The organism is Cupriavidus phytohabitans, from assembly GCF_000426345.1.
Lineage (GTDB): Bacteria > Pseudomonadota > Gammaproteobacteria > Burkholderiales > Burkholderiaceae > Cupriavidus.
Map to the genome: position 1 here is coordinate 55,981 of NZ_AUFE01000014.1, position 55,859 is coordinate 111,839.

The window sequence follows — 55,859 nt, forward strand, 5'->3', positions numbered from 1 at the left end:
CATCCGCCTGATCAACAGCGAGAACCTGCACGAAGCCCGCCACCTGAAGAAATCCGCGCAGCTGCAGCAACTGATCAACCCGGTTGTGGACGTGCTGGCCGATGTGATCCACAGGGGGCAGCAGCAGGGCGTGTTCCGCGACAACATCGACGTGCCGCAGTTCTACCTGACGATCTCGGCGCTGGGTTACTACGTGCTGTCCAACCGCTACACCATCAGCGCCGTGACCGGCCGCGATGTGGCTTCGCAGCACGAGCATGAGCGCTTTGCCGAGCTGCATACCGAGATGCTGCTCTGCTACCTGAAGCGCTCCTGCTGTCCCGAGAGCGCGCCATAAACAGAAACGCCCGCGATTGCGGGCGTTGTCCTGTCTGCGGCAGCGTTATTTCGCCGCGGGCTGGTGGTACTTGCGGATGAAATCGCGCAGGTCCGGATAGATGTCCTCGCGCCAGCGCCGGCCCGAGAAAATCCCGTAGTGGCCGCAATGCGGCGCGGTTACATGCTGCTTGCGGTTTTCCGGGATGCCGCTGCACAGGTCGTGGGCGGCGGCGGTCTGGCCCGCGCCCGAGATATCGTCCAGTTCACCCTCCACCGTCATCAGCGCGGTGTCCTTGATATCCTGCGGCCGCACCGGCTTGCCATCGATGGCCCACGTGCCGTTGGCCAGGCGGAATTCCTGGAACACTTCGCGGATGGTGTCGAGGTAATACTCGGCGGCCATGTCCAGCACCGCGTTGTATTCGTCGTAGAAGCGCACATGCGCCTCGGCGTCGTCGGCGTCGCCCTCGATCAGGCTCAGGTAATAGTCATAGTGCGAGGACAGGTGCCGGTCCGGGTTCATCGCCACGAAGCCGGCATGCTGCAGGAAGCCCGGATACACACGGCGGCCGTGGCCGGGGTAGTTGGCTGGCACAGTGTAGATGACGTTGTTCTCGAACCACTCGAACGACTTGTTGATGGCCAGCGAGTTGACCGCGGTCGGGCTCTTGCGGGCATCGATCGGGCCACCCATCATCGTCATGGTGCGCGGCGTCGTCTCGCCGGCGGAAGCCATCAGCGAGATCGCGGCCAGCACCGGCACGGTCGGCTGGCACACGGAAATCACGTGCAGGTTCTCGGCGCCGATATGGCGGATGAAATCCTGGATGTAGTAGATGTAGTCCGACAGGTGGAAGGCGCCGTCTTCAGCCGGCACCATGCGCGCGTCGATCCAGTCGGTCACGTAGACCTTGTGGTCCTGCAGCAGCGTGCGCACGGTGTCCCGCAGCAGCGTGGCATGGTGGCCCGACAGGGGCGCGCACACCAGCACCACCGGCTCGTCCTTCAGCAGCTTGATGGTCTCCGGGTCGTCGGCATAGCGCTTGAAGCGCAGCAGCTTGCAGAACGGCTTTTCCAGCACGGACTGCTCGACGATGGGGATGTCGCGCCCGTTGGAGCGGACCGACTTGATGTCGAACGCGGGCTTTTCGTATTCCTTGCCGAGCCGGTACAGCAACTCGTAGCCCGCCGCAAGTCGGGGGGCTCCGGGCACCAGCGACATCGGGCTGAGGGGATTGGTGAAAGTCTTGGCGGTCGCCTGGGCCCACGCGGTCAGCGGGTGGAGGATCGAGCGCTGGAACTCATGCAGTTGGTAGAGCATGCCGTTTCTGCCTGGTCTTACTTTGGGTCACGTACCACCAAGTACTAATGTACTGACAATACACGTGGGGATCGTCGCGGATTATGCCCGTTCTCGAACGACCGTGCTAACGATCTTGCTTTGCAGCATATACCTTAAGGTACTTCCCCATCTGCGGAACACAATAAGGCATTCGCCTGATTTTTGGATGACACTGTCCTACAAGACTGAAAACAAATGCAAAAAGCGGCCGAGGCCGCTTTTTTTGGGACGCCATGTGATCCTGACGCCAGTCATGGTGCGTTGCCCTGCAGCAACGCCGGCAGCGTTACATCACCGCTGCGATCGCATCGACAACCGCATCGATATTGCGGCTGTTCAGCGCCGCCACGCAGATGCGGCCGGTGCCGACGGCGTAGATGCCGTGTTCGTTGCGCAGCCGGTCCACCTGGGCCGAGGTCAGGCCCGAGTACGAGAACATGCCGCGCTGGGCCTTGACGAAGGAGAAGTCGCCCGGTACGCCCTTGGCGGCCAGCTTGTCCACCAGCGCATGGCGCATCAGCTTGATGCGGTCGCGCATCTCGGCCAGCTCCTCTTCCCACATGGCGCGCAGTTCCGGGCTGTTCAGCACGGTGGCGACCACAGTGCCGCCGTGCGTCGGCGGGTTGGAGTAGTTGGTGCGGATCACGCGCTTGACCTGCGACATCACGCGCTGGGCTTCTTCCTTGCCAGTGGTGACGATCGACAGCGCGCCCACGCGCTCGCCGTACAGCGAGAAGCTCTTCGAGAACGAGCTCGACACGAAGAAGGGCAGGCCGGAGTCGGCGAACAGGCGCACGGCGGCGCCGTCGGCGTCGATGCCGTCGGCGAAGCCCTGGTAGGCCATGTCCAGGAACGGGATCAGGTTGCGTTCCTTGACCAGTTCCACCACTTGCTTCCACTGCTCGGGCGACAGGTCGACACCGGTCGGGTTATGGCAGCAGGCGTGCAGCACGACGATGGTGTTGGCCGGGTACGATTTCAGCGATTCCACCATGCCGGCAAAGTTCAGGCCGTGGCTGGCAGCGTCGTAGTAGGCGTAGTTGACGACCGGGAAGCCGGCGGCCTCGAACAGGGCGCGGTGGTTTTCCCAGCTCGGGTCGCTGATGGCGACCTTGGCGTCCGGGTACAGGCGCTTCAGGAAGTCGGCGCCGATCTTCAGCGCGCCGGTGCCGCCCAGTGCCTGGGCCGTCACCACGCGGCCTTCGGTGATCAGCGGCGATTCCTTGCCGAACAGCAGCGTCTGCACGGCCTGGTCATAGGCGGCGATGCCTTCGATCGGCAGGTAGCCACGCGGGGTGGCGGTGGTCAGACGGGCTTTTTCTGCCTCCTGGACGGCGCGCAGCAGGGGGATTTTCCCTTCGTCGGTGAAGTACACGCCAACGCCCAGGTTGACCTTGGTGGCGCGGGTGTCGGCATTGAAGGCTTCGTTGAGGCCCAGGATCGGGTCACGCGGGGCCATCTCGACGGCAGAAAACAAACTCATTTGGAATCTCGTGGTCGGCAATGAAAGAAAACGGGAAGGCGTAGAATGCTCCGGACTGCGCTGGCGGCTGGCAGGCCCCCATTCCGTTCTGGGCGGAATCGGCCCCACGCCGTTGGGAACGGCTTGAGGCGGCTTGAACCGGGGGCTGTCAACCCCAAGATTCTAGCGTATCCGCCCGTTTTCCTGAGGTTTTTCCCTAATCTCGCCATCACTTCTTTCGTTACTTCTTTATTACCTCTTCCCGCTATCCCGCCCCCTATGTCGAACCTTGCAGAAGCCGCGCCGGCCCTGGACGAAAGCAAATTCGTCACATTTCCCGGCTCCCCGTTCCAGCTGTACCAGCCGTTCCCGCCCGCCGGGGACCAGCCGGAGGCGATCCGCCAGCTGGTGGAGGGGGTGGAGGACGGCCTGTCTTACCAGACATTGCTGGGCGTGACCGGGTCGGGCAAGACCTTCACCATGGCCAACACGATCGCCCGCCTGGGGCGGCCGGCGATCGTGTTCGCGCCCAACAAGACGCTGGCGGCCCAGCTGTATGCCGAGTTCCGCGAGTTCTTTCCGCGCAACGCGGTCGAGTACTTCGTCAGCTACTACGACTACTACCAGCCTGAGGCCTACGTCCCGCAACGCGACCTGTTCATCGAGAAGGACTCGTCGATCAACGAGCATATCGAGCAGATGCGGCTGTCGGCGACCAAAAGCCTGCTGGAGCGCCGCGACACGGTGATCGTGGCGACGGTCTCGGCGATCTATGGTATCGGCAACCCGAACGAATACCACCAGATGATTCTCACTTTGCGGGCCGGCGACAAGATCAGCCAGCGCGACGTGATCGCGCGCCTGATTGCGATGCAGTACACCCGCAACGAGACCGATTTCCAGCGCGGCACGTTCCGCGTGCGCGGCGACACCATCGACATCTTCCCGGCGGAGCATGCCGAGATGGCGGTGCGGCTGGAGATGTTCGACGACGAAGTGGAATCCCTGCAATTCTTCGATCCGCTGACCGGCCGCGTGAAACAGAAGATCCCGCGCTTTACGGTCTATCCGTCGAGCCACTATGTGACGCCGCGCGAGACCGTGCTGCGCGCGATCGAGGCGATCAAGGACGAGCTGCGCGACCGGCTGGAGTTCTTCCACAAGGAAAACCGGCTGGTCGAAGCGCAGCGGCTGGAGCAGCGTACCCGCTTCGATCTCGAAATGCTTTCGGAGCTGGGCTTCTGCAAGGGCATCGAGAACTATTCGCGCCATCTGTCCGGCGCGCGCCCCGGCGAGCCGCCGCCGACGCTGGTCGACTACCTGCCGTCCGATGCGCTGATGTTCCTGGACGAGTCGCACGTGCTGATCGGCCAGCTCAACGGCATGTACAACGGCGACCGCGCGCGCAAGACTACGCTGGTCGAGTACGGTTTCCGGCTGCCGTCGGCACTGGACAACCGGCCGCTCAAGTTCGACGAGTTCGAGCGCAAGATGCGGCAGGTGATGTTCGTCAGCGCGACGCCCGCGCAGTTCGAGCAGGAGCATGCGGGGCAGGTGGTGGAGCAGGTGGTGCGCCCGACCGGGCTGGTCGACCCGACTATCATCGTGCGTCCGGCGACCACGCAGGTGGATGACCTGCTATCGGAAATCCACGCGCGCGTGGAGGTCAACGAGCGCGTGCTGGTGACCACGCTGACCAAGCGCATGGCCGAGCAGCTGACCGAGTTCCTGTCCGAGAACGGCGTCAAGGTGCGCTACCTGCACTCGGACATCGACACCGTGGAGCGCGTCGAGATCATCCGCGACCTGCGCCTGGGCACCTTCGACGTGCTGGTCGGCATCAACCTGCTGCGCGAGGGCCTGGATATCCCCGAGGTCTCGCTGGTGGCGATCCTGGATGCCGACAAGGAAGGCTTCCTGCGCGCTGAGCGCTCGCTGATCCAGACCATCGGCCGCGCCGCGCGCAACGTCAATGGCACCGCCATCCTGTATGGCGACCGCATGACCGACTCGATGCAGAAGGCCATCAGCGAGACCGAGCGACGCCGCGCCAAGCAGATGGCCTTCAACGAGGCCAACGGCATCATTCCGCGCGGCGTGGTCAAGCGCATCAAGGACATCATCGACGGCGTGTACAACGCCAGCGATGCCAAGGCCGAGCTGCAGGCCGCGCAGGAGCAGGCGCGCTACGAAGACATGAGCGAGAAGCAGGTGTCGAAGGAAATCAAGCGGCTGGAAAAGCTCATGCTCGACCATGCCCGCAACCTGGAATTCGAGCAGGCGGCACAGGTGCGCGACCAGCTGGCCAAGCTCAAGGCGCAGGTGTTCGGCGCCAGCGGCGAGGGCGCGCTGCCGCCTGCCTGAACCTGCGCCGCGGGGCGGGTGTGCGCCGTGGCTGGCCTATAGTGAAATGCGTCAGAATCGATCCGGGGGCGCATCATGGTAAAGCTTGGCCTGTGGGTCCCGCTGGAGGCGCGGCCCGGCAAGGAGCAGGAAGTCGAGCAGTTCCTGCGCGACGGTCTGGCGCTGGTGCAGCAGGAGACCGGCACCACGGCCTGGTTCGCGCTGCGCGTGGGGCCGTCGATGTTCGGCATCTTCGATGCCTTTGCCGATGAATCCGCGCGTGAGGCGCACCTGGCCGGCAAGGTTGCCGCCGCGCTGATGGCCAAGGCGCCGGAGTTGTTCATGGCTACGCCGCCGATCCAGAAGCTGGAGGTGCTGGCGGCCAAGCTGCCGGCGTGAACCGGGCGTAAGGAGCTGCCATGGAACGCCAATTCGAGTACGGGGGCTATCTGGTCGTGGCCAGCGCGGTGCCCAATGCCGCAGGCGGCTTCGCCGGGCAGATGCGCATTGCCGACGCCTTTGGCGAGCCGGCTGGCCCGACCTACGAGGCCATCGCCGGCGATGCGCCGACGCAGGAAGCGGCCGTAGCGCTGGCCGAGGCTGCGGCGATGCGGGCCATCGATGCCGGCGAGGTCAACTAGCCGCCCACCCTGTCCCATTTCCCGAGGAGAACACACAATGACCGAAATCGGCGACTGGAAGAAAAAGGTCTATGAAACCCACGAAGTGCAGGTCCAGGTCAAGCAACGCTCGCAAAGCGAATGGTCGTACACCGTGCGCGTCTGCCGCCCGGGGACCAATATCCGCGCCGCCGGCACGCTGACCGAGACCTCGCGCATCACCGACCATTTCAAGTCCGCCGAAGCCGCTACAGTGGCCGGTTTTGCACACGGAGAGCGCCTGGCCAAACAGCTCGCGTAGCCTGGCGTCCCGGGGCGGGCCGACCACGCTTGGCGGCCGTTCCGCACGGGCGGCTAGAATTTGCCCCTCTCCAGACGCGGGGCACGTTGGCAGGAAGCCTTGGGCGCCCCGCCTCGGCCGCGCTTGCGCCTTGATCGACCGATGAAGAAATACGCCATCCTGATGTGTTGCATGGGCAACATCTGCCGCTCGCCGACGGCGGAAGGCGTGCTGCGCGCCAAATTGGCGGCCGCCGGACTGGAACTGCTGGTCGAGCTGGATTCGGCCGGCACCCACGAATACCATCTGGGCCGGGCGCCCGACCCGCGTACGCAGCGCGCAGCGCTGCGGCGTGGCTACGATCTGTCCGCGCTGCGCGCCCGCAAGGTTGGCCTGCCCGATTTCGACCGCTTCGATCTGATCCTGGCGATGGACCGCGACAATCTCGACGGCCTGGCGCGCCTGCATCCCGATGCCGGCGACAAGGTGCGCCTGCTGATGAGCTTCGCTACCCGCCACGACGCCGACGAAGTGCCGGATCCGTACTACGGCGAGGGCGACGGCTTCGAGCGCGTGCTGGACTACGTCGAGGACGCTTGCGACGGCCTGGTCGCGATGCTGCGGCAGCGGCTGCAGCATCCCGCAGACTGATCCGCGGTGCGGCGCCGCATCCTGAAATTGCGTTGGCGCTGGCCTTGCCGTGCGGGGCGGCAAGCCCGGCGAGGGCTGCCGGGGAGCGCGGCGCTTGATGCGCTGCGGTAGGGGTAGTTGACTGAATTAGTCGGGTACCTTTATACTTGACGAAAACGATCAAGTATTCGCTTTACCCCCAGAGCCCTGCACCATGAGACTGACCACCAAAGGCCGCTTCGCGGTCACTGCGATGATCGACCTGGCGATGCGCCAGGACCAGGGACCGGTGACGCTCGCCGGCATCAGCCAGCGCCAGAAGATCTCGCTGTCCTACCTGGAACAGCTGTTCGGCAAGCTACGCCGGCATGAGATCGTCGAAAGCGTGCGCGGTCCGGGCGGTGGCTACAGCCTGGCGCGCAAGGCCGAAGACGTCACGGTGGCGGACATCATCATCGCCGTCGACGAGCCGCTTGACGCCACCCAGTGCGGTGGAAAAGGCAATTGTAACGGAGATGACGGCTCCGGGCGTTGCATGACCCACGAACTGTGGGCAACGCTGAACCAGAAGATGGTCGAGTACCTCGACTCCGTCTCCCTCAAGAACCTGGTGGACCAGCAGCGCGAACGCCAGCCGGCGGTGCTGCACGACATGCGCGAGGAAGCCGCGCAGCCGGCCCCTGCCGCAGGGCGCGGCAAGGCCGACAAGCAGGAAAAGCCGGTCCGGGCGAGGGTGGTGAATTCAGTATTCAGCCTGGCGCAATCCTGAGCGTCTACCAAGGCACGCGGCAGGCAACGACAGTAATCAGCGATACAGCGGTCCCTAAAAGGCAGTCATAACGATGAGCACCCCACATTTCCCCATCTACATGGATTACTCGGCCACCACGCCGGTGGACCCGCGCGTGGCGGACAAGATGATTCCGTACCTGCGCGAGCAGTTCGGCAACCCCGCCTCGCGCAGCCATGCGTACGGCTGGGACGCGGAGCGCGCGGTGGAAGAAGCGCGTGAGCAGGTCGCCGCACTGGTCGGCGCCGACCCGCGCGAGATCGTGTGGACGTCGGGTGCGACCGAATCGGACAACCTGGCCATCAAGGGTGCCGCGAACTTCTATTCGGGCAAGGGCAAGCACATCATCACCGTGAAGACCGAGCACAAGGCCGTGCTCGACACCACGCGCGAACTGGAGCGCCAGGGCTTCGAGGTGACCTACCTGGACGTGAAGGAAAACGGCCTGCTCGACATGGATGTGTTCAAGCAGGCGCTGCGCCCGGACACGATCCTGGTGTCGGTGATGCTGGTCAACAACGAGATCGGCGTGATCCAGGACGTCGAGCAGATCGGCGAGATTTGCCGCGAAAAGGGCATTATCTTCCACTGCGACGCCGCTCAGGCGACCGGCAAGGTGGCGATCGACCTGGGCAAGCTGAAGTGCGACCTGATGTCGTTCTCGGCCCACAAGACCTATGGCCCGAAGGGCATCGGCGCGCTGTATGTGCGCCGCAAGCCGCGCGTGCGCATCGAGGCGCAGATGCACGGCGGCGGCCATGAGCGCGGCATGCGCTCGGGCACGCTGGCCACGCACCAGATCGTCGGCATGGGCGAAGCCTTCCGCATCGCCCGCGAAGAGATGGCCACCGAAAACGAACGCATCCGCATGCTGCGCGACCGCCTGTGGAACGGCCTGTCGGACATGGAAGAGGTCTACCTGAACGGTGACCTGGAGCACCGCGTACCGCACAACCTGAACGTCAGCTTCAACTTCGTCGAAGGCGAGTCGCTGATCATGGCGATCAAGGACGTGGCGGTGTCGTCCGGTTCGGCCTGCACCTCGGCTTCGCTGGAGCCGTCGTACGTGCTGCGCGCGCTGGGCCGCAACGATGAACTGGCGCACAGCTCGATCCGCTTCACGGTGGGCCGCTTCACCACCGAGCAGGAGATCGACTTCACCGTCCAGCTGCTCAAGTCCAAGATCGGCAAGCTGCGCGACCTGTCGCCGCTGTGGGAAATGTTCAAGGACGGCGTCGATCTGAATTCGATCCAGTGGGCCGCGCACTAAGCGCCTTGGGTACCTGCAGGATCCAGCAAAGATAACAGCAATACCCCCGCAAAAGATACGCAAGAGGTAAGCAAAATGTCATACAGCACGAAGGTTCTCGACCACTATGAAAACCCCCGCAACGTCGGTTCGTTCGACAAGAATGACGATGCGGTCGGCACCGGCATGGTCGGCGCCCCGGCTTGCGGCGACGTGATGAAGCTGCAGATCAAGGTCAACGAGGCTGGCGTGATCGAAGACGCCAAGTTCAAGACCTATGGCTGCGGCTCGGCCATCGCCTCGTCGTCGCTGGTGACCGAGTGGGTCAAGGGCAAGACCGTTGACCAGGCGCTGGAGATCAAGAACACCCAGATCGCCGAGGAACTGGCTCTGCCGCCGGTGAAGATCCACTGCTCGATCCTGGCTGAAGACGCGATCAAGGCTGCTGTCGAAGACTACAAGAAGAAGCACGGCGCGGAGCAGAAGGCCGCCTGATCCTGTCGATCGACAAGCGAAGCACGAAGGAAGACGCAACGATGATCACGATGACCGAGAAGGCGGCCAAGCACGTCGCCCGTTACCTGGAGCGCCGCGGCAAGGGCGTGGGCCTGCGCCTGGGCGTGAAGACCACCGGCTGCTCGGGCCTGGCCTACAAGCTGGAATACGTGGACGAGCTGCTGCCGGAAGACGCGGTGTTCGAGTCGCACGGCATCAAGGTCATCGTTGACGCCAAGAGCCTGCCGTACATCGATGGCACCGAACTTGACTATGCGCGCGAAGGGTTGAACGAAGGGTTCCGCTTCAACAACCCCAACGTCAAGGACGAGTGCGGCTGCGGCGAGTCGTTCACGGTCTGAGCAGCATTGCGGTAGCGTCGGTGGAGCGCAGCATCACCGAGTTCCACCGGGACGAGGAAGGCCATTGGGTGGCCGAACTCGATTGCGGCCATGGCCAGCACGTCCGGCACGATCCGCCGTGGCAGTTGCGGCCGTGGACGCAGAGCGAGCAGGGCCGCGCCGGCATGATCGGCACGCGGGTGAACTGCCTGAAGTGCGACCGCAACGAACCGCCGGCGGAGTGGGCCCTGGCGCGGGCCAGCCAGCCTGCCGGCCGCTAACGGCCGCTAATGGCGGCAAATGGACGAAGGGGCGGCGCGGCCGCTCTTTTTTCTTGGGGAAGCAGTTGAAAGACGATTTTTTTGCGCTGTTCGGCCTGCCGGCGCAGTTCGGCGTCGACGAGGCCGCGCTGGATGCGGCCTATCGCACCGTGCAGTCGCAGGCGCATCCGGACCGCTTCGCCAACGCCGGCGATGCCGAGCGCCGCGTGGCCATGCAGTGGGCCGCGCATGCCAATGAAGCCTATCGCACGCTGCGCCAGCCGCTGCGGCGCGCGACCTACCTGCTGAAGCTGCGCGGTGTGGATGTGCAGGCGGAGAACAACACCGCCATGTCGCCCGCCTTCCTGATGCAGCAGATGGAGTGGCGCGAAGCGCTGCAGGAAGCGGTGGAAGCACGCGACGTGGATCGCCTCGATGCACTGCTGCGCGAGCTGCGCCAGGAAAAGCGCGAGGCCCACGCCGCATTGGGCGCGCTGCTTGACGGCGGCGACAACGAAGCAGCCGGCGGCGCGGTGCGCCAACTGATGTTTATCGAGAAGATCGAGCACGATACCAGCGAGGCCATCGACCGGCTGGAAGACTGACCGGCACGATTGCCGGGGCCGTGACACAATGGCGCCCGGCTTGAAAACCGCCCGCATGGCGGTTTCCCCTGCCGTACAAGACAGCGAAGAATTACCATGGCACTGCTCCAGATTTCCGAACCCGGCATGTCGCCGGCGCCCCACCAACGCCGCCTGGCCGTCGGCATCGACCTCGGCACCACCAACTCTCTGGTGGCCGCGGTGCGCAGCAGCATCCCCGAGGTGCTGGGCGACGAGCGCGGCCGTGCGCTGCTGCCGTCGGTCGTGCGCTACCTGCCGGACCGTACCGCGCATATCGGCTATCGGGCCCAGGACGAAGCGGTGCGCGATCCCAAGAACACCATCGTCTCGGTCAAGCGCTTCATGGGCCGCGGCCTGCGCGACGTGGCCAATATCGAGCACAGCCCGTACGACTTCGTCGATGCGCCCGGCATGGTGCAGATCAAGACCGCCGCCGGCGTGAAGAGCCCGGTGGAAATCTCGGCAGAAATCCTGGCCACGCTGCGCCAGCGCGCCGAAGACACGCTGGGCGACGACCTTGTCGGCGCGGTCATCACCGTGCCGGCATATTTCGATGAGGCGCAGCGCCAGGCGACCAAGGACGCCGCGCGCCTGGCCGGCCTGGAAGTGCTGCGCCTGCTCAACGAGCCGACCGCCGCGGCCATTGCCTATGGCCTCGACAACGCGGCCGAAGGCGTCTACGCGGTCTATGACCTGGGCGGCGGCACCTTCGATATCTCGGTGCTAAAGCTCACACGCGGCGTGTTCGAGGTGATGGCTACCGGTGGCGATTCCGCGCTGGGCGGCGATGACTTTGACCAGCGCCTGCTGTGCTGGATCGTCGAGCAGGCCAATCTGCAGCCGCTGTCGGCGCAGGACATGCGCCTGCTGATGGTGCGCGCGCGCGCCGCCAAGGAAGCCCTGTCGGAAGCGGACAGCACCGTGATCGACGCAGTGCTTGACTCCGGCGAGATCGTCCACCTGACGCTGACTGACGAGACTTTCGAGAAGATCACCGCGCATCTGGTGCAGAAGACCCTGGCGCCTGTGCGCAAGGCGCTGCGCGACGCCGGCGTGACGCCCGACGACGTCAAGGGTGTGGTGCTGGTCGGCGGCGCCACGCGCATGCCGTCGATCCGCAAGGCGGTGGGCGATTACTTTGGCCAGACTCCGCTGACCAACCTCGACCCCGACCGCGTGGTGGCGCTGGGCGCCGCGATGCAGGCCAACCTGCTGGCCGGCAACCATGCGCCGGGCGAAGACTGGCTGCTGCTCGACGTGATCCCGCTGTCGCTGGGCGTCGAGACCATGGGCGGCCTGGTCGAGAAGATCATCCCGCGCAACAGCACCATCCCGGTGGCGCGCGCGCAGGAATTCACCACCTTCAAGGACGGCCAGACCGCGATGGCGATCCACGTGCTGCAGGGCGAGCGCGAGCTGGCCAGCGACTGCCGCTCGCTGGCGCGCTTCGAACTGCGCGGCATCCCGCCGATGGTGGCGGGCGCGGCGCGCATCCGCGTGACCTACCAGGTCGATGCGGACGGGCTGCTGTCCGTGACCGCGCGCGAGACGCATTCGGGCGTGGAAGCCTCGGTGACGGTCAAGCCGTCGTACGGGCTGGCCGACGACGATATCGCGCGCATGCTGCAGGACAGCTTCCGCGAGGCCGAGCACGATATGAAGAGCCGCGCGCTGGCAGAAGAACGTGTCGAGGCCGACCGCCTGGTCGAGGCCACCGAGCGTGCGCTGGAAACCGATGGCGACCTGCTGTCGGCCGAAGAGCGCGCGCAGGTCGAAGCGCTGATCGCCGGCGTGCGCGAGATCGCCAGGGGTGAAGACCACCTGGCGATCCGCGCCACGGTGGAAAAACTGTCGCACGGCACCGATGAATTTGCCGCCCGCCGCATGGACCGCTCGATCAAGAGCGCGCTGGCCGGGCGCAAGGTGCAGGAACTGGGCTGATCACCGCGCCTGCACCGCACTACAGAACCCAGGAAACGACATGCCACAGATCATTGTTTTGCCCCACGTCGAATACTGCCCGGAAGGGAAGGTGATCGAGGCCGAGAAGGGCGTCAGCGTCCTCGACTCGCTGCTTTCCCACGGTATCGATCTCGAACACGCGTGCGAGAAATCCTGTGCCTGCACCACTTGCCATGTGATCGTGCGCGAAGGCTTCGACTCGCTCAACGAGGCCGAGGAGAAGGAAGAGGACCTGCTCGACAAGGCCTGGGGCCTGGAGCCGAATTCGCGCCTGTCGTGCCAGGCCATCGTCGATGAGGAAGACCTGACCGTCGAGATTCCCAAGTACACCATCAACCACGCCAAGGAAGGCCACTGAGCCGCCGGCACAGATCTCAGCGGAGAACGAACCCATGAAGTGGACCGATACCTACGATATCGCCGCAGCGCTGTACGACAAATATCCTGATGTCGACCCCGCCGGCGTGCGCTTTACGGAACTGCGCAGCTGGGTGCTGGAGCTCGACGGCTTCGCCGACGATCCGGCGCGTTCGGGAGAGAAGATCTTGGAAGCGATCCAGCAAGCATGGATCCAGGAAGCGGAGTAAGCGCTCTGTATCGGGAAGAAGCAGAAAGGCCGGCGTGATTCGCCGGCCTTTTCCGTTGGTACTGCGCGAGCGTCGGTGTCAGCCTCTGACCAGCGCACCGTTCTCCATGTGCACGCGCTCGCCGACCTGTACCGCGGGATCCTTTTCATAGGTGAAGGTTCGGTGGCTGCCGTCATCCATGCGGACGCGCACTTCATAGTGGGTATCCTTGCTCACGGCCTTCTCGATCTGGTTACCCGCGACCCCGCCGCCCACCGCACCGACTACAGTGCCGACGATACGGCCATTGCCCTTGCCGACCTGGTTGCCAAGCAGGCCGCCGACCACCGCGCCGCCGAGCGCGCCCAGGCCGCTGGTGTTGGGCTTCTGGGTCTGTATCGGCGTGACGGCGACGATGCGGCCGGCATACGGGCTGCCCTTGGCGGCCTGGCGCGCGGTAGTAGTACGCGGCGCCGCTTGCGTCGGCTCCGAGGCGGTAGCGCTCTGGCGCGATTGCGCTGGCTGGCCGTCGTCATAGACAGGCGGGCGGGTCGTACTGCCCGGCGGCGCGGTCTGCGTGGTAACAGGCAAAGGCCCTTGCGGCGCCTGCGCACTTTGCTGGCTTTGCTGCGCGTTCAAGTCAGGACCGGCCTTGCTGAGCGGCAGCACGCCAGTGACGGCGGCGACGGCGGTCAGGCTGGCAATGACCACGGCCACGGCTGCCGCGCCGATCAGCGGATGCAGCCGGCGTTGCGACGGCAGCGGGGCGGGGGTGTGGTCGTGCGAAGTGGCTTGGCTCTGCATTGTGGCTCCGGTGCGGCGATGGCCGCGATGGGATGGAACCAGTTTGGCGGAAGCGGGGGGTGTTTTCCGTTTGTTTTTGTAAATTTATGTAGGCGGAAAAGGCCTTTTGTGTCAGTGGGTTACGAGGGGTCTGGGGAAGAGGAGAGGCGGCGCTGTAACAAAACGGCGACCGAAGGGAAGGGACTTGAAGTACACGCTCGCGCCCCTCTTCCGCACACGGAAGAGGGGCGCGAGCAAAGCGTCAGTCTTCCTTGCGCAGGTGCGGGAACAGGATGACGTCGCGGATATTCGGGCTATCGGTCAGCAGCATCACCAGGCGGTCGATGCCGATACCGCAGCCGCCCGTCGGGGGCATGCCGTATTCCAGCGCGCGGATATAGTCGGCGTCGAAATACATCGCCTCCTCGTCGCCGGCATCCTTCTGCTCGACCTGCTTGCGGAAGCGGTCGGCCTGGTCCTCGGCATCATTCAGCTCCGAGAAGCCGTTGGCGATCTCGCGGCCGGTGATGAACAGCTCGAAACGCTCGGTGATGCCCGGCACCGTGTCCGAAGCGCGCGCAAGCGGCGAGACCTCGACCGGGTAGTCGACGATAAAGGTCGGCTCCCACAGCTGGCTCTCGGCGGTTTCCTCGAATAGCACCAGCTGCAGCGTGCCCAGCCCGGCATTGAGGAACTGCGGCGCGTTGGTGTTGACGCCGAACTTCTTCAGCTCGACACGCAGGAATTCCGCATCGGCCAGTTGCGCGTCGGTGTACTGCGGCGCGAACTTCTGGATCGCTTGGCAGATGGTCAGGCGGTGGAACGGCTTCGACAGGTCCAGCTCGCGGTCCTGGTACGTCAGCACGGCGCTGCCGCGCGCGTCGATCGCGGCCTTGCGGATCAGGTCTTCAGTGAAGTCCATCAGCCAGCGGTAGTCCGTGTAGGCCGCGTAGAACTCCATCATGGTGAACTCGGGGTTGTGGCGCGGGCTCACCCCCTCGTTGCGGAAGTTGCGGTTGATCTCGAACACGCGCTCGAAGCCGCCGACGATCAGCCGCTTCAGGTACAGCTCGGGCGCGATGCGCATGAACATCTGCATGTCCAGCGCATTGTGGTGCGTGATGAAGGGCTTGGCCGCGGCGCCGCCCGGGATCGGGTGCAGCATCGGCGTTTCCACCTCCATGAAGCCGGCGTCGGCCATAAGGCGGCGCAGCGACGAGATCGCGTTGGTGCGGGCGCGGAAGGTGTTGCGCGTTTCCGGCGAGACGATCAGGTCCACATAGCGCTGGCGGTACTTCATCTCCTGGTCGGCCAGCCCGTGGAACTTGTCCGGCAGCGGGCGCAGCGACTTGGACAGCAGGCGCAGCTCGCGCACCTGCACCGACAGTTCGCCCTTGTTGGTGCGGAACAGCTCGCCGCGGGCGCTGATGATGTCGCCCAGGTCCCAGTGCTTGAAGGCGGCGTAGACCTCTTCGCCGACCTTGTCGCGCGTGATGTAGAACTGGATCTGGCCGCTGCCGTCCTGCACGGTGGCGAAGCTGGCCTTGCCCATCACGCGCTTGAGCATCATGCGGCCGGCGATGGCGACCTCGACCGGGCTGGCTTCGAGCGCGGCCTGGTCGGTCTCGCCATATTGCGCATGCAGCGCGGCGGCCTGGTGGGTGGGGCGGAAATCGTTGGGGAAGGCCACGCCTTGCTGGCGCAGCGCGGCCAGTTTCTCGCGCCGCTCCGCGATGATCTTGTTCTCGTCGACGGCGGGCGTATCCGCGGCGGCTGGCTTGGCCTGCGACTTGGCCTGGGCGTGATTCGGTTCGGTCATGATGTCTTGTAGCGTCGCACGCGGCGGGCCGCGCGCGGGTTCAGTATGGCTTCAGTAATTGCGGAGATCGTCCAGCTCGGTGCTGCCGAAATCCGGGCGGTGCAGGTAGGCGACGATGCGGCCCGCGGTTTCCTCGGCGGAAGCGAGCTGCTGGTTCGCCTTCAGGTCGCGGAAACGCTGCACCTGGGCAAACTCGGCGTTGCGGATCACGTCCTGCATGCCGGTATCGATCACGCCCGGCGCCAGCGCCACCGCGCGCACGGTGCGGGGCGCCGGTGCCTGCGCGTACTCGGCGTTGACCGAGCGCATGAACATGTCCAGGCCTGCCTTGCCGGCGCAATAGGCGCTCCAGCCCTCGATCGGGCGGCGCGCCGCGCCGGAAGAGATCGCCAGCACCTTGCGCGGGCAGTCGAACTTCTCGGTGCGCTCCAGGAAGGCCGCGGTCATCGTCATCGGCGCCGCCAGGTTGGTCAGCAGGTGCGGCACCAGCGTGCTTTCCTGCAGGCGCGAGACCGGGCCGATCGGTTCGACCACGCCGGCGTTCAGGATCAGCGTGGCACTGGCCGGCGGCTGGTCGAGGGTATCGATCACGCTGGCCAGCCAGGTGGCCGCGGGGCCGGCCTGGGACAGGTCCTGCAGGTGCCAGGCCACCGGCACGCCGCTCATGGTGGCGATGCGCTCCAGCTCGTTGTTGCGGCTGCGCGCGACGCAGATCAGGCGGTTGCCCGGCACGAGCAGGGCGTTGGTCAAAGCCGCGCCCAGCCCGCGCGAGGCGCCGGTGATGATGTAGAGGTGATTGGCTTCGCTCATGGTGCCCCGGTCGGAAAGGCCGCAGGTGCGGCGGTACAGCAGTGAGGTACAGCTGTCGATACAGCGAATGCGGTGATGCTGCTGTGCCGCCGTGGGTGCCGCCGCCGCGCCAAAGGGCGCGGGACGGGCAGCCCGGCACGGCCTTACAGTCCCTGCTTGAGGCTGGCCTCGATGAACGGATCCAGGTCGCCGTCCAGCACTTTCTGGGTGTTGGACATTTCCACGTTGGTGCGCAGGTCCTTGATACGGCTCTGGTCCAGCACGTAGGAGCGGATCTGGTGGCCCCAACCCACGTCGGTCTTGCCGGCTTCGAGCTTGTCGGCCTCGGCCTGGCGCTTGCGCATCTCGTGCTCGTACAGGCGCGACTTCAGCATCGACATGGCCTCGGCACGGTTGCGGTGCTGCGAGCGGTCATTCTGGCACTGCACCACGATGCCGGTCGGGATGTGCGTGATCCGCACAGCCGAGTCGGTCTTGTTGATGTGCTGGCCGCCGGCGCCAGAGGCGCGGTAGGTATCCACGCGCAGGTCAGCCGGGTTGACTTCCACTTCGAACGAGTCGTCCACCTCGGGATAGACGAACACCGATGAGAACGAGGTATGGCGCCCGCCCGACGAATCGAACGGCGACTTGCGCACCAGGCGGTGCACGCCGGTCTCGGTACGCAGGTAGCCGAAGGCGTATTCGCCCTCGATCTTAATGGTCGCGCTCTTGATGCCGGCCACGTCGCCTTCGGACTCTTCCAGCACCTCGGCCTTGAAGCCCTTGCGCTCGCAGTACTTCAGGTACTGGCGCAGCAGCATCGAGGCCCAGTCGCACGCTTCGGTGCCGCCGGCGCCGGCCTGGATGTCGATGAAGGCGTTGGCCTGGTCCATCTCCCCGGAGAACATGCGGCGGAATTCCATGTCCGCCACAATCTCCTCGAAGCCCTTGACGTCGCTTTCGATCGATTCGAGGGTCTCGTCGTCGCCTTCTTCCCTGGCGAGTTCGAACAGCTCCTCGGCGCCGCCAAGGTCGTCAGTGAGCTTGCCCAGGACGCCTACGACGCCCTCGAGGCTCTTCTTTTCCTTGCCGAGATCCTGGGCGCGCTTGGGGTTGTTCCAGACGTCCGGGTCTTCCAGCAGGCCGTTGACTTCGTCCAGCCTTCCTACTTTGACATCGTAGTCAAAGATACCCCCGTAGATCTTCCGTCCGGGAACGGAGATCGGAGATGGCACCGGAGATGGCGTTGAGGCGTTCTGCTTCCATGATGTTCCTGCGCTTCGAAAACCGTGAATTATAGCGGATTGGTTCCCGGAACCGGTCGCGGATTCGGGGATTGCGGCCGCCCCCGGCATGGGCGCGCGGCGAACGGAAAGCGCGTGCGATGGTCTATCCGGCGGTGCCGGGCAGCGCACGCGGCGATAATACGCACTCGCAAGCCGCCCGCGGCATGAAGACAAACAGGGACGCATGACGAAAACCAGACATGACATCGAGCCAGGCCGGCGCCGCGCGCTGGGCCTGCTGATTGCCGCCACGGCCGCCGCGGTCGCTTCCGGCTGCGGCACCACCGGCGGCCCCGTGCCGGATGGCTATTACCGCGTGGAACGGGGCGATACGCTCTATTCGATCGCCCGCAAGCACGGCCGCACCGTGCGCGACCTGACCCGCTGGAACAGCGACATCACCAGCCCCAGCCAGATCGAGGTGGGCCAGTTGATCCGCGTGCGGCCTGCCGGCGGCGCCGGCGCGACGGCATCCACCGGCACCGGCCAGGCCGTGACCGACACGCCGCGTGTCGACAGCGGCAGTTCGCGGCCGCCCGCTGGCGGTATCCGCCTGCAATGGCCAGCCGACGGCCGCGTCACCGCGGGCTACTCGCCGCCGGGCAGCAAGGGCCTGACCATCGCGGTGCCGGCCAACGGCACGGTGCGCGCGGCCGCCGCTGGCCGGGCCATCCATGTGGGCAACCTGCGCGGCTACGGCATGCTGGTGATCGTCAAGCACAACGACGACTGGCTGACGGTCTACGGCAACCTGGACCAGCCGCTGGTCAGCGAGGGCGCCACGATCTCGGCCGGACAGGACGTGGGCCGCATGGGCGCCAGCGCCAGCGAGCTGCACTTCGAGGTGCGGGGCAACGGCAAGCCGGTTGATCCGATGGCGTACCTGCCGTCGCGCGGCTAAGACCGGGGGACAAGCCCCAGGGCCCCGGCGCGCTACTGCGCGTGCTCGATCACCAACTGCACGCGCGTGACGCCGTTGAACGTGTTGTTGTCGAGCCGGTAGGCCACCTGCGCGCTGGCCCCGAGCGATTCGGCGTGGTTGAACCAGATTGCGTCGAAGCGCTGGCTGCCGCGCCCCAGCTGCAGCTTCAGGTGCTTGCCCTTGAGCACGCTCTGGCGCAGCACGTCGAACTCGCCGCAAAAGGTCGGTGCCGGGAAGCCCTGGCCCCACACCTGCTGCTCCAGCAGGGTGACGAATTCCGGGCTGAAGCAGTGGTCCTCGATATCGCCGTCGGTCTCGATCACGCGCGCAAGCTGGTCGTCGGTCAGCCATTCCTTGCCGACCGCTTCGAAGGCTTCCTGGAACTCGGCAAAGCGCTCGGCGCGCACGGTCAGGCCGGCCGCCATGGCATGGCCCCCGAACTTGACCATCATGCCGGGGCAGCGCTTGGACACCAGGTCGAGGGCGTCGCGCAGGTGGAAGCCCGGGATCGAGCGGCCCGAGCCCTTGAAGGTGGCTTCGTCGCCGGGCGCGAAGGTGATGGTGGGGCGGTGGAACTTGTCCTTGAGCCGCGACGCGACGATGCCGATCACGCCCTGGTGCCAGGTGTCGTTGAACACGCTGACGGTAAAGCGCGCCGACGGGTCCGGGCCAGCCAGCGGCTGCTCCAGGATCTGCAGGGCCTCCTGCTGCATGCCCGCTTCGATATCGCGCCGCTCGCGGTTCATGCCGTCGAGTTCCTGCGCGATTTCCCAGGCGCGGTTGGCATCATCGGTCAGCAGGCATTCGATGCCCAGCGACATGTCCGCCAGCCGGCCTGCCGCGTTCAGCCGTGGCCCCAGCCCGAAACCGAGGTCGAAGGTATTGGCGCGCGACGCCTCGCGTCCCGCGGCGCGGAACAGCGCCGCCACGCCCGGCTGCATGCGTCCCGCGCGCATCCGGCGCAGCCCCTGCGCCACCAGAATGCGGTTGTTGGTGTCGAGCTTGACCACATCGGCGACCGTGCCCAGCGCCACCAGGTCGAGCAGTGTCTGTAGCGGCGGCTGGGTGGCCTGGGTGTAGACGCCGCGCCGGCGCAGCTCGGCGCGCAGCCCCAGCAGCACGTAGAACATCACGCCCACGCCAGCCAGGTTCTTGCTCGGGAATTCGCAGCCCGGCTGGTTCGGGTTGACGATCACCGCCGCCTCGGGCAGCTCGGCGCCCGGCAGGTGGTGGTCGGTCACCACCACGTCGATCCCCAGCGCATTGGCCGCGGCCACGCCGTCGACGCTGGCAATGCCGTTGTCGACCGTGACGATCACGTCCGGCTGCTGCCTGGCCGCCAGCGCTACGATTTCCGGCGTCAGGCCGTAGCCGTACTCGAAGCGGTTGGGCACGATGTACTCGACCCGTGCGCCCAGCATGCGCAACCCGCGCACCCCCACCGCGCAGGCGGTGGCGCCGTCGCAGTCATAGTCGGCGACGATCAGCAGGCGCTTGCCGGCGGCGATGGCGTCGGCGAGGTAGGCGGCGGCATGGCCGATGCCTTTCATGGCGCCCGGCGGCACCAGTTCAGGCAGGTCGGTCGCCAGCTCGGCGGTGCGGGCCACGCCGCGCGCGGCCAGGATGCGGGCCAGCGTGGGATGCAGGCCGGCGGCGGCCAGTGCGGTGACGTGTTCGGGGGCGTAGGTGCGGATGGCGATCCGGGTCATGGCGGGGCGTTCTTGTTTTGCGGTAGGGGGCGGCAGTCGGGCGGCGGCAGGCGGGTTGTGCGACCTTCAGGCGGCAAAGGCGAGGTCGGACAGCAGGGCGCGCCAGTCGCCGCGCTGGCCCATGCCGCGCCAGAACTTGCGCAGGTCGGCACGGGTCACGGTGAACTCGGCAAAGTGGTTCTCGCCGCCCAGCACCAGCGTTACGGCGCCGATGCCGCCGATGCCACCTGCGGCCAGCGCCTCCAGCGCCGGCGCGAACCAGTCGGCATCGAGCGCATGCATGCGCTCGATCCACAGGCCCCAGTCCTCCGTGATATGGGCTTCGGTGGCAAGTTCCAGCATCGCCAGCACCGATCCCCCGGGCGCCGCCACGCCAGCCAGTCCCGCCGGCACCGGCAGCACGCGGCTGCCGGCGGCCAGCGCCAGCCCGGCGAGGAACGGGTCGTCGCTCAGTACCGTGTCGGCCAGGCGTGGCACGGCCTGCAGCCTGCCGCCGCCGTACAGCCAGACCGAGTTCACCGGCAGCTCGCCGCGCGCCTCGCGGGCCTGGTTGACCGGGTGGTCGAACCAGGTCATCTGGATCTCGTTCTGTACCCGGCGCCAGTCGCGCGCACGCTCGCCGGCCTGCATCCAGATGTCGATGTTGCGCCCGGCCGCGCGCAGCGGGGTGGTGGCTTCCAGCGGGCCGAACACGGCTTCGGGCAGGTACCAGCGCGACGGGCAGGGCGTCTCCAGCGCAATGCCGGATTCCTGCAGCAGCGGATCGATGGCGGCGTGCAGGGCGGCAGCCTCTTCCGGCCGGATGCCGAGATGCGCTGGCGGCATCAGCACCAGGTGGTCGCGCGCGGCGTGGATGTGCACCGGCTGCAGGCAGGCCCAGGACTGGCCGTCCGGGTGCGGGCCGGCTGCGCTGCTGTCGGCCAGCCGCATATAAGGCGCCGACGGCACCCGGCCGGTGTCCAGTCCCGTCTTGCCGGCCAGCCATCGCTCCTGCGGCAGGCTGCGCAGGAACGGGTCGTCATGCCGCTCGCGTGGGCCGGGCGTGGCCCGCGTCAGCAACTTTCCGAGCGCCGGCAGCTCCAACTGCCGCAGCAGCGCGCCGGGAATGACGTCGTCGCGGCCGTCGTCGCCGGCGCCCGGCGGGACGGAAAAGGGCACAATCAGGGTCAGGTGCGTCATCATGGTGGCGAGATTGTAAACTTCCGGCTGGCCGATGCCAGTCCCGCGCCGCTCCAGAGCATCCTGGACGGCGCCCGCCAAGGCTCGCACGAGTGCCGCCGGCGCCCCTCGCAAGGGCGGCGGCGATGTCCCGAAACAACAGGAATCCTCTTGAACTTTCCCTACGAGTGGCAGATCGGCTGGCGATACACCCGCGCAAGCAAGCGCGCCAGCCGCAACACCTTCATTTCATTCATCTCGATGATCTCGATGTTCGGGATCGCCCTGGGCGTGGCCGCGCTGATCGTGGTGCTGTCGGTGATGAACGGCTTCCAGAAAGAGGTGCGCGACCGCATGCTGTCGGTGCTGGCGCATATCGAGGTCATCGGCCCGTCGTCGCTGCCCGACTGGCAGCACACCGCGGCCGAGGCGATGCAGAACAAGGAAGTGGTCGGCGCCGCGCCCTACGTGGCCGCGCAGGCCATGCTGACCCGCGACGACGCCGTGCGCGGCGTGCTGCTGCGCGGCGTCGAGCCGTCGCAGGAGCCCAAGGTCTCGGACATCGGCAGCCAGTTCAAGTCCGGCAGCATGAAGGCGCTGGTGCCGGGCGAATTCGGCATCGCGCTGGGCAACGAGCTGGCCAATGCCATGGGCGTCCAGGTAGGCGACAAGGTCACGCTGGTTGCGCCGCAGGGCACCATCACGCCAGCCGGCGTGCTGCCGCGGCTCAAGCAGTTCACCGTGACCGGCATCTTCTCGTCTGGTCACTTCGAGTTCGACAGCGCGCTGGCGCTGGTCAACATGCACGATGCCGAGACGCTGTTCCGCCTGAGCGGCCCTACCGGCGTGCGGCTGAAGCTGCAGGACATGCAGCGCGCGCCGCAGGTGGCGCAGCAGCTCGCCGGCACCATGTCGGGCGAGCTGTACCTGCGCGACTGGTCCAAGCAGAACCGCAACTGGTTCGCCGCGGTGCAGACCGAGAAGCGCATGATGTTCATCATCCTGACTCTAATCATCGCGGTGGCGGCATTCAACCTGGTGTCGACGCTGGTGATGACCGTGACCGACAAGCAGGCCGATATCGCCATCCTGCGCACCATGGGCGCGCAGCCGCGCTCGATCATGAAGATCTTTATCGTGCAGGGCGTGGCCATCGGCTTTATCGGCACTCTCCTTGGCGTGGGCGGCGGTACGCTGATCGCGACCAATATCGATGTGATCGTGCCTTTCATCGAACGGGTGCTGCACGTGCAGTTCCTGCCGCGCGACATTTATTTCATCAGTGAATTACCCTCGGATCCCCGCGTGAACGACATCGTCACCATCGGCATCATTTCCTTCGTGCTGGCCACGCTGGCCACGCTCTATCCCAGCTGGCGTGCCGCCCGCGTCAACCCCGCGGAGGCGCTGCGCTATGAGTGAAGCCGTGCTGCAAGCGGATACCACCGCCAATGCGGCGGGCCAGCCGGGCACCGGTTCGCCGGTACTGGTTGCGGAGGGGCTGACCAAGCGTTTTCGCCAGGGCGGACTCGATGTCGAAGTGCTGCGCGGCGTGGACGTGCGCGTCAATGCCGGCGAGAAGGTCGCCATCGTCGGCGCGTCCGGCTCGGGCAAGAGCACGCTGCTGCATGTGCTGGGCGGGCTCGACAATCCCGACTCGGGCCGCGTTGCGCTGCTCGGCAAGCCGTTCACGGCGCTGCGCGAGCACGAGCGCAATGTGGTGCGCAACCGCTCGCTGGGCTTTGTCTACCAGTTCCATCACCTGCTGCCGGAATTCACCGCGCTCGACAACGTGGCGATGCCGATGCGTATTCGCGGCCTGACGCAGCACGATGCACGTGGCACGGCGCAGGCCATGCTGGAACGCGTGGGGCTGGGCGGCCGCTCCAAACACCGGCCGGGCGAGCTTTCCGGCGGCGAGCGCCAGCGCGTGGCGATCGCGCGCGCGCTGGTGGGGCAACCCGCCTGCGTGCTGGCCGATGAACCGACCGGCAACCTCGACGACCACACCGCCGGCGGCGTCTACGATCTGATGCTCGAACTGTCGCGCACGCTCGGCACCAGCTTCGTCATCGTCACCCACGACCTCGACCTGGCCGGCCGCTGCGACCGCGTGCTGCGATTGCGCGACGGCCACCTGCATCAGGAACGCTAGGCCAGGCCCCCGGCATTGCACCATGTGGATCGACACCCACTGCCATCTCGACGCGCGCGAATTCGACGCTGACCGGCGCCAGGTCGCCGACGCGGCCGAGGCCGCCGGCGTGCGCGGCATCGTCGTGCCGGCGGTGGCGGTGTGGAATTTCGAGGCGGTGCGCACGCTGGCGCACGAGGATTCGCGCTGTGTCTACGCGCTCGGCATCCATCCGCTCTGCTCGGCCGGTACAGGGCAGGCCGATATCGATGCGCTCCGGCGCGAGGTCGCGGCCAGCATGGGCGATCCGCGTTTCGTCGGCATCGGCGAGATCGGGCTCGATTTCTTTGTCGCCGGTCTCGATGCCAATCACCAGACCTGGCTCTATGCCGAGCAGCTGAAGATCGCGCGCGAGTACGACCTGCCGGTGCTGCTGCATGTGCGCAAGTCGCAGGACCAGGTCGGCGCGCAGTTGCGCAAGGCGGGCGTGAAGCGCGGCATTGCGCATGCGTTCAACGGCAGCCATGAGCAGGCGCGGCGCTTTGTCGAGCAGGGCCTCAAGCTTGGCTTCGGCGGCAACCTGACCTTCAGCCGCGCGCGCCGGATCCGCCGGCTGGCTGCAGACATGCCACTGGAGGCCCTGGTGCTGGAAACCGACGCGCCCGATATCGCACCCGCCTGGCTTGCCGATGACCAGTTCGGCGAGCAGCACAAGGTGCGCAACACCCCCGCGGAAGTCGCCGGCGTGGCGCGCGTGCTGGGCGAACTGCGCGGCATCGATGCCGCGGCGCTGGCGCAGGCGACCTGGCGCAATGCCGTCGACGCGCTGCCTCGGTTGGCGGCCTTCGCCGGAACCATGGCACCGGCCAGACACATAACTTCCACGAGTTCCTGACAGGCTGACAAGCTTTCCGCCGCGTCGCGCGGTTACAACTCTGGCTGTGTGCAATCAGCCGGGGAGGTGCCGTGCGCGTGTTCGTGGTGGCGTTCGTCGCGGGATGCTGGGTGCTGCAGCAGCAGGCAACGCTGCCGCGGCAGGACGTCGTGCGCATTGCCGCAGCCGGACTGGCGCTGGCCGGCATGGCGATGCTGGTGTGGGGCGGGCGCCTGCGTCCCGCTTGGCGGGGCCTGGTGCTGGCCGTGCTGGCCTTTGCCGCCGCGATCTGCTGGGCGGCATGGCGCGCCGACATGCGCTTGCGCGACTGGCTGCCTGACTCGCATGAATCGCGCGATCTCGATGTGCGCGGTGTGGTTTCCGGGTTGCCGTCTGAATCAGCGGGCGGCGTCCGCTTTGCCTTGACCGTCGAGCGGGCCGTGCCGGATGGGCCGGGCGAACCTGCGCCGACGTTACCTGGCAGGCTGCTTCTCCACTGGCGCGACGCGCCGCCTGACCTGTATCCCGGCCAGCGCTACACCCTGACCGTACGCCTGCGGCGCCCACGCGGACTGGCCAATCCCTTCGGCTTCGACTATGCCCTCTGGCTATTGGCGCAGGGCTATGGTGCGACGGGCTACGTACGGCGTGCACACGGTCCACCGCAGGAGGCAAGACGGGAACGGCTCGCATGGCGCATCGAAGCGTGGCGCGCGGCCGTGCGTGATCGCCTGCGCGCCGCGCTGCCGGCCGATGCGCGCTATGGCCCCGTGCTGATCGCGCTGGTGATCGGCGACCAGCGCGGCATCGATACGGAAGACTGGCAGTTGTTCCGGCGCACCGGCATCAGCCACCTGGTCAGTATTTCAGGGCTGCACATCACCATGATTGCCGGCATGGCGGGGTCGTTCGTCGGCATGCTGTGGCGGTATTCGTTCGGGCTGGGGCGCAGGCTGCGCCGGCCGCTGCCACTGTGGCTGCCGGCCAGGTATGCGGCCCTGGTGACGGCGGTAGCCGGTGCGGTGGCATATGGACTGCTGGCCGGGATGCAGATCCCCGCGTTGCGCACGGTGGCGATGCTATGCGTTGCCGCGCTGGCGGTATGGGGCGGGCGGGCACCGCCGGCGTCGGTGGTGCTGGCCTGCGCGGCACTGGCGGCATTGCTGCTGGACCCGTGGGCGGTGATGTCGCCGGGCTTCTGGCTGTCTTTCGGCGCGGTGGCGGTGATCTTTTACGCTGCCCGGTCCGAACATGGCGAGCTTGAAACCCGATGGCAACGCATGCGTGCCACGCTTGCCGCCGCCGCGCGCACGCAATGGGCGGTGACAGCCGGGCTGGTGCCGCTGACGCTGCTGATGTTCCAGCAGGTGTCGGTGGTGTCGCCGCTGGCCAATGCGCTTGCCATCCCCGTGGTCAGCCTGCTGGTGACGCCGCTGTCGCTGGCCGCCGCCGCCGTGCCGGCCGTGCCGGCCGTGCTGGCAGCGCCGTTGCTGGCCGTCGCGCATCAGGCGATGGTGTGGCTGGCAGCCCTGCTGGGCTGGCTGTCCGGCCTGCCTTGGGCCATGTGGGAAGCACCGGGATCCGGGCCGTTGCCTTTGCTGCTGGCCGGGCTCGGGATTGCGCTGTCGCTGGCCCCGCTGGCCAGTGCTGTGGTGCGCCTGCACGGCGGCCTGCTGGTGCTGCCGCTGGTGTTGGCGCGCGGGCCGTCGGTGGCGCATGGCGAGTTCCGCGCGATGATGCTCGATGTGGGGCAGGGGACCGCGGTGCTGGTGCAGACGCGCGCGCATGCGCTGCTGTACGACGCGGGGCCGGGCTATGCATCGGGCGCCAGCGCCGGTGCACAGGTGGTGGTGCCGCTGCTGCGTGGCCTGGGCCTGGGCCGGATCGACCACTTGATGGTCAGTCATGAAGACGCCGACCATGCCGGCGGCGTGGCCGACGTGGAAGCGGCGGTGGCCGTCGCGGCGCGCAGTACCGGCGCGCCACCGGGCCATGCCCTGCTCGGGCCGGTGCCGTCCGGGTGGGCGCCGTGCGCGGCCGGGCAGCAATGGGAATGGGACGGCGTGCATTTCACGGTGCTGCATCCGCTGCCATCGCAATCGCAGCATGCGGAGATTGCCAGCAATGCCCGCAGTTGCGTGCTGCACGTGGCAACCGCGCGGCATCGCTTGTTGCTGACCGGCGATATCGGCGAGGCCGAAGAACGCGCGCTGATCGACAGGCTGCCGCCCGAAGCGCTGCATGCCGACGTGATGGTGGTGCCGCACCATGGCAGCGGCACATCTTCCGGTGCCGTATGGCTGGAAGCGGTGCGGCCCCAGGCTGCCGTATTCCAGCTGGGCTATGCCAACCGCTACCGCCATCCACGTGCCGACGTGTGGGAGCGTTATGGGCGCGCCGGCATTGCCCGCTACCGCAGCGACGAAACCGGCGCTGTCACCATGGCCACAGCGCCGGCGGGTTATACGCTGTCGGTGTTTCGGCAGGCTGAGCCGCGCTATTGGCGCGCCAGGCCGGATGCGCCGCGCTAGCGGGGCTTGCGTCGCGCGCGGGTGGCTGCCGGGGCAGGCTTCACGTCCCCGGAATCCGGCTGGGCCGTGGCGCGGCCTCGGGCAGGCGGCAGCGTCCGTGCCGGTTCGGCGCCTGCGATGCGGCGTTCGCGCAGGTGGGCCTTGGCGCGCTGCAGGCCGGCGGCGACCGATTCCGCGCGCTCCAGCGCCACGCCTGCGGCCAGCACGTCGCCAAGCACAAGGTGGCTGATGCGGGACGTCATCGGTGTATAGACCTCGCTGTCTTCCTCGACGTCGGAAAACACGCAGACGTCGGCGAGCTTGGCCAGCGGCGAGCCGCTGTGTGTGATCGCCAGCACGCTGGCGCCGCTGCCGCGCGCCAGCGTGGCGGCGGTCAGCATGTCCCAGGTGCGACCGCTGTTGGACACCAGCACCGCCACGTCGCCGGCGCCGAGCAGTGCGGCCGACATGCTGAAGACGTGCGGGTCGGAGTAGGCGACGGTCGGGATGCCGAGACGGAAGAACTTGTGCTGGATGTCGAGCGCGACGATGCCGGAATTGCCGCAGCCGTAGAACTCGATGCGGCGCGCGCGGGCCAGCAGGTGGATGCCGTGCTCGATCTGGTCGGCCGACAGCGCGTTGCGCACGCTCATCAGCGTGGCGATGGTGCGGTCGAACACCTTGCCGGCGATGTCGGCGGGGCGGTCGTGGGCGTCGACGTCCTGGTGCACGAAGGGCATGCCGCCGCCGACGTTCTGCGCGAACTGCAGCTTGAACTCGCGGAAGCCGTCGTAGCCCAGCGCGGCGCAGAAGCGTGCGATGGTGGGCTGCGACACGCCTGCGCGCTCGGCCAGTTCGGGCATCGACAGGCGGATCACGGCGGCGCCGTGCTCGGCGACGTAGTCCGCCAGGCGGCGTTCGGAGGGGCGGAGCGTGTCATAGACGGCAAGGATTCGGTCGCGCATGGCGGCGGATGATCAGGTTGTGCGGGATTGCGGAATGTAGATATTCTACATCCAATGGCGCGGCATCATGCCCGAAAAGGTGCATGCCTGGATGTCAGGGTTTGCCCGTAATTCGGGAAAATCAGCGAATTCCGGCGCCATTGTGACGCATGACCTAGTCGACGGCGGCATTGCTATCGGTATAATGTAGAAAATCTACATGCGATTGCGCCGCTTTGGTGCTACGCCCCGACAACAAGGAACGTCTCCGCCATGCCCATTGCCGTCCATGCCGAGCTGTTGGCTGTCACCGAACGCATCGTTGCCCGCAGCCGCGCCAGCCGTGCCGCCTATCTTGCGCGCTGCGAGCGTGCGCAAGCCGAACTGGGGCCGCTGCGCGGCATGTCCTGCGCCAACCTGGCGCACGGCTTCGCCGCGCTGCCTGCCAGCGACAAGCTGAAGCTGCGCGTCGACCATGCGCCCAATCTCGGCATCGTCACCGCGTACAACGACATGCTGTCGGCCCACCAGCCCTATGAGCGCTACCCCGGCGTGATCCGCGAAGCCGCGCGCGCGGTGGGGGCCGTGGCGCAGGTGGCGGGTGGCGTGCCGGCGATGTGCGATGGCATCACGCAGGGCAATGCCGGCATGGAGCTGTCGCTGTTCTCGCGCGATGCGATTGCCATGAGCACGGCCATCGCGTTATCGCATAACACCTTTGATGCGGCGCTGATGCTGGGCGTGTGCGACAAGATCGTGCCGGGCCTGCTGATGGGCGCGCTGCAGTTCGGCCACCTGCCGGTAGTGTTTGTGCCGGCGGGCCCGATGGCCACTGGCCTGTCCAACAAGGAAAAGGCGCGCGTGCGCCAGCTCTACGCCACCGGGCAGGTCGGTCGCGATGCGCTGCTCGAGGCAGAATGCCAGGCCTACCACGGCGCCGGCACCTGCACCTTCTACGGCACCGCCAACAGCAACCAGTTCCTGATGGAAATCATGGGTCTGCACCTGCCCGGCGCGGCCTTCGTCCATCCGGATAGCGGCCTGCGCGACGCGCTGACGACCGCGGCGGCTCAGCGCGCGATCGCATTGCGCGCGCGCGGCAGCGAATACCTGCCGCTGGCGCGCATCGTCGACGAGCGCGCGGTGGCCAATGCCATGGTCGGCCTGCTGGCGACGGGGGGCTCCACCAACCACACCATCCATCTGGTGGCGATGGCGCGTGCCGCCGGCATCATGGTCGACTGGGATGATTTCGACCACCTGTCGCGCATCACGCCGCTGCTGGCGCGGGTGTACCCGAACGGCTCTGCCGACGTGAACCACTTCCATGCCGCCGGCGGCGCCGGGCTGATCATCCGCGAACTGCTGCAGGCCGGGCTGCTGCATGAAGACGTGCAGACCGTCGCGGGCCCGGGCCTGGCGCGTTACACGCAGGAGCCGGTGATGCGCGATGGCGTGCTGCAATGGCGCGAAGGGGCGACGGCCAGCGGTGACGCCCAGGTCGTTGCCAGCGCCGCGGCGCCGTTCTCGGCGGAAGGGGGGCTGCGGCTGATGCAGGGCAACCTGGGCCGCGGTGTGATCAAGGTTTCGGCTGTGGCGCCCGAGCACCGCGTGGTCGAGGCGCCGGTGCGCGTCTTCGATGCGCAGGAAGCGCTGCAAGCGGCGTTCGAGGCCGGCGAGCTGAACGGTGACCTAGTCGCCGTGGTCCGCTTCCAGGGCCCGAACGCCAATGGCATGCCTGAGCTGCACCGCCTGACGCCGGTGCTGGGCGCGCTGCAGGACGCCGGGCACAAGGTGGCGCTGGTGACCGACGGCCGCATGTCGGGCGCGTCGGGCAAGGTGCCTGCGGTGATCCACGTCGGCCCTGAAGCACTGGCCGGCGGCGCGCTGGCCCGCGTGCGCGACGGCGACCGCATCCGCGTCGACGCGGTGGCCGGCGTGCTGCAATGGCTGGGCGACGAGGGCGAGTTCGCGGCGCGCGAGCTGGCGCCGGCCCCGGCCGACGATTTTGCCCGGTTCGGCCTCGGGCGCGGGCTGTTCGGCTCGTTCCGGCGCCACGCGCGCATCGCGGAAGAAGGGGGCAGCGCACTCGACCTGTCCGAAGCGGATGCCGACGCGGCGCCAGTTATATCCGCCGCTGCCATGGCGGCGCAAACCGTCGCACAATAGCCTCACACTCATGCCCGCCGCCGGCACGCCGGCGCGCGGGAGCGGCCCGCAGGCATTGGCCAGGGCCGCGACCCCATCCGAAAGCAAGACAGCAAGATAGCAAGACGATACCAAGACCGACGGAGCAGACATGATCTATATCCTGATGGGCGTATCCGGCAGCGGCAAGACCACGGTCGGCCAGCTGCTGGCGCAGCGCCTGGGCTGCGGCTTCCATGACGCGGACGAATTCCACAGTGAAGCCAACAAGGCCAAGATGCATGCGGGCATCCCGCTGACCGACGAGGACCGCTGGCCCTGGCTGGCGGCGATGCGTGCCGCCATCGACGCGGCGCGCGCCGATGGCCGGACCCACGTGTTCACCTGCTCGGCCCTGCGCCAGGCATACCGCGACCGGCTGACGCCGCCCGACGGCGGCGTGACCTTCGTCCACATGAAGGGCGATGCCGCGCTGATCGCCGGGCGCCTGTCCGCTCGCAGCGACCACTTCTTCAACCCCGAGCTGCTGCAGAGCCAGTTCGATACGCTGGAAGCGCCGCGCGACGCGCTGGAACTCGATATCCGCCAGCCGCCCGAGGTCCTGGTGGAAACCATCCTGCAGGCTCCCGCTCGCTGAGGTTTTCGCCCTCGACCATCCGCTCCATCTCATGACGGCCGCCAGCCCCCGCTGGCGGCCGTTTTTGCGTACGCTGGCAGACATCTTGCTAATTCACTTTCCGTGCCGGCTGCGATTCGCCAGCTTGCGGCTTTCGCCGGTACAGGTATGCTGAAAGGGCCAGTGACTCGACAGTGTCGCCGCGCCAATCCCATCGGGGACCATTCCGGACCTTCCCGGGGCAATTGCGCGGCGGGCTTGTGGCAGGACAGCCAGGTCAAACCAGGGCGGCCGGATGCGGGGAAGTGGCAGCACCCGACGCCCACTACATGGAGGAGCGGCCATCATGGCGGGGCGGTTTTTCGACGAGATGCTGGACTGGCGCGCCGACGGGGCGCCCATGGTCATCCAGGCCGGGCAGTCGCTGCCCGACGGGGCGGTACGCCCGCATTACCGGCATTTCACGGACTGGCTGGCGCGGCAGTCCGGCAGCACCATGGACAACAAGCGGGCCGAGGCGGACCTGATCTTCCGGCGCGTGGGGATTACCTTTGCCGTCTATGGCGACAAGGACGAGGCCAACAGCGGCACCGAACGCACCATCCCGTTCGACGTGATCCCGCGCATCTTTCCGGCCAGCGAATGGGCGCTGCTGGAAAAAGGCCTGCGCCAGCGCGTGGCCGCGCTGAACCGGTTTATCCATGATATCTACCACGGCCAGGACATCATCCGGGCCGGCGTGATCCCGCCCGACCAGATCTACAACAACGCCCAGTACCGGCCCGAGATGCTCGGCGTCAGCGTGCCGCACGACATCTATGCGCACGTCGCCGGCATCGACGTGGTGCGCGCCGGCGAGGGCGAGTTCTACGTGCTGGAAGACAACCTGCGCGTGCCCTCCGGCGTGTCATACATGCTCGAAAACCGCAAGATGATGATGCGGTTGTTCCCGGATCTGTTCGCGCGCAACCGCGTCGCGCCGGTGGCGCACTATCCGGACCTGCTGCTCGACATGCTGCGCGGCGTGTCGCCGCAGGCGATCGCCGATCCCACCGTGGTGGTGCTGACCCCTGGCATGTACAACTCCGCGTACTTCGAGCACGCTTTCCTGGCGCAACAGATGGGCGTCGAGCTGGTCGAAGGCAGCGACCTGTTCGTCGAGGACGACCACCTGTTCATGCGCACCACGCAAGGGCCGCAGCGCATCGACGTGATCTACCGGCGCGTCGACGACGATTTCCTCGACCCGCTGGTGTTCCGGCACGATTCCGCGCTGGGCGCCGCCGGGCTGCTGTCGGTCTACCGCGCCGGCAACGTGACCATCTGCAATGCGATCGGCACCGGCGTGGCGGACGACAAGTCGATCTATCCGTACGTGCCCGACATGATCCGCTTCTACCTCGGCGAGGAGGTCATCCTCAATAATGTACCCACGTACATGTGCCGGCGCCCCGACGATCTGCAGTACGTGCTCGAGCATATGGACGAGCTGGTGGTCAAGGAAACCCACGGCGCGGGCGGCTACGGCATGCTGGTGGGACCGGCCGCGACACGCGCCGAGATCGATGCCTTCCGCGAGGTGGTCAAGGCCAGGCCCGAGCAGTACATCGCGCAGCCGACCCTGGCGCTGTCGACCTGCCCGACCTATGTGGAGTCGGGCATCGCCCCGCGCCATATCGACCTGCGCCCGTTCGTGCTGTCGGGCAAGGAGGTGCGCATGGTGCCCGGCGGACTGACGCGCGTGGCGCTGCGCGAGGGCTCGCTGGTGGTCAATTCCTCGCAAGGGGGCGGCACCAAGGACACCTGGGTGCTGGAACGATGACGACGACAACCCACCACGCGAGCAAGGCCGCCGCCGCCATGCGAGGAGACTCCACATGCTGAGCCGTACCGCCGACCACCTGTTCTGGATGGCCCGCTACACCGAGCGCGCGGAAAACACCGCGCGCATGCTCGACGTCAACTACCAGACCTCGCTGCTGCCGCAGTCGGCCGAGGTGGCCGAGCAGGGCTGGTGGGCCATGCTCGATATCTCCGAGCTGACGCAAGCCTTCGACCATAAGTACGGCTTGCTGTCGCGCGACGACGTGATCGATTTCATGGTGCGCGACATGACCAATGTGTCGTCGATCATGAGCTGCCTGCGCGCAGCGCGCGAGAACGCGCGCGCGGTGCGCGGCTCACTGACCACCGAAGTCTGGGAAACCGTCAACACCACCTGGCTCGACGTGCAGCGCATGATCGCCGACGGCGTGCTCAGGGAAGACCCGTCGCGCTTCTTCGAATGGGTCAAGTTCCGCTCGCATCTGGCGCGCGGCGTGCAGTTCGGCACCATGCTCAAGGACGATGCCTTCCACTTCATGCGGCTGGGCACCTTCCTGGAGCGCGCCGACAATACCGCGCGGATCCTCGACGTCAAGTTCCAGGCCTCGGGCAGCGATGACAGCAATCCCAACCGCGAGCAGAACGACTTCTACCATTGGGCAGCGGTGCTGCGCTCGGTGTCCGGCTTCGAGGTCTACCGCAAGGTCTATCGCGCGGTGGTCACGCCGCAGCGCGTGGCCGAGCTGCTGGTGCTGCGCCCCGACATGCCGCGCTCGCTGGTGTCGAGCATGGACGAGGTGGTGACGATCCTGGCCATGGTGCGCAACCAGCAGTCGGCCGAGACCGAGCGGCAGGCTGGTAAACTCCATGCCGACCTGAAGTACGCGCGCATCGACGACATCTTTGCCGTCGGCCTGCACGCGTACCTGACCAGCTTCCTGGAGCGCATCGGCGATCTCGGCAATGGCATCAGCCGGGACTTCCTGGTGCCGCTGCAGGCGGCCTGACATGGGCACGCCGGCGGCGACCATGTGCTGCCGCCGCCGCGCCGCGCCCTGATACCGTGAAATACAAGATCCATCACCATACTGTCTACCGCTATGCCGAGCCCGTGCGCCGCAGCGTGCACGAGCTGCGGCTCGAGCCGCGCTCGGGCCCGCTGCAGACCGTGCACAGCTGGCAGCTGTGCACGCCGGGCAACCCGTCGGCGGCGCGCGATGGCTTCGGCAACATCGTGCACAACTTCACCGTGGCGGGCCCGGCGGACACCATCGCCATCGAAGCCAGCGGCGAAGTGGAAGTGCTGCCGCCGCATGGCGACCTTGACCGCGATGGGCACCATGCCTTCTGCGATGCGCCGCCGGCTGGCGAATCGCGCGTATCGCCGCTGTACTTCCTTGGCACCACGCCGCTGACCACGGCACCGCGCGAGATGCAGGCCTTCGCCGCGCCTTTCCTGGCCGCGGGCCACGATATTCCCGCGTTGCTGGCACTGGCCCAGGCCATCGGCGAACGCGTGCGCTACAAGCCCAATACCACCGATGTCGGGACTTCCGCCGCCGAGGCGTTCGGCCTGGGCAGCGGTGTGTGCCAGGACCAGGCGCAGGTGATGGTGGCGGCCTGCCGCGCGCTCGGCGTCCCGGCGCGCTATGTGAGCGGCTACTTCTACGATCCCGCCGCCACCGAACTGGCCAGCCATGCGTGGGCCGACGTTTGCCTTGACCCGCAGCGCGAGATCTGGTGCAGCATCGACATCACCCACGGCTGCCTCACCGACGAGCGCCATGTGCGCCTCGCCGTGGGGCGCGACTATCAGTCCGCCGCACCGGTCCGGGGCATCCTGGAGGGTGGTGCCGGCGAGACGCTCGAAGTCAATGTTGTGATCACACCGCTTGCCGATCCAGTCTAGGCTCCGGCTGCGCCAATTAGGTGCCACATTCCAGAACCGGCACTGACAGGCGCAGCGGCGCTAGAATCCATTAATGCAGGCCTGCGGCCGGCCACTCCCGGCCGTCCAACAAGAACACCAGAACAAGACCATGACGTACTGTGTAGCCATGCGGCTGGATGCCGGCCTGGTATTCCTGTCCGATTCCCGCACCAACGCCGGGGTGGACGCCATCTCGACGGCACGCAAGATGACGGTGTTCGAAGAGCCCGGCGACCGCGTGATGGTGCTGATGACTGCGGGCAACCTCGCCATCAGCCAGTCGGTGCGCCAGATCCTGGCGGAAAGTCACGATGACAAGCGCTCGCTGTGGAATGCGCGCGACATGTTTGAAGCGGCGTCCATCGTCGGTGACGCTGTGCGCCAAGTACACAAGCGCGATGCGCACGCGCTGCGCGATGCCGGCATCGAATTCAATGTCAGCCTGATCTTCGGTGGCCAGGTCCGGGGTGAGCGGCAGCGGCTGTTCAACATCTATGCCGCCGGTAACTTCGTCGAAGCCACGCCGGAAAACTGTTATTTCCAGATCGGCGAGGCGAAGTACGGCAAGCCCATCATCGACCGCGTCGTGCATCCTTCGCTGCCGCTGGCCGAGGGCGCAAAATGCGCGCTGATCTCGATGGATTCGACGCTGAAGTCGAATATTTCCGTGGGTTTGCCGCTGGACCTGCTGGTCTACGAGGCGGATTCGCTGCGCGTGACCCGATTCGTCAATATCGACGAGCGCAATGCCTATTTCCGCATGATCCGCGATACCTGGGGCCACCGGTTGCGGCAGGTGTTCGGCGAAATCCACAATCCCGAATGGGATCCGGCCCAGCAGGCTGACTTCCCGCTGGCACGCAGTGGCGAGGGCGACTGCTGGGGGCAGCCCGTGCGCGCCAGGCGCAATCCCTCCCGCACCCAGGAATGAAGGGCGGGGCGGCGATGCGCGAGATCATCCATTTTTCCCATGCCAACGGCTTCCCGGTCACGACGTACCGCAAGCTGTTTGGCGAACTGGACGGCGAGTTCGAATTCCGCGCCGTGGACCGCTACGGCCACCGGCCGCAGTTCCCGGTCACACGCGGGTGGCCACACCTGGTGGAAGAACTGCTCGAGGAAGTGGGGCGCCAGTACCGGGAGCCGGTCTGGCTGGTCGGCCATTCGCTGGGCGGCTTCCTGTCGATGATGGCGGCGCTGCGCCGGCCCGAATGGGTGCGGGGCGTGGTGATGCTGGATTCGCCGATCATTGCAGGCTGGCGCGCTTCGCTGCTGAAGACGGCCCAGGTGCTTGGCATCGACGAAAAGCCCGGTCCGGCGGCGGTGACCAGGAACCGGCGTACGCACTGGCCCGACGCCGAGGCCGTATGGCAGCACTTTCGCAGCAAGCCGAACTTCGCCGTGTGGGATCAGGAGGTGCTGCGCGACTATGCGCTTCACGGCACCGAGCCGACCGGCAAGGACAACGAGCGGCGCTTGCGCTTCGACCGCGAGGTCGAATACTGGATCTACCGCACGCTGCCGACCAGCCTGGGACGCAAGCTCAGGCGGGGCGCGCCGGTGCCGGTCGGCTTCGTCGCCGGCACGCGCTCGCGCGAGGTGCGCCAGTGCGGCCTCGCGGCGACCCGCAAGCTGGTGGGCGAAAACCTGCGCTTTATCGAGGGCGGCCATTTGTACCCGATGGAGCGGCCGCGGGAAACGGCGCAACTGGTGCGCGACCTGATCGGAGCAATGCGCCGCGGGTGCTGAACAGGCGCTGAACGGGCATGCGGCGCATGCGCCGCAGTGCTGCCGCCGGGCGCTGGAAGGCCCCGGCAGGGGCACGCGCGCACCGGCGCTGGCGGGCGTGGTTGTCACAATTTCCGGGTCGGCGGAGACCGGGCTCTCATGTATAATCCCGATTTCCCCGGCAAGCTCGGTTTATGACCAAATTCGTCTTCGTCACCGGTGGCGTCGTCTCTTCCCTCGGCAAGGGCATCGCTGCTGCCTCGCTCGCGGCCATTCTTGAGTCGCGCGGCCTCAAAGTCACCCTCCTCAAGCTAGATCCCTACATCAACGTCGATCCCGGCACGATGAGCCCCTTCCAGCATGGCGAGGTGTTTGTCACGGAAGACGGTGCGGAAACCGACCTCGATCTCGGCCACTACGAGCGTTTCGTCTCGGCCAAGATGCGCAAGTCGAACAACTTCACCACCGGCCAGATCTACGAATCGGTGATCCGCAAGGAGCGCCGCGGCGAATACCTGGGCAAGACCGTGCAGGTGATCCCGCATATCACCAACGAAATCCAGGCCTTCATCGAGAAGGGCGCCGCCGCCTCGCACGACGGCAAGGCCGACGTGGCGCTGGTGGAAATCGGCGGTACCGTGGGTGACATCGAATCGCTGCCGTTCCTGGAAGCCGCGCGCCAGATGAGCCTGCGCATGGGCCGCAACCACGCTGCCTTCGTGCACCTGACGCTGGTGCCGTTCATTGCCAGCGCCGGCGAGCTGAAGACCAAGCCGACCCAGCACTCGGTGCAGAAGCTGCGTGAAATCGGCATCTCGCCGACCGCGCTGCTGTGCCGCGCCGACCGCCCGATCCCGGACGACGAGCGCGCCAAAATTTCGCTGTTCGCCAATATCCCGCAGGACGCCGTGATCTCGGTGTGGGATGCGGACAGCATCTACAAGATTCCGCAGATGCTCAACGAGCAGGGCCTCGACCGCCTGATCTGCGAGGAGCTGCGCCTGGACCCGCGGCCGGCCGACCTGTCGATGTGGCAGAAGCTGGTCAACGCCCAGGAAAATCCCGAGCACGAAATCACCATCGGCATGGTCGGCAAGTACGTCGACCTGACCGAGTCTTACAAGTCGCTGATCGAGGCGCTGCGCCACGCCGGCATGCACACCGCCACGCGCGTCAATATCGAGTACATCGATTCCGAGGAACTGGAATCGGGCCACCTCGAAGTGCTGGCCCCGCTCGATGCCATCCTGGTGCCGGGCGGCTTCGGCAAGCGTGGCACGGAAGGCAAGATCCGCGCGATCCAGTACGCCCGCGAGAACAAGGTGCCGTACCTGGGCATCTGCCTGGGCATGCAGTTGGCCGTGATCGAGTTTGCCCGCCACGTGGCCAATATGGCTGACGCCAACTCGACCGAGTTCAACCTCGAAACCGAACACCCGGTGGTCGCGCTGATCACCGAGTGGGTCGACCGCGAAGGCAAGGTCGAGCAGCGCTCGGCCGAATCCGACCTGGGCGGCACCATGCGCCTGGGCGCGCAGTGTGTGCCGGTCAAGGAAGGCACCAAGGCCAACGCCATCTACGGCGCCGAGGTCAACGAGCGCCACCGCCACCGCTACGAGGTCAACAACCACTACGTGCCGACGCTGGAAAACGCTGGCATGGTGATCTCGGCCCGCACCCCGACCGAGAACCTGCCGGAAATGATGGAGCTGCCGGAATCGATGCACCCGTGGTTCGTCGGCGTGCAGTTCCACCCGGAATTCACCTCGACGCCGCGTGACGGCCATCCGCTGTTCAAGGCCTACGTCGAAGCCGCGCTGGCCAGCCAGCAACGCAAGGGCGCCTGAGCGCAGGCGGCAAGAGAGGAGTCTGTCATGAAACTCTGTGGATTCGAGGTCGGCCTCGACAAGCCGTTCTTCCTGATCGCCGGCCCGTGCGTGATCGAGTCCGAGCAGATGGCGCTGGATACCGCCGGCGAGCTCAAGGCCATCACCGCTGAACTGGGCATTCCGTTCATCTACAAGTCGTCGTTCGACAAGGCCAACCGTTCTTCCGGCAAGTCGTTCCGCGGGCTGGGGATGGAGAAGGGCCTGGAGATCCTGGCGACCGTCAAGCGCGAGGTCGGCGTGCCGGTGCTGACCGACATCCATGAGATCGACGAGATCAAGCCCGTCGCAGCCGTGGTGGACGTGCTGCAGACGCCGGCGTTCCTGTGCCGGCAGACCGATTTCATCCGCGCCTGCGCCCAGAGCGGCAAGCCGGTGAACATCAAGAAGGGCCAGTTCCTGGCCCCGGGCGACATGAAGAACGTGATCGACAAGGCCCGCGACGCCGCGCGCGAAGCAGGCCTGCCCGACGATGTCTTCATGGCCTGCGAGCGTGGCGTTTCGTTCGGCTACAACAACCTTGTGTCGGACATGCGCTCGCTGGCGATCATGCGCGAGACCGGCGCCCCGGTGGTGTTCGACGCCACCCACTCGGTGCAACTGCCGGGCGGCCAGGGCACCAGTTCCGGTGGCCAGCGCGAGTTCGTGCCGGTGCTGTCGCGTGCAGCCGTCGCCACCGGCGTGGCGGGCCTGTTCATGGAGACGCACCCGGACCCGAGCAAGGCGATGTCCGACGGCCCCAACGCGGTGCCGCTGTCGCGCATGAAGGAACTGCTGGCCGTGCTCAAGGATATCGACACGCTGGTCAAGCGTGCCGGCTTCCTGGAAGACAACTTCGGCTGGCCGGCCTGCGCCTGAGCAGGCCCGGTTTTGTCACCACCGCGCCCTCACCGGGCGCCGGTGATGACAAACCATATCGAAAGACAATACAAAAAATCGGGAGATTCTCCATGGCCGCGGGCTATATCATCGCCTACATCGACGTGACCGATCCCCAGCAGTACGAAGAGTACAAAGTGCTCTCGACCAAGGCCATGCAGATCCACGGCGCCGAGGTGCTGGTGCGCGGCGGCAAGACCGAGCCGCTGGAGGGCGAGTGGGCGCCGACCCGCGTCGTGGTGCTGAAATTCCCCAGCTATGAAGCCGCCAAGTCGTTCCACGACGGCGAAGCCTATCGCGCCGCCCGAAAGGCGCGCGAGCATGCAGCAAAGATGAACATGATCGTGGTGGAAGGCGCTGCCTGAGGGTTGTCGGGCAGCTTGACATGCGCCTGACACGGGCACAGGTTGAAGTAATCAGCAGCAGCAAGAATCAACAGTCAGAGAGGAATTCATGAGTGCAATCGTAGATATCATCGGTCGCGAGGTTCTCGACTCGCGCGGCAACCCCACCGTCGAATGCGACGTGCTGCTGGAATCCGGCGTGATGGGCCGTGCGGCGGTGCCGTCGGGCGCGTCGACCGGTTCGCGTGAAGCCATCGAACTGCGTGACGGCGACAAGTCGCGTTACCTGGGCAAGGGCGTGCTGAAGGCCGTCGAGCACATCAACACCGAAATCTCCGAAGCCATCATGGGCCTGGACGCCTCCGAGCAGGCCTTCCTGGACCGCACCCTGATCGACCTCGACGGCACCGAGAACAAGGGCCGTCTGGGCGCCAACGCCATGCTCGCCGTGTCGATGGCCGTAGCCAAGGCCGCCGCCGAAGAGGCTGGCCTGCCGCTGTACCGCTACTTCGGCGGTTCGGGCGCGATGCAGCTGCCGGTGCCGATGATGAACATCGTCAACGGCGGCGCGCACGCCAACAACAGCCTGGACATCCAGGAATTCATGATCATGCCGGTGTCGGCGACCAGCTTCCGCGAAGCCCTGCGTTGCGGCGCCGAGATCTTCCACGCGCTGAAGAAGATCCTGGCCGACAAGGGCATGTCCACCGCGGTGGGCGACGAAGGCGGCTTTGCCCCGAATTTCTCGTCCAACGAGGAATGCCTGAACACCGTGGTGCAGGCCATCGAGAAAGCCGGCTACCGCGCCGGTGAAGACGTGCTGCTGGCGCTGGACTGCGCCGCCAGCGAGTTCTACCACGAAGGCGAAGGCGTGTACCAGCTGGAAGGCGAAGGCCTGAAGCTGTCGTCGACCCAGTTCGCCGACTACCTGGCCAACCTGTGCGACAAGTTCCCGATCGTATCGATCGAGGACGGCATGGCGGAAGGCGACTGGGACGGCTGGAAGACGCTGACCGAGAAGCTCGGCACGCGCGTGCAGCTGGTGGGCGACGACCTGTTCGTCACCAACACCAAGATCCTGAAGGAAGGCATCGAGAAGGGCATCGGCAACTCGATCCTGATCAAGATCAACCAGATCGGCACCCTGACCGAAACGTTCGCCGCCATCGAGATGGCCAAGCGCGCCGGCTATACCGCCGTGATCTCGCACCGCTCGGGCGAAACCGAAGACAGCACCATTGCCGACATCGCCGTGGGCACCAACGCCGGCCAGATCAAGACCGGCTCACTGTCGCGTTCGGACCGTATCGCCAAGTACAACCAGCTGCTGCGTATCGAGGAAGACCTGGGCGATATCGCCAGCTACCCGGGCAAGAGCGCGTTCTACAACCTGCGCTGAAGCCTGTGGTTGTCATTCCAGCCTTCGCGGGAGCTTCGCGGGAATGACGTGGTAGGTTCAAGAATGGCGGTGGCACGGAATTCGTTCCGGCCACCGCCGTTTTTGTATCGAAATCTGCCTGGCAATTGCCTTCCGGGCTGACTTCGCAGATCATTGTGCGGAATTTCTCGTCCGCAACCTTTCATGCGTCTGATTTCGCTGCTGTTGTTCGTGCTGCTGCTCGCGGTCCAGTATCCGCTCTGGCTGGGCAAGGGTGGCTGGCTGCGCGTCTGGGACCTGAACCGGCAGCTGACCGAGCAAGGTACCCGCAACCAGACGCTCAAGCTGCGTAACGCCAAGCTGGAAGGGGAAGTTGCCGACCTGCAGGACGGCACTGGCGCGATCGAGGAACGTGCCCGCTATGAGCTGGGCATGGTCAGGGAAGGCGAGGTGTTCGTGCAGTTCGTGGCACCGGCCCCCAAGGTCAGCGCCACGCCGCCGCTGCCGCCGCCGGCAAATTCCGTGGCCGGGCGCGGCGGACACTGATCAACCTTCTGTTTGCTGTTGGCCGCACCCAAGCCGTCACCACCAGTAGGGATAGCCGCCCCAGTAGCCGGGCATTCCCACGCTGACGCCGCCACCCCAGTGGCCGCCTCCCCATCCTCCGTAGAACAGGTTCCAGCTCGTGTTGGGATAGGCATATGCCGCACGCGCATAGGCCTCGGCCTGCTGCTGCCGCGCGATGGCGTCGGCCTGCTCGCGCAGCACCTCCTGGTTCAAGGCATCGAGCTTCTGGCGAGCTTCGGGCGTCAGCCGGGCCGGCGGCATGGCGTTTGGCGCGAGCCGCGCAGTCGGGGGCGAGCCGTTGGCGTCGCGCGGGATTTCCGCGCAGCCGGCCGCCAGCAGCAGGGCGCCTGCCGCGGCCAAGACAAGAGCGCCATGCAGGCGGCCGCGCGTGGAGGCCGCCTGCATGGCGCTGGATTCGGGTAAGGGCAGAGAGGCTTCGGCGGACATGGCGGTCCTCAGGCTCGCGGGTACGGCGATCGTACAGCCGTTGGACAGGGCGGCGCGCCGGATGTTTCCGCTACGCCGCTCCCGGCACGGGCCAAGCCGTGGAATGCCGCCTCAGTGGTGCTGGTGCGCGCCAGCCCCGGCGCCCGTGGCGACGTGGGTGGCCGAAAACAGCTGGGCGCAGTCGACCGGGTCAAACTCATAGCGCTGGCCGCAGAAATCGCAATGGATCTCCACGTTGCCGCGCTCGGCGATGATGCTCTCGATCTCTTCCCGCCCCAGCGACTGCAGCATGCCCGCCACCTTGGGGCGTGAGCACGAGCAATGGAAATGCGGCGTCATCGGCTCAAACACGCGCAGGCCGGCATCCTGCAGGTCTTCCCAGAACAGGCGGCGCAGCAGTGTCTCGGGCGACTCGGCCAGCAGTTCTTCGGCCTTGAGCGTGGTGCCAAGCTGCACCGCGCGGTCCCAGGTATCCAGGTCCTGGGCCCTGGCATGGCTGGCCAGCGGTGCGCCGGTCTCGCCCACGTCGGCGGTGCCGCCGTAGGAGGGCAGCTTCTGCAGCAGCATGCCGGCGGCCACGCGGTCGTCGGCGGCCAGCCACAGGCGCGTGTCGAGCTGCTCGGAGGCCTTCATATAGTGCTCCAGCACCGCGCTGATCGACGGCAGCGGGCCGTGCTCGTCCGCCAGCGGCACGATACCCTGGTACGGCTGCTGGCCCGGCAGCTTGTCCTTCGGGTCGAGCGTGATGGCAAAGCGGCCATGGCCGTGCGCATGGACCAGGTCGGCCAGCGTGGCGTCGTCGGCAATCTCCGCGCCCTCGGCCAGCTTGGCGGTGGCACGCATCGACAGGTCGGACAGGCATTCCACCACCAGCATCCGCACCGGGCCGTCGCCGTGCAGCTGCATCACCAGCGCGCCGTTGAACTTCAGGTTGGCCGACAGCAGTGCGGCGGCGGCCATCATCTCGCCCAGCAGCCGGCGCACCGGCGTGGGGTAGCTGTGGCGGCCCAGCACTTCCTGCCAGGTGGCTTCCATGCGCACCAGCTCGCCGCGCACGGGGGCGGCGTCGAACAGGAACTTCTGCAGGGTGTCGGGGGTGGTGGGGGTAGTCTGGGTCACGTTGTCTGTCGAGTAATGCGATGGATGCCGCCGCGGCGCCGGCCGGGTTCAGCCGATCCGCTTGAGCTGTTGCTTGTACATGGCCTGCCGCGCGGCGTAGGTCTCGGCGTTGCGGTACAGGTTGGCGACGTCCTCGTCGGTCAGCTGCCGCACCACCTTGGCCGGCGCGCCCAGGATCAGCGAGCGGTCCGGGAAGACCTTGCCCTCGGTGACCACGGCGCCGGCGCCGACCAGGCATTCCTTGCCGATCACGGCACGGTTCAGCACCACGGCCTGGATGCCGATCAGCGAGCCTTCGCCGACGGTGCAGCCGTGCAGCATGGCCTGGTGGCCGATCGAGACCTTGTCGCCCAGGGTCAGCGGGCAGCCGGGGTCGGTGTGCAGTACCGAGCCCTCCTGGATATTGGTGTCATGCCCCACCACGATCGGCTCGTTGTCGCCGCGGATCACGACACCGGGCCAGGCGCTGGCGCGGGACTTGAGGGTCACGTTGCCAATGACCGTGGCTTCCGGGGCCACGTAGGCTTCGCTGTCGATATTGGGCTTGACGTCGCCGAGCTGGTAAAGCGCCATGAGGTCTCCTGCACGAAAGGCTTATGTTGAAATGGGGGTTGCCGCCGGACTTTAAAGAGTCGGTGGGGCTGTGGGGAACTGCTTGGCCAGGCACGTGGGTGGGTGCCGGCGAGGCCCTACAATGGCGGCAGTCCGGATTTTACGCCCATGCCAGAAAAAACTCCCGTCGCCACGTCGCCTGATCCGTCACTTTCGCCACGCCATCGTGCGCTGGCGGTGCTGTGCATGACCGATCCGCGCGAAAAGGCTGGCGCCGCACGGGCCTTGTACCGCGATGCCATGGCGCTGTCCGATGCGGCGCTGCGTGCGGACGAGCCGATCGATGCCGGCGAGGGCCAGATCATCCCTGGACGTCCGGAGCGGCCGGTGCTGGTGGCGCCGCAGGACGTCGAACGGCGCCGCTCGCTGCATACCCCTGCCGGGCGCGCGGCAATGATCCACGCGCTGTGCCATATCGAATTCAACGCCATCAACCTTGCGCTGGACGCGGCATGGCGCTTTGCCGGCATGCCGCCCGGCTACTACCGCGACTGGCTGCGCGTGGCGGATGAGGAAGCGCTGCACTTCACGCTGCTGGCCGACCATCTCGGCACGCTGGGTGCCGCCTACGGCGATTTTCCGGCCCACAACAGCCTGTGGGAGATGACCGGCAAGACAGCCGGCGACGTGCTGGCGCGCATGGCGCTGGTGCCGCGCACGCTGGAGGCGCGCGGGCTGGATGCCTCGCCGCCGGTGCGGGCCAAGCTGGCCAATGTGGGCGACCATGCCGCCGCGGACATCATCGACATCATCCTGCGCGATGAAGTCGGCCACGTGGCGATCGGCAACCACTGGTATCGGTGGCTATGCGCGCAGCGCGGGCTGGATCCGGTGGCTACCTATGCGCAGCTGGCGCAGCAGTACGGTGCGCCAAAGCTGCGCGGGCCGTTCAACCTCGATGCGCGGCGCGCGGCCGGGTTTGACGAGGATGAACTGGCGTGGCTGGAGGCGTCAGCCGGCTAGCGCCGGTCCTCGGGCGCGCAAGGCTAAGCGCGCTGCGCCGCCCGCTCTTCCTCCAGCAACCGCAGCACCCGCCGCTGTATCTTCCCGGTGGTCGTCATCGGCAACTGGTCGATGAACTCGATCGCCTTCGGATACTCGTACGGCGCCAGCTGTCCGCGCACGTGCGCCTGCAGTTCAGCCACCAGCGCCGCGTCGCCGTCGAACGAGCGCGCCACCGCCGGCGTCAGCACCACGAAGGCCTTGACCACCGCGCCGCGCTCGGGATCGGGCGAAGGCACCACCGCGCAGTTGGAGACCGCGGGATGCTTGAGCAGGCAGTTCTCGATCTCGCTCGGCCCGATGCGATAGCCCGAGGACTTGAACACATCGTCGGCGCGGCCCTGATACCACAGGTAGCCGTCGACATCGACGCGCGCGAGATCGCCGGTGCGGCACCAGCGCAGGCCGTCGCGCTCGACGTACTTGGCCGCGGTCGCCGCCTCGTTCTTCCAGTAGCCGAGGAAGAACACCGGGTCCGGATGTCCGGCGCTATCGGTGGCGCAGACCGCGACCTCGCCGTCCTCGCCCGGCGCGCAGGGGCGGCCTTCATCGTCGATCACCTGCACGCGATGGCCGGGGTAGGGACGTCCCATCGAGCCGGGCCGTGCCGGCCAGCCCAGGCGCTCCTCGTCATTCTGCGCGGTGCAGTTGCCGACGATGTAGTTGATCTCGGTCTGGCCGAACATCTCGTTGACGATCACGCCGAGCGCATCGCGGCACCAGCCGAACACGGTCTCGCCAACCGCTTCACCGGCGCTCATCAAGGCGCGCAGCCTGATGTGATAGCGCTGCCGCGGCTCGGGGCAGGTCTTCATCATCTGCTTGAGTGCGGTCGGGAACAGGAAGGTGTTGGTGACGGCGTAGCGCTCCAGCAGTTCGAAGGCACGCTCGGCGGAGAAGCGGCCCTGGTAGCCGACGATGGGCTTGCCGAAGTACAGCGCCGGCATCAGCGCATCCCACAGCCCGCCGGTCCAGGCCCAGTCGGCCGGGCTCCAGAACACGTCGTCGTCCTGCGGGTACCAGTTCTGCGAGCAGACAAAGCCAGTGAGGTTGCCGACCAGCGCGCGGTGCGGGATCAGCGCGCCCTTGGGCGGGCCGGTGGTGCCGCTGGTGTAGATCAGCACCGCGGCCTCGTCAGCCTTGGCCTCGTCGGCGATGAAGGCGGGCAGCTGCGCGGCCAGCAGCACGTCCCAGTCGTGGTCGCCGCGGCCGTGCGCATCGCCGGCGGCGATCACGGTGCCCAGCGCCGGGCATTCCGGGCGCGCGGCGAGCACGTTGTCGATCGAGGTTTCATCGGCAATCGCCACGCTGGCTTCGCTGTGCGCGATGCGGTAGGCCAGCGCCTCCGGCCCGAACAGCATCGACAGCGGCATCGCGATCGCGCCCAGCTGGTAGATCGCCATATGTGCGATCACGGTCTCGATCCGCTGCGGCATCACGATTGCCACGCGGTCGCCGCGCGCCACGCCCAGTTCGCGCAGCGCCGCCGAGAGCCGGTTTGCCTCGGCCTGGATGTAGGCAAAGGTATGCGCGTTGCGCCGGCCATCCTCGTGCTCGGTATAGACGGCGATGCGGTCCATGGTTGCCGGATCCCGCGCCCAGCGGCCGCAGCAGGCTTCGGCAATGTTGAAATTCGGGGGGATTTCCCAGCGGAAGGATTCGTACAGCGCGTGGTAGTCGTCGCGCCGGCTTGCCGGCAAGGCAGCTGCGGCCATCCAAGGTCTCCTAGAGGTCTGCTGGCAGTTCGCCTGGCGCGGCAAGCTGCAAATGGCTCTGGCCGCTATAATGCCCGCAAGCGAACGATCGTTCTATTTTGTCGAGGCTTCCGCCAGCCTACGCGGCCGGAAGACCTGACGCAAGGGTGGAGACAATGACAATCAAGGAAACCTCGCGGTCTGAATTTATCACGTTGCGCGGGCTGCGCTACCACGTGCGGCACTGGGGCAAGCCCGGTGCGCGCAAGCTGTTCATGCTGCATGGCTGGATGGACGTGGCCGCGTCATTCCAGTTCCTGGTCGACCACCTGCACGGCGACTGGCACGTCATCGCACCCGACTGGCGCGGCTTTGGCGAGACCGACTGGCCCTCGCGCTATCCCGGCACGCAGTCGTACTGGTTTCCCGACTACATCGCCGACCTGGAGGCGCTGCTCGAGCACTACCAGCCGGATGGGCAGGTCGACCTGGTCGGCCACAGCATGGGCGCCAACGTGATCTGCCTGTATGCCGGCATCCGCCCCGAACGCGTGCGCCGCGTGGTGGACCTGGAAGGCTTCGGCATGACGGCGACGCGGCCGGTGCATGCCCCCAGGCGCTATGCGCGCTGGCTTGACGAGTTGCGCATTGGCGGCGAGCTGAGGACCTACGACAGCGTCGACGGCGTGGCCGCGCGCCTGCAGAAGACCAACCCGCGTTTGCCCGATGACCGCGCCGCGTTCCTGGCCGCGCACTGGTCGCGCCGGAATGCCGACGGCCGCTGGGAAATCCTGGGTGACCCGGCGCACAAGCTGGTCAATCCGATGCTGTACCGGCTCGATGAAGTGATGGCGATCTGGGAACAGGTCAGCGCGCCGGTGCTGCATGTCGAGGCGCGCGATTCCGAGACGCTGCGCAATATTGCCCACAAGCAGAGCATCGACGAATTCAAGGAGCGCTTCCGCGCTTTCCGCGATTTCCGCGAGGCCGTGATCGATGACGCCGGACACATGCTGCATCACGACCAGCCGGCCGCGGTGGCCGAGCTGGTCGAGTCGTTCTGCCGGTAGTGTTTTGCCGGTAGTGCGACGCCCGTTTTCAGGCGTGGGTGAGCTTTTCCTTCAATGCGGCGTTGTTGCTGGTGTGCACATGCACCAGCGCCTTCTCCGGGAAGGCATAGTGATACGCCTTGCGCAGCGCCAGGGCGGCTTCATGGAAGCCTGACAGGATCAGCTTCTGCTTGTTGGGGTAGAAGGCGATATCGCCTGCGGCAAAGATGCCCCGGCGCGAGCTTTCATACGTGGTGGTGTCGACCAGGATGCGGCCGGCGCGCATGTCCATGTCCCATTGCGCGATCGGGCCGGGCTCGGACACCAGGCCGTACAGCGCCACCAGCTCATCGGCGGGCAGCAGCTGGCTGCCGTCGCGGGTGCGCACTTCCACTTCGGCCAGTGCATCGCCGTCGGTGCGAAGGGCGCCCAGCATGCCGACCACGAAATCCATCTCGCCGGCCGCCACCGCGGCGCGCATCTCGGCCACGGTGCCATCGGCCGCCCGGAAGCCCTCGCGCCGGTGCAGCAGCGTCACGCGAGCTGCCACCTTGCGCAGCGCCAGCGCCCAGTCCAGCGCCGAGTCGCCGCCGCCGGCGACGATCACCCGCTTGCCGGCAAAGCGCGATACATCGCGCACGGCGTAGTGCACGTGCCGATCTTCCAGCGCCGCGGCTTCCGGCAGGGCAACGCGCTGCGGCGCGAACGCGCCCGCGCCGGAGCAGACCAGCACCGCTGCGATATCGAAGCGCTTGCCGCCATCGGTGGTAACCAGCATGCGCTGGTTGGCGGGATGGCCGTCCTGCGCTGGAGCGCCGGGGATTTCGGACACGCTTTCGGCGCGCTGGCCGAAATGCATCGGGAAGGCGAACGGCGCGCATTGCTCCAGCAGCCGGTCCACCAGTTCCTGCGCCAGGCAGCCGGGCACGGCCGGGATGTCATAGATCGGCTTTTCGGGATACAGCTCGGTGCACTGGCCTCCGGCGCGGTCGAGCACGTCGATCAGCTCACATTTGAGGCCGAGCACGCCGGCCTGGAAGGCGGCGAATAGCCCGACCGGGCCGGCGCCCACGATCAGGACGTCAGTGGTGGTGACGGCGGGCGTGGTCGCGGTGGTGGCGGTGGTGGCGTCGGTAGACATGGTGGGCACGGCGGGCACGGACGGCCCGTGGAAGATGGTGCAAAACCTGACTATACCCCGCGCCAGCCCGTTTTCCGGCGACGCCAGCGTTGCCGGCAGGGCTTTGCCATGGGCGCCAGACCACCTCCGGCACGCCACCGGCGCCACGCAGGCGAAGGCGACCGGAGTAGAATGAGCCTCATGCAAAACGCCCACGCCATCAACGCCGACCTGCACTGCCACTCCACCGTGTCCGATGGCACGCTGTCGCCCCGCGCGGTGGCTGAACTCGCGCGCGATGCGGGCGTTGCGTACTGGGCGCTGACCGACCACGACGAGGTCGGCGGGCAAGCCGCGGCGCGCGCGGCGGCCGAGGAATTCGGCATGCGCTACGTGCCGGGCGTGGAGATCTCGGTGACCTGGGCCGGGCAGACCGTGCATATCGTCGGCCTGCAGATCGACCCGTTCTGCCCCGATCTGATCGATGGCCTGACCAATACCCGTACCGGGCGCGCCCGGCGTGCGCGCGACATCGGCGAGGCGCTGGCCAAGGTCGGCATCGAGGGTGCCTATGCAGGCGCGCTGAAGTACGTAGGCAATCCCGACCTGATCTCGCGCACCCATTTCGCGCGCTGGCTGGTTGACCAGGGCCACTGCGCAACCATCGGCGACGTGTTCAGCGAATACCTGTCGGAAGGCCGGCCCGGTTTTGTCGGCCACCGCTGGGCCAGCCTGGCCGAGGCGGTCGGCTGGATCCGCACCGCCGGCGGCATCGCCGTGATGGCGCATCCCGGCCGCTACCACTACACCGACACCCAGCACGATGCCCTGTTCGACGAGTTCAAGTCGCTCGGCGGCGGCGCCGTCGAGGTCGTGACCGGCAGCCACACGCCGGACCAGTACCGCCGCTATGCCGAGGTGGCGCGCCACTATGGGCTGCTGGCCTCGCGCGGCTCGGATTTCCACGGACCCGGCGAAGGCCGGGTCGAGCTCGGCACGCTGCCGCCGCTGCCGTCCACGGTCACGCCGGTCTGGCACGACTGGTAACCCGCCAGCCAAACGAAAGGCGTCCTGCATGTCCCAGTACTTCGAGATCCATCCGCTCAACCCGCAGTCGCGCCTGATCAAGCAGGCCGCGCAGATCCTGCAGAAGGGCGGACTGATCGCGCTGCCGACCGATTCCAGCTACGCGCTCGCCTGCCAGCTCGACGACAAGCACGCGGTCGAGCGCCTGCGCCGGCTGCGCGGCATCGACGATCGCCACCACCTGACGCTGATGTGCCGAGATCTGTCCGAGCTGGGCAACTTCGCCCGCGTCGACAACCGTCAGTACCGCTGGATCAAGGGCGCCACGCCCGGGCCATACGTCTTTATCCTGGAAGCCACCAAGGAAGTGCCGCGGCGCCTGTCGCACCCGGCGCGCAAGACCATCGGCATGCGCGTGCCCGACCACGCCATCCCGCTGGCGCTGCTGGGCGAGACCGGCGAGCCGCTGATCACGGCCACGCTGCAGATGCCCGGCGACGACGAGCCGCTCAACGACCCGGCGGAAATCCGCACCCGGCTGGAAAAACAACTCGACCTGGTGGTCTGCGGCGGCCCGGCGCCGGCGCAGCCGACCACGGTGATCGACCTCACCGGTGGCGAGCCCGAACTGGTGCGAGCCGGCCGCGGCGATATCTCGCTTTTCGGCCTCTGAGCGGGCGCTGCGCCGCCGCCACAGGTGCGCCGCCGTGCGCCTGGCAAGCCGGCGGCCCGTTACAATAGCCGTCATGGATTCCTCCCTTATCCAGACCTTCGCGGTCTATGCCCTGCCGGTGCTGCTCGCCATCACGCTGCACGAGGCGTCGCACGGTTATGTGGCCAAGGTGTTTGGCGACAACACGGCCTATTCGCTCGGGCGCGTCAGCCTGAACCCGATCCGCCATATCGACCCGATCGGCACCATCGCGGTGCCACTGCTGCTCTACATCATGACCAGCGGCCAGTTCGTATTTGGCTACGCCAAGCCGGTGCCGGTGGTGTTCGAGCGCCTGCGCAATCCGCGCTGGCATGGCATGTGGGTGGCCCTGGCAGGCCCGGCCAGCAATGTGGTGCAGGCCTTCGCCTGGGTGCTGCTGGCGATTGGCCTGACCTGGGGCGGGGTGCGCGAACCGTTCTTTGGCGAAATGGCGCTGGCGGGTGTTCGCGTCAACCTGGTGGTGGCTGCCTTCAACCTGTTCCCGGTGCCGCCGCTGGACGGCGGCCGCGTGCTGACCGCGCTGCTGCCGCAGGGCGTGGCGCGCGCGGTGTCCAGGATCGAGCCGTACGGCATTTTCGTGGTGCTGGCGCTGGTCGCCGCTGGGGTGATCACCACCATCTGGATGACCCCGGTGGTTAACGTCCTGATGTCGCTGATCGAGCTGATGCTGCGCCCGATCATGCTGCTGCTGCACTGACGGGGGCGCCATGATCGACGTCCAAGCCGCTGCGCATGCCGGCCTGTCCGCACCGTCCGCGTGGGTCACCCGTTGGGCGCACCTGCTGCGCCCCGGTGCCCGCGTGCTCGATCTTGCCTGTGGCAGCGGCCGCCATGCCGCCTGGCTGGCCGCGCGCGGCCATGCGGTGCTGGCCGTTGACCGCGATGCCAGTGCCATTGCCGCGTTGCCGTCCGGCGTGACCGGCCGCGTGGCTGACCTGGAGCACGGTGCCTGGCCGCTGGCCGACGAGGCGCCGTTCGATGCCATCGTCGTCACCAACTACCTGCACCGGCCGCTGTGGCCGCACCTGGCCGCGGCACTGGCGCCGGGTGGAGTGTGGCTCTATGAGACCTTCGCGGCAGGCAACGAGACCGTCGGCAAGCCCTCGCGGCCCGATTTTCTGCTGCGCCACGGGGAATTGCTCGACGTGGCGCGCACGCACGGCCTGCGCGTCATCGCTTATGAAGACGGCGTGCAGGAAGTGCCGAAAACGGCCTTCTTGCAGCGCCTGTGTGCGGTGCGCGAGGCTGCCGCAACGCCGGATGCGGCCACCCCGGCACGCTACCGCCTGGACCCCTGAAAGCGCGTGTGCGCTGTCGGCGAGAATGCCGCTGCACACGTTGAAACAGTTGGTATCAACCCCGAATCAACCAGCTTCCCGCCGGTGGTCGAAGCCGCCTGAGGTTCCGGTACAATCCCGTTATTCGCATCCCGAATTCCTTAACTTATGACACAGATTACCGGCAGCATCGTCGCCATCGTCACCCCGATGCATGAGGACGGAAGCCTGGACTTCCCGGCCCTGCGCGCACTGGTCGACTGGCACGTCGCCGAGGGTACCGACGCCATCGTGATCGTCGGCACGACCGGTGAATCCCCGACGGTTTCCGTCGAGGAGCACTGCGAGCTGATCCGCGTGGCCGTGGAGCAGGCCGGCAAGCGCATCCCGATCATCGCGGGCACCGGCGGCAACTCCACCAAGGAGGCCATCGAACTGACCGCCTTCGCCAAGAAGGTGGGTGCCGATGCATCGCTGCAGGTCGTGCCGTACTACAACAAGCCGACCCAGGAAGGCATGTACCGCCATTTCCGCACCATCGCGGAAGCGGTGGAGCTGCCGGTGCTGCTGTACAACGTGCCGGGCCGCACCGTTGCCGACATGAGCAACGACACCATCCTGCGCCTGGCGCAGGTGCCGGGCATCGTCGGCGTCAAGGAAGCCACGGGCAATATCGACCGGGCCGCGCAGCTGATCAACGACGCGCCGGAAAGCTTTGCCATCTACAGCGGCGACGATCCCACCGCGGTCGCGCTGATCCTGCTGGGCGGCAAGGGCAATATCTCGGTCACCGCGAACGTGGCCCCGCGCAAGATGCACGAGATGTGCGCGGCGGCACTGAAGGGCGACGTCGTCACCGCGCGCCGCCTGCACATGGAACTGATCGGACTGAACAAGGCCATGTTCGTCGAAGCCAATCCGATCCCGGTGAAGTGGGCCCTGCAGCAGATGGGCAAGATGGCCGGCGGCATCCGCCTGCCGCTGACCCCGCTGTCGGAATCCAACCACGAAACCGTACGCAAGGCACTGGCCGCCGCCGGCCTGCTGGCCTGATTTACCGCGGCGTCTTGCTGTCGCTCCCTCAACTAGGATTGCGTGTCAATGAAATCGAAGCTTAACCGCCGCGGCGCGACGCAAGTCCGCCGCGCCGCCCTGGTTGTGCCCGTGCTGGCCGCGGGCGTGATCACCGGCTGCAGCAGCATCAACGAAGCGATGCAGCCCGACAAGATCGACTACAAGTCGTCGGCGTCGAAGCGCACGCCTACGCTGGACATCCCGCCGGACCTGACCAAGCTGGAGGGCGATCGCCGCTACTCGGTGCCCGATGCCAACGGCACTTCGACGCTGTCGACCTACAGCCAGGCGACCAAGGTGCGCGAGCAATCCCCGACCGAGAACGTACTGCCCTCGGCGCAGGGCATTCGCATGGAGCGCGACGGCAACACGCGCTGGCTGGTGATCAGCAACGGCATGCGCGGCGACCAGCTGTGGCAGCAACTGCGCGGCTTCTGGCAGGAAAGCGGTTTCCTGCTGGTGCAGGACTCGCCCGAGACCGGCATCATGGAAACCGACTGGGCCGAGAACCGCGCCAAGATCCCGCAGGACATCATCCGCAATACCATCGGCAAGGTGTTCGACGGCCTGTACTCGACCTCCGAGCGCGACAAGTTCCGCACCCGCGTCGAGCGCGCGCAGAACGGGACGATGGAAGTGTTCATCAGCCACCGTGGCGCGCAGGAGCAACTGACCGGCATCGACAAGTCCAGCACCGTCTGGACCCCGCGTCCGGCCGATCCCGAGCTGGAGGCCGAATTCCTGTCGCGCCTGGCGCAACGCCTCGGCGTGCAGAAGGAGCAGGCCGACCGCATGGCCAAGAACCCGGCTCAGGCTGGCAACAACGCGGCGGCGGCCGACGCGACCGCGGCTGGCGCCGCGGGCACCACGGCTGCCGCAGCCGGCGGTGCTGTGCAGAAGTCCTATCTGGCCCAGGTCAATGGCGCCCCGGCGCTGCAGCTGCCGGAGCCGTTCGATCGCGCCTGGCGCTCGGTGGGCCTGTCGCTGGATCGCGTCAACTTTACCATCGAAGACCGCGACCGGGCCCAGGGCCTGTACTACGTGCGCTACGTCGATCCGCGCACCAATGTCGACAACCGTGGCTTCTTCTCCAAGCTGTTCACCAAGCCGGATGATCCCAAGACCGCCAAGAAATACCGCGTGGCGCTCAAGGGCACCGGCAGCGGCACGCTGGTGACGGTGCTCAACGATGCCGGCCAGCCGGAGAACGGCGAAATCGGCAAGCGCATCCTGTCCCTGCTCGACGAGCAACTGCACTGAGCCGGCGGTGACCGGCTCAACCACCGGCCGTCCTGGCCGGCCTGCCAACTGCACGGCGGGGAGGGCGCGGCCATGATGCGCTTCGCCTTCCTCGGCAGCGGCAGCGAGGGCAACTCGCTGCTGATCGAATCCCGCGAAGACACCACCACCACGCGCGTGCTGCTTGACTGCGGCTTCGGCATCCGCGAGACCGCGCGGCGCCTGGAGCGGCTTGGCGTCACGCCCGACCAGCTCGACGCCGTGCTGGTCACGCACGAGCATGGCGATCATGTCGGCTCGGCCTACGCCTTTGCGGCACGGCACCGGCTGGCGGTCTACACCAGTCACGGCACCTGGCTGGCGACTTCGCATATGCGCGGCGCCGACGTTGCGGACGTGCGCGTCTGCGGCGCGGACCACGGCTTTGCCATTGGCGGCATCCAGGTGATGCCTTACACGGTTCCGCATGACGCGCGCGAGCCGCTGCAGTTCGTGCTGTCAGATGGGCAGTCGCGCCTGGGCGTGCTGACCGACGCGGGCATGGAAACGCCCTATGTGACGGCGCGCCTGTCAGGTGTCGATGCGCTGGTGCTGGAGTGCAATCACGACCGCGAGATGCTGCGCAACTCGATCTACCCGGCGTCGCTGAAGCGGCGGATTGGCGGTGACTTCGGTCATTTGGCCAACGAAGTGGCGGCGAGCATCCTGGGGCAGGTCGCGCATGCCGGTCTGCATCGCGTCGTGGCGGCGCACCTGAGCAAGCAGAACAACACGCGTGAACTGGCCACGGGTGCGCTGGCTGCGGCGCTGGGCGCGTTGCCGTCGGAAGTGCTGGTAGCCGATCAGGAAATGGGGCTGGACTGGCAAGCGGTGCGTGCCTGAAACGCGCACGTCGCGCCTTGCGGCGCCCAATAAAAAAACCGGCCCGAAGGCCGGTTTTTTTATCGGTCGAAACCGATTACTGCTTGGCGGCCGGAGCCGAAGCGTCAGCAGCCGGAGCCGAGGCTTCAGCAGCCGGGGCCGAAGCGTCAGCAGCGGCAGCAGCCGGGGCTTCAGCAGCCGGAGCCGAAGCTTCAGCAGCCGGAGCGGCGGCAGCCGGAGCAGCCGTGTCAGCGGCCGGAGCAGCCGGTTCTTCCTTCTTGCCGCAAGCGGCGAGAGCAACAGCGGCCAGCAGCGATGCGATCAGGAGAGACTTCTTCATTGTTCGTCCTTTAACTTGTAATAACGGAAAACAGGCGATGAATAATTACCGGTAATTATCGCTCTTGAACTGCAAAATAGAGGCCCTCCCGGGTGCCGACATATGCAGTGGTCCACAGTACTAGCCAGCCAACGATTATATCCGCGTTTTCCCGGCTTGTGTAGCGCCGAAATTTACTGAATTGCAATGTTACGCATTATTACACCGGGGTCCCAATTGTAGCCATCCCTCCTGCGTCCAGTGATGAAAAGTCTCCATCAGGTCAGGCAAACCGGCGCATGCCGCAACATCTTTGCCACTAAGGTGGCGATTATCGGCCAGTTTCTTCAGCCAAGGCATCAATTCGGCCGGCGGCTCGTAGGCTTCCCCATTGAGGAAGAAATTGTTCCGGTCGTAAAGCGCAATCGAGGCGGACGCAAGAACGACGCCATGCTGGGCCGCAAGTTTCTCATAACGGCGCTGCGGCAGGTCGGATATCTCGGCGAATTCGACCCCGGGCTTTGGTTCGGACAGATGAGAGCCAAGAAATTCCGACACCATCTGCGCATTCCATTGCAGTGCCTTGAGGCGCTCGGTCACTGCCTTGGCCATGCCGGCGGGCAGTTGCGCGGGCTTCGTTGCCGCACGTTCGCCGGCATCGGCGTAACGCCCGCTCAGGTCTTCGTTGTCCTCCACCGTCTCGGAGAGCCACGCCAGGAAGTGACCCGCCAGTTCACGGTAGGCCGGTGCACGGAAGCCGATCGAGCAGGTCATGCATTCGCCTTCGGCC

57 protein-coding genes (2 of these 57 only partly in view) are annotated in these 55,859 nt (G+C 66.7%); 41 read left to right on the forward strand and 16 right to left on the reverse strand.

Features of this window, described 5'->3' with window-relative positions; all coding sequences use genetic code 11:
- Positions 1 to 337 carry the 3' portion of a TetR/AcrR family transcriptional regulator gene (locus K309_RS0113155; protein WP_029046858.1) on the forward strand. The gene continues 320 nt to the left of window position 1, outside the view, so the window shows 337 of its 657 coding nt (coding positions 321-657); the start codon falls outside the window, past its left edge; it ends in the stop codon at positions 335 to 337.
- A 45-nt stretch (positions 338 to 382) separates the two neighbouring features.
- Here the strand turns inward: K309_RS0113155 and K309_RS0113160 are convergent, their stop codons facing one another.
- The gene (locus tag K309_RS0113160; RefSeq protein ID WP_029046859.1) at positions 383 to 1,639 is read right to left on the reverse strand and encodes a polyhydroxyalkanoate depolymerase; all 1,257 of its coding nucleotides are present in this window, start codon (positions 1,637 to 1,639) and stop codon (positions 383 to 385) included.
- Positions 1,640 to 1,946: 307 nt separating this feature from the next.
- A complete protein-coding gene (locus K309_RS0113165) occupies positions 1,947 to 3,143 on the reverse strand; it encodes an amino acid aminotransferase (RefSeq protein ID WP_029046860.1) in 1,197 nt (398 codons plus the stop codon).
- Positions 3,144 to 3,401: 258 nt separating this feature from the next.
- On the opposite strand from K309_RS0113165, the gene uvrB reads away from it, so the two are divergent.
- The 14 genes from uvrB (at position 3,402) to iscX (ending at position 13,305) form a co-directional block, all read left to right on the forward strand.
- A complete protein-coding gene (gene uvrB / locus K309_RS0113170) occupies positions 3,402 to 5,486 on the forward strand; it encodes an excinuclease ABC subunit UvrB (RefSeq protein WP_029046861.1) in 2,085 nt (694 codons plus the stop codon).
- 75 nt (positions 5,487 to 5,561) lie between these two features.
- Positions 5,562 to 5,864 (forward strand): putative quinol monooxygenase, encoded by a 303-nt coding sequence (locus K309_RS0113175; protein ID WP_029046862.1) that lies wholly within the window; start codon positions 5,562 to 5,564, stop codon positions 5,862 to 5,864.
- Positions 5,865 to 5,884: 20 nt separating this feature from the next.
- Positions 5,885 to 6,106: a hypothetical protein gene (locus K309_RS0113180; protein ID WP_029046863.1), complete on the forward strand. Its 222-nt coding sequence runs from the start codon at positions 5,885 to 5,887 to the stop codon at positions 6,104 to 6,106.
- 37 nt (positions 6,107 to 6,143) lie between these two features.
- Entirely contained in the window at positions 6,144 to 6,386 is a 243-nt protein-coding gene (locus tag K309_RS0113185) for a hypothetical protein (RefSeq protein WP_029046864.1), read from the forward strand.
- A 141-nt stretch (positions 6,387 to 6,527) separates the two neighbouring features.
- Complete coding sequence (locus K309_RS0113190) at positions 6,528 to 7,016, forward strand: low molecular weight protein-tyrosine-phosphatase (protein WP_029046865.1); 489 nt, start codon at positions 6,528 to 6,530, stop codon at positions 7,014 to 7,016.
- A 193-nt stretch (positions 7,017 to 7,209) separates the two neighbouring features.
- Positions 7,210 to 7,764: a Fe-S cluster assembly transcriptional regulator IscR gene (gene iscR, locus K309_RS0113195; protein ID WP_029046866.1), complete on the forward strand. Its 555-nt coding sequence runs from the start codon at positions 7,210 to 7,212 to the stop codon at positions 7,762 to 7,764.
- 67 nt (positions 7,765 to 7,831) lie between these two features.
- Positions 7,832 to 9,055, forward strand: coding sequence for an IscS subfamily cysteine desulfurase (locus K309_RS0113200; RefSeq protein ID WP_304413082.1), 1,224 nt, complete (start codon positions 7,832 to 7,834; stop codon positions 9,053 to 9,055).
- Positions 9,056 to 9,130: 75 nt separating this feature from the next.
- On the forward strand, positions 9,131 to 9,529 hold the full coding sequence (gene iscU / locus K309_RS0113205) for a Fe-S cluster assembly scaffold IscU (RefSeq protein WP_010809025.1): 399 nt from the start codon (positions 9,131 to 9,133) through the stop codon (positions 9,527 to 9,529).
- 41 nt (positions 9,530 to 9,570) lie between these two features.
- A complete protein-coding gene (iscA, locus tag K309_RS0113210; protein ID WP_010809024.1) occupies positions 9,571 to 9,891 on the forward strand; it encodes an iron-sulfur cluster assembly protein IscA in 321 nt (106 codons plus the stop codon).
- A 20-nt stretch (positions 9,892 to 9,911) separates the two neighbouring features.
- Entirely contained in the window at positions 9,912 to 10,151 is a 240-nt protein-coding gene (locus tag K309_RS0113215; RefSeq protein ID WP_029046868.1) for a DUF3565 domain-containing protein, read from the forward strand.
- Positions 10,152 to 10,216: 65 nt separating this feature from the next.
- Positions 10,217 to 10,735, forward strand: coding sequence for a Fe-S protein assembly co-chaperone HscB (gene hscB / locus K309_RS0113220; protein ID WP_029046869.1), 519 nt, complete (start codon positions 10,217 to 10,219; stop codon positions 10,733 to 10,735).
- 96 nt (positions 10,736 to 10,831) lie between these two features.
- Positions 10,832 to 12,697, forward strand: a complete 1,866-nt coding sequence (gene hscA / locus K309_RS0113225; RefSeq protein ID WP_029046870.1) for a Fe-S protein assembly chaperone HscA — start codon at positions 10,832 to 10,834, stop codon at positions 12,695 to 12,697.
- Between the two features lie 40 nt (positions 12,698 to 12,737).
- The gene (gene fdx / locus K309_RS0113230; protein ID WP_025582290.1) at positions 12,738 to 13,076 is read left to right on the forward strand and encodes an ISC system 2Fe-2S type ferredoxin; all 339 of its coding nucleotides are present in this window, start codon (positions 12,738 to 12,740) and stop codon (positions 13,074 to 13,076) included.
- 34 nt (positions 13,077 to 13,110) lie between these two features.
- A complete protein-coding gene (gene iscX, locus K309_RS0113235; RefSeq protein ID WP_029046871.1) occupies positions 13,111 to 13,305 on the forward strand; it encodes a Fe-S cluster assembly protein IscX in 195 nt (64 codons plus the stop codon).
- A gap of 78 nt (positions 13,306 to 13,383) precedes the next feature.
- On the opposite strand, the gene K309_RS0113240 is transcribed toward iscX, so the two are convergent.
- The 4 genes from K309_RS0113240 to prfB all read right to left on the reverse strand — a co-directional run bounded on the left by K309_RS0113240 (position 13,384) and on the right by prfB (position 17,944).
- The gene (locus K309_RS0113240) at positions 13,384 to 14,088 is read right to left on the reverse strand and encodes a glycine zipper 2TM domain-containing protein (RefSeq protein WP_029046872.1); all 705 of its coding nucleotides are present in this window, start codon (positions 14,086 to 14,088) and stop codon (positions 13,384 to 13,386) included.
- Positions 14,089 to 14,329: 241 nt separating this feature from the next.
- A complete protein-coding gene (gene lysS, locus K309_RS0113245) occupies positions 14,330 to 15,886 on the reverse strand; it encodes a lysine--tRNA ligase (RefSeq protein ID WP_029046873.1) in 1,557 nt (518 codons plus the stop codon).
- A gap of 51 nt (positions 15,887 to 15,937) precedes the next feature.
- A complete protein-coding gene (locus K309_RS0113250; protein ID WP_029046874.1) occupies positions 15,938 to 16,696 on the reverse strand; it encodes an SDR family oxidoreductase in 759 nt (252 codons plus the stop codon).
- 143 nt (positions 16,697 to 16,839) lie between these two features.
- Positions 16,840 to 17,944 (reverse strand): peptide chain release factor 2 gene (gene prfB, locus K309_RS41675; protein ID WP_156914353.1). Its coding sequence is split into 2 segments (ribosomal slippage): positions 16,840 to 17,862 and positions 17,864 to 17,944, totalling 1,104 coding nucleotides; the frame shifts between segments, so codons are not numbered across the junction.
- Between the two features lie 204 nt (positions 17,945 to 18,148).
- Between prfB and K309_RS0113260 the strand changes: the two genes are divergently transcribed.
- Positions 18,149 to 18,865 (forward strand): peptidoglycan DD-metalloendopeptidase family protein, encoded by a 717-nt coding sequence (locus tag K309_RS0113260; protein ID WP_029046876.1) that lies wholly within the window; start codon positions 18,149 to 18,151, stop codon positions 18,863 to 18,865.
- A 32-nt stretch (positions 18,866 to 18,897) separates the two neighbouring features.
- On the opposite strand, the gene recJ is transcribed toward K309_RS0113260, so the two are convergent.
- Both recJ and K309_RS0113270 read right to left on the reverse strand, forming a co-directional pair.
- Positions 18,898 to 20,595: a single-stranded-DNA-specific exonuclease RecJ gene (gene recJ, locus K309_RS0113265; protein WP_029046877.1), complete on the reverse strand. Its 1,698-nt coding sequence runs from the start codon at positions 20,593 to 20,595 to the stop codon at positions 18,898 to 18,900.
- A gap of 66 nt (positions 20,596 to 20,661) precedes the next feature.
- A complete protein-coding gene (locus K309_RS0113270) occupies positions 20,662 to 21,777 on the reverse strand; it encodes a hypothetical protein (RefSeq protein WP_029046878.1) in 1,116 nt (371 codons plus the stop codon).
- Positions 21,778 to 21,924: 147 nt separating this feature from the next.
- Between K309_RS0113270 and K309_RS0113275 the strand changes: the two genes are divergently transcribed.
- The 4 genes from K309_RS0113275 to K309_RS0113290 all read left to right on the forward strand — a co-directional run bounded on the left by K309_RS0113275 (position 21,925) and on the right by K309_RS0113290 (position 27,292).
- The gene (locus tag K309_RS0113275) at positions 21,925 to 23,175 is read left to right on the forward strand and encodes a lipoprotein-releasing ABC transporter permease subunit (RefSeq protein ID WP_029046879.1); all 1,251 of its coding nucleotides are present in this window, start codon (positions 21,925 to 21,927) and stop codon (positions 23,173 to 23,175) included.
- Entirely contained in the window at positions 23,168 to 23,908 is a 741-nt protein-coding gene (gene lolD / locus K309_RS0113280; RefSeq protein WP_029046880.1) for a lipoprotein-releasing ABC transporter ATP-binding protein LolD, read from the forward strand. Before K309_RS0113275 ends, lolD begins: the two co-directional genes overlap by 8 nt.
- Before the next feature lie 22 nt (positions 23,909 to 23,930).
- Positions 23,931 to 24,782, forward strand: a complete 852-nt coding sequence (locus tag K309_RS0113285) for a TatD family hydrolase (protein WP_029046881.1) — start codon at positions 23,931 to 23,933, stop codon at positions 24,780 to 24,782.
- 71 nt (positions 24,783 to 24,853) lie between these two features.
- Entirely contained in the window at positions 24,854 to 27,292 is a 2,439-nt protein-coding gene (locus K309_RS0113290; protein WP_029046882.1) for a DNA internalization-related competence protein ComEC/Rec2, read from the forward strand.
- On the opposite strand, the gene K309_RS0113295 is transcribed toward K309_RS0113290, so the two are convergent.
- Positions 27,289 to 28,236: a MurR/RpiR family transcriptional regulator gene (locus K309_RS0113295; RefSeq protein ID WP_029046883.1), complete on the reverse strand. Its 948-nt coding sequence runs from the start codon at positions 28,234 to 28,236 to the stop codon at positions 27,289 to 27,291. The genes K309_RS0113290 and K309_RS0113295 overlap by 4 nt on opposite strands.
- A 252-nt stretch (positions 28,237 to 28,488) precedes the next feature.
- Here K309_RS0113295 and edd point away from each other — a divergent pair, with 252 nt between their 5' ends.
- The 12 genes from edd to ftsB all read left to right on the forward strand — a co-directional run bounded on the left by edd (position 28,489) and on the right by ftsB (position 41,494).
- Entirely contained in the window at positions 28,489 to 30,384 is a 1,896-nt protein-coding gene (gene edd, locus K309_RS0113300) for a phosphogluconate dehydratase (protein ID WP_029046884.1), read from the forward strand.
- Between the two features lie 130 nt (positions 30,385 to 30,514).
- A complete protein-coding gene (locus tag K309_RS0113305) occupies positions 30,515 to 31,000 on the forward strand; it encodes a gluconokinase (RefSeq protein WP_029046885.1) in 486 nt (161 codons plus the stop codon).
- A 325-nt stretch (positions 31,001 to 31,325) separates the two neighbouring features.
- On the forward strand, positions 31,326 to 32,801 hold the full coding sequence (locus tag K309_RS0113310; RefSeq protein WP_029046886.1) for a circularly permuted type 2 ATP-grasp protein: 1,476 nt from the start codon (positions 31,326 to 31,328) through the stop codon (positions 32,799 to 32,801).
- Between the two features lie 55 nt (positions 32,802 to 32,856).
- Positions 32,857 to 33,810, forward strand: a complete 954-nt coding sequence (locus K309_RS0113315; protein ID WP_029046887.1) for an alpha-E domain-containing protein — start codon at positions 32,857 to 32,859, stop codon at positions 33,808 to 33,810.
- A gap of 56 nt (positions 33,811 to 33,866) precedes the next feature.
- A complete protein-coding gene (locus K309_RS0113320) occupies positions 33,867 to 34,712 on the forward strand; it encodes a transglutaminase family protein (RefSeq protein ID WP_029046888.1) in 846 nt (281 codons plus the stop codon).
- A 130-nt stretch (positions 34,713 to 34,842) separates the two neighbouring features.
- On the forward strand, positions 34,843 to 35,664 hold the full coding sequence (locus K309_RS0113325; protein ID WP_029046889.1) for a proteasome-type protease: 822 nt from the start codon (positions 34,843 to 34,845) through the stop codon (positions 35,662 to 35,664).
- 14 nt (positions 35,665 to 35,678) lie between these two features.
- Positions 35,679 to 36,482, forward strand: coding sequence for an alpha/beta fold hydrolase (locus tag K309_RS0113330; protein WP_029046890.1), 804 nt, complete (start codon positions 35,679 to 35,681; stop codon positions 36,480 to 36,482).
- 173 nt (positions 36,483 to 36,655) lie between these two features.
- Positions 36,656 to 38,308: a CTP synthase gene (pyrG, locus tag K309_RS0113335; protein WP_029046891.1), complete on the forward strand. Its 1,653-nt coding sequence runs from the start codon at positions 36,656 to 36,658 to the stop codon at positions 38,306 to 38,308.
- Between the two features lie 27 nt (positions 38,309 to 38,335).
- Positions 38,336 to 39,205, forward strand: a complete 870-nt coding sequence (kdsA, locus tag K309_RS0113340) for a 3-deoxy-8-phosphooctulonate synthase (protein WP_029046892.1) — start codon at positions 38,336 to 38,338, stop codon at positions 39,203 to 39,205.
- 92 nt (positions 39,206 to 39,297) lie between these two features.
- Positions 39,298 to 39,591, forward strand: coding sequence for a DUF1330 domain-containing protein (locus K309_RS0113345; protein ID WP_029046893.1), 294 nt, complete (start codon positions 39,298 to 39,300; stop codon positions 39,589 to 39,591).
- 88 nt (positions 39,592 to 39,679) lie between these two features.
- On the forward strand, positions 39,680 to 40,969 hold the full coding sequence (eno, locus tag K309_RS0113350) for a phosphopyruvate hydratase (protein WP_029046894.1): 1,290 nt from the start codon (positions 39,680 to 39,682) through the stop codon (positions 40,967 to 40,969).
- A gap of 183 nt (positions 40,970 to 41,152) precedes the next feature.
- Positions 41,153 to 41,494: a cell division protein FtsB gene (gene ftsB / locus K309_RS0113355; RefSeq protein WP_029046895.1), complete on the forward strand. Its 342-nt coding sequence runs from the start codon at positions 41,153 to 41,155 to the stop codon at positions 41,492 to 41,494.
- A gap of 36 nt (positions 41,495 to 41,530) precedes the next feature.
- Here the strand turns inward: ftsB and K309_RS0113360 are convergent, their stop codons facing one another.
- From K309_RS0113360 to K309_RS0113370, 3 genes are all read right to left on the reverse strand, one after another.
- Complete coding sequence (locus tag K309_RS0113360; RefSeq protein WP_029046896.1) at positions 41,531 to 41,962, reverse strand: hypothetical protein; 432 nt, start codon at positions 41,960 to 41,962, stop codon at positions 41,531 to 41,533.
- Positions 41,963 to 42,073: 111 nt separating this feature from the next.
- Positions 42,074 to 43,081 (reverse strand): Hsp33 family molecular chaperone HslO, encoded by a 1,008-nt coding sequence (gene hslO / locus K309_RS0113365; RefSeq protein ID WP_029046897.1) that lies wholly within the window; start codon positions 43,079 to 43,081, stop codon positions 42,074 to 42,076.
- 48 nt (positions 43,082 to 43,129) lie between these two features.
- Positions 43,130 to 43,654: a gamma carbonic anhydrase family protein gene (locus tag K309_RS0113370; protein WP_029046898.1), complete on the reverse strand. Its 525-nt coding sequence runs from the start codon at positions 43,652 to 43,654 to the stop codon at positions 43,130 to 43,132.
- Positions 43,655 to 43,801: 147 nt separating this feature from the next.
- Between K309_RS0113370 and K309_RS0113375 the strand changes: the two genes are divergently transcribed.
- Positions 43,802 to 44,656: a ferritin-like domain-containing protein gene (locus K309_RS0113375; protein WP_029046899.1), complete on the forward strand. Its 855-nt coding sequence runs from the start codon at positions 43,802 to 43,804 to the stop codon at positions 44,654 to 44,656.
- 23 nt (positions 44,657 to 44,679) lie between these two features.
- Here the strand turns inward: K309_RS0113375 and K309_RS0113380 are convergent, their stop codons facing one another.
- Positions 44,680 to 46,410 carry an acetate--CoA ligase gene (locus K309_RS0113380; protein WP_029046900.1) on the reverse strand — a complete coding sequence of 577 codons (1,731 nt, stop codon included), beginning with the start codon at positions 46,408 to 46,410 and terminating at the stop codon, positions 44,680 to 44,682.
- 155 nt (positions 46,411 to 46,565) lie between these two features.
- Here K309_RS0113380 and K309_RS0113385 point away from each other — a divergent pair, with 155 nt between their 5' ends.
- Entirely contained in the window at positions 46,566 to 47,459 is an 894-nt protein-coding gene (locus K309_RS0113385) for an alpha/beta fold hydrolase (protein WP_029046901.1), read from the forward strand.
- Positions 47,460 to 47,487: 28 nt separating this feature from the next.
- Here the strand turns inward: K309_RS0113385 and K309_RS0113390 are convergent, their stop codons facing one another.
- On the reverse strand, positions 47,488 to 48,579 hold the full coding sequence (locus K309_RS0113390) for an NAD(P)/FAD-dependent oxidoreductase (protein ID WP_029046902.1): 1,092 nt from the start codon (positions 48,577 to 48,579) through the stop codon (positions 47,488 to 47,490).
- A 180-nt stretch (positions 48,580 to 48,759) separates the two neighbouring features.
- Here K309_RS0113390 and K309_RS0113400 point away from each other — a divergent pair, with 180 nt between their 5' ends.
- The 7 genes from K309_RS0113400 (at position 48,760) to K309_RS0113430 (ending at position 54,771) form a co-directional block, all read left to right on the forward strand.
- On the forward strand, positions 48,760 to 49,605 hold the full coding sequence (locus K309_RS0113400; RefSeq protein ID WP_084402416.1) for a 3',5'-nucleoside bisphosphate phosphatase: 846 nt from the start codon (positions 48,760 to 48,762) through the stop codon (positions 49,603 to 49,605).
- Positions 49,606 to 49,633: 28 nt separating this feature from the next.
- Positions 49,634 to 50,257, forward strand: a complete 624-nt coding sequence (locus K309_RS0113405; RefSeq protein WP_029046904.1) for an L-threonylcarbamoyladenylate synthase — start codon at positions 49,634 to 49,636, stop codon at positions 50,255 to 50,257.
- Between the two features lie 73 nt (positions 50,258 to 50,330).
- Entirely contained in the window at positions 50,331 to 50,996 is a 666-nt protein-coding gene (locus tag K309_RS0113410; protein ID WP_029046905.1) for a site-2 protease family protein, read from the forward strand.
- 10 nt (positions 50,997 to 51,006) lie between these two features.
- A complete protein-coding gene (locus K309_RS0113415) occupies positions 51,007 to 51,597 on the forward strand; it encodes a class I SAM-dependent methyltransferase (RefSeq protein ID WP_029046906.1) in 591 nt (196 codons plus the stop codon).
- Between the two features lie 147 nt (positions 51,598 to 51,744).
- Positions 51,745 to 52,629 (forward strand): 4-hydroxy-tetrahydrodipicolinate synthase, encoded by an 885-nt coding sequence (gene dapA, locus K309_RS0113420; protein WP_029046907.1) that lies wholly within the window; start codon positions 51,745 to 51,747, stop codon positions 52,627 to 52,629.
- 48 nt (positions 52,630 to 52,677) lie between these two features.
- Entirely contained in the window at positions 52,678 to 53,910 is a 1,233-nt protein-coding gene (gene bamC / locus K309_RS0113425; protein ID WP_029046908.1) for an NlpB/DapX family lipoprotein, read from the forward strand.
- Between the two features lie 72 nt (positions 53,911 to 53,982).
- Positions 53,983 to 54,771, forward strand: a complete 789-nt coding sequence (locus K309_RS0113430; protein WP_029046909.1) for an MBL fold metallo-hydrolase — start codon at positions 53,983 to 53,985, stop codon at positions 54,769 to 54,771.
- A gap of 76 nt (positions 54,772 to 54,847) precedes the next feature.
- Here K309_RS0113430 and K309_RS42915 read toward each other — a convergent pair whose 3' ends face one another.
- Together K309_RS42915 and K309_RS0113435 are read right to left on the reverse strand one after the other, a co-directional pair.
- Positions 54,848 to 55,090: a hypothetical protein gene (locus tag K309_RS42915; protein ID WP_084402413.1), complete on the reverse strand. Its 243-nt coding sequence runs from the start codon at positions 55,088 to 55,090 to the stop codon at positions 54,848 to 54,850.
- Between the two features lie 189 nt (positions 55,091 to 55,279).
- Positions 55,280 to 55,859, reverse strand: the 3' end of a protein-coding gene (locus K309_RS0113435) for a cupin domain-containing protein (RefSeq protein WP_029046910.1). 635 nt of this gene lie beyond the right edge of the window; the window shows 580 of its 1,215 coding nt (coding positions 636-1,215); its start codon lies off the right edge, out of view — the gene reads right to left on this strand; the stop codon is at positions 55,280 to 55,282.

Bases quoted from the DNA above. Each gene is read 5' to 3' on its own strand.
- K309_RS0113160 (WP_029046859.1), bottom strand. From the start codon at position 1,639: ATGCTCTACCAACTGCATGAGTTCCAGCGCTCGATCCTCCACCCGCTG.
- K309_RS0113165 (WP_029046860.1), bottom strand. From the start codon at position 3,143: ATGAGTTTGTTTTCTGCCGTCGAGATGGCCCCGCGTGACCCGATCCTG.
- uvrB (WP_029046861.1), top strand. From the start codon at position 3,402: ATGTCGAACCTTGCAGAAGCCGCGCCGGCCCTGGACGAAAGCAAATTC.
- K309_RS0113175 (WP_029046862.1), top strand. From the start codon at position 5,562: ATGGTAAAGCTTGGCCTGTGGGTCCCGCTGGAGGCGCGGCCCGGCAAG.
- K309_RS0113180 (WP_029046863.1), top strand. From the start codon at position 5,885: ATGGAACGCCAATTCGAGTACGGGGGCTATCTGGTCGTGGCCAGCGCG.
- K309_RS0113185 (WP_029046864.1), top strand. From the start codon at position 6,144: ATGACCGAAATCGGCGACTGGAAGAAAAAGGTCTATGAAACCCACGAA.
- K309_RS0113190 (WP_029046865.1), top strand. From the start codon at position 6,528: ATGAAGAAATACGCCATCCTGATGTGTTGCATGGGCAACATCTGCCGC.
- iscR (WP_029046866.1), top strand. From the start codon at position 7,210: ATGAGACTGACCACCAAAGGCCGCTTCGCGGTCACTGCGATGATCGAC.
- iscU (WP_010809025.1), top strand. From the start codon at position 9,131: ATGTCATACAGCACGAAGGTTCTCGACCACTATGAAAACCCCCGCAAC.
- iscA (WP_010809024.1), top strand. From the start codon at position 9,571: ATGATCACGATGACCGAGAAGGCGGCCAAGCACGTCGCCCGTTACCTG.
- hscA (WP_029046870.1), top strand. From the start codon at position 10,832: ATGGCACTGCTCCAGATTTCCGAACCCGGCATGTCGCCGGCGCCCCAC.
- fdx (WP_025582290.1), top strand. From the start codon at position 12,738: ATGCCACAGATCATTGTTTTGCCCCACGTCGAATACTGCCCGGAAGGG.
- iscX (WP_029046871.1), top strand. From the start codon at position 13,111: ATGAAGTGGACCGATACCTACGATATCGCCGCAGCGCTGTACGACAAA.
- K309_RS0113240 (WP_029046872.1), bottom strand. From the start codon at position 14,088: ATGCAGAGCCAAGCCACTTCGCACGACCACACCCCCGCCCCGCTGCCG.
- lysS (WP_029046873.1), bottom strand. From the start codon at position 15,886: ATGACCGAACCGAATCACGCCCAGGCCAAGTCGCAGGCCAAGCCAGCC.
- K309_RS0113250 (WP_029046874.1), bottom strand. From the start codon at position 16,696: ATGAGCGAAGCCAATCACCTCTACATCATCACCGGCGCCTCGCGCGGG.
- K309_RS0113260 (WP_029046876.1), top strand. From the start codon at position 18,149: ATGACGAAAACCAGACATGACATCGAGCCAGGCCGGCGCCGCGCGCTG.
- recJ (WP_029046877.1), bottom strand. From the start codon at position 20,595: ATGACCCGGATCGCCATCCGCACCTACGCCCCCGAACACGTCACCGCA.
- K309_RS0113270 (WP_029046878.1), bottom strand. From the start codon at position 21,777: ATGATGACGCACCTGACCCTGATTGTGCCCTTTTCCGTCCCGCCGGGC.
- lolD (WP_029046880.1), top strand. From the start codon at position 23,168: ATGAGTGAAGCCGTGCTGCAAGCGGATACCACCGCCAATGCGGCGGGC.
- K309_RS0113285 (WP_029046881.1), top strand. From the start codon at position 23,931: ATGTGGATCGACACCCACTGCCATCTCGACGCGCGCGAATTCGACGCT.
- K309_RS0113295 (WP_029046883.1), bottom strand. From the start codon at position 28,236: ATGCGCGACCGAATCCTTGCCGTCTATGACACGCTCCGCCCCTCCGAA.
- edd (WP_029046884.1), top strand. From the start codon at position 28,489: ATGCCCATTGCCGTCCATGCCGAGCTGTTGGCTGTCACCGAACGCATC.
- K309_RS0113305 (WP_029046885.1), top strand. From the start codon at position 30,515: ATGATCTATATCCTGATGGGCGTATCCGGCAGCGGCAAGACCACGGTC.
- K309_RS0113310 (WP_029046886.1), top strand. From the start codon at position 31,326: ATGGCGGGGCGGTTTTTCGACGAGATGCTGGACTGGCGCGCCGACGGG.
- K309_RS0113315 (WP_029046887.1), top strand. From the start codon at position 32,857: ATGCTGAGCCGTACCGCCGACCACCTGTTCTGGATGGCCCGCTACACC.
- K309_RS0113325 (WP_029046889.1), top strand. From the start codon at position 34,843: ATGACGTACTGTGTAGCCATGCGGCTGGATGCCGGCCTGGTATTCCTG.
- K309_RS0113330 (WP_029046890.1), top strand. From the start codon at position 35,679: ATGCGCGAGATCATCCATTTTTCCCATGCCAACGGCTTCCCGGTCACG.
- pyrG (WP_029046891.1), top strand. From the start codon at position 36,656: ATGACCAAATTCGTCTTCGTCACCGGTGGCGTCGTCTCTTCCCTCGGC.
- kdsA (WP_029046892.1), top strand. From the start codon at position 38,336: ATGAAACTCTGTGGATTCGAGGTCGGCCTCGACAAGCCGTTCTTCCTG.
- K309_RS0113345 (WP_029046893.1), top strand. From the start codon at position 39,298: ATGGCCGCGGGCTATATCATCGCCTACATCGACGTGACCGATCCCCAG.
- eno (WP_029046894.1), top strand. From the start codon at position 39,680: ATGAGTGCAATCGTAGATATCATCGGTCGCGAGGTTCTCGACTCGCGC.
- ftsB (WP_029046895.1), top strand. From the start codon at position 41,153: ATGCGTCTGATTTCGCTGCTGTTGTTCGTGCTGCTGCTCGCGGTCCAG.
- K309_RS0113360 (WP_029046896.1), bottom strand. From the start codon at position 41,962: ATGTCCGCCGAAGCCTCTCTGCCCTTACCCGAATCCAGCGCCATGCAG.
- K309_RS0113370 (WP_029046898.1), bottom strand. From the start codon at position 43,654: ATGGCGCTTTACCAGCTCGGCGACGTCAAGCCCAATATCGACAGCGAA.
- K309_RS0113375 (WP_029046899.1), top strand. From the start codon at position 43,802: ATGCCAGAAAAAACTCCCGTCGCCACGTCGCCTGATCCGTCACTTTCG.
- K309_RS0113380 (WP_029046900.1), bottom strand. From the start codon at position 46,410: ATGGCCGCAGCTGCCTTGCCGGCAAGCCGGCGCGACGACTACCACGCG.
- K309_RS0113385 (WP_029046901.1), top strand. From the start codon at position 46,566: ATGACAATCAAGGAAACCTCGCGGTCTGAATTTATCACGTTGCGCGGG.
- K309_RS0113390 (WP_029046902.1), bottom strand. From the start codon at position 48,579: ATGTCTACCGACGCCACCACCGCCACCACCGCGACCACGCCCGCCGTC.
- K309_RS0113400 (WP_084402416.1), top strand. From the start codon at position 48,760: ATGCAAAACGCCCACGCCATCAACGCCGACCTGCACTGCCACTCCACC.
- K309_RS0113405 (WP_029046904.1), top strand. From the start codon at position 49,634: ATGTCCCAGTACTTCGAGATCCATCCGCTCAACCCGCAGTCGCGCCTG.
- K309_RS0113410 (WP_029046905.1), top strand. From the start codon at position 50,331: ATGGATTCCTCCCTTATCCAGACCTTCGCGGTCTATGCCCTGCCGGTG.
- K309_RS0113415 (WP_029046906.1), top strand. From the start codon at position 51,007: ATGATCGACGTCCAAGCCGCTGCGCATGCCGGCCTGTCCGCACCGTCC.
- dapA (WP_029046907.1), top strand. From the start codon at position 51,745: ATGACACAGATTACCGGCAGCATCGTCGCCATCGTCACCCCGATGCAT.
- bamC (WP_029046908.1), top strand. From the start codon at position 52,678: ATGAAATCGAAGCTTAACCGCCGCGGCGCGACGCAAGTCCGCCGCGCC.
- K309_RS0113430 (WP_029046909.1), top strand. From the start codon at position 53,983: ATGATGCGCTTCGCCTTCCTCGGCAGCGGCAGCGAGGGCAACTCGCTG.
- K309_RS42915 (WP_084402413.1), bottom strand. From the start codon at position 55,090: ATGAAGAAGTCTCTCCTGATCGCATCGCTGCTGGCCGCTGTTGCTCTC.